This window comes from Zoogloea sp. GW822-FHT05C07 (genome assembly GCF_058800215.1).
Genome location: NZ_CM179510.1, coordinates 5,390,669 through 5,448,339, shown reverse-complemented (window position 1 = coordinate 5,448,339; position 57,671 = coordinate 5,390,669). Strand labels below are relative to the sequence as shown.

Genomic DNA, 57,671 nt, shown 5'->3' with positions numbered 1-57,671 from the left:
TCTGGCTGTCGTTCGGCGCGGTGGCGCTGTTGTTGCTGGTCGGTAGCGGGCGTCTGCGCAACGCCGGCTGGTTGCACGAGGCCTTGCGTGCCCAGTGGGCGGTGACGCTGGGGCTGGTCCCGGCCTTGCTGGTGCTGTTCCATCAGTTCTCGGTGATTTCACCTGTGGCGAACGGGATCGCCATTCCGCTGATCAGCTTTGTCGTCACACCGCTGGCCATCGCTTACGCGGTCTTGCCGCTGCAGATGTTGGCTGATGTGGCTCACATGGCGCTGGTGGTGACGATGGTGCCGATCGAGTGGCTGGCGGAATTGCCGATGGCCCAGTGGCAGCAAGCGGCGCCACCCCCTGAGCTGGCCGTTCTCGCCACCCTGGGCTGCCTGTGGGCGCTGCTGCCGCGAGGGACGCCCGTGCGCTGGCTGGGGCTGGCGATGTTGGTGCCCATGGTGACGTGGACACCGCCGCGCCCACCGCCGGGCGAGGCCTGGGTTGCCGTGCTGGACGTCGGGCAAGGCCTGGCGGTGCATGTGCAGACGACCAACAGCGACCTGATCTACGACACCGGCCCGGCTTTTTCCGCCGATGCCAACAGCGGCGAGCGGATTTTGCTGCCCTATCTGCGCGCGATGGGTGTGCGCCGACTCGACACGCTGGTGGTGACGCACCAGGACAACGATCATGCCGGTGGCGCCGAGGCCGTGCTGGCCGGCATCCCGGTCGGATCTGTCCTGTTCTCCCTGCCGGAGAATCATCCCGTACGCCTGATCGCCGATCGCAGGGGGCGCGCTTGTGCGGCTGGACAGGGCTGGGAGCAGGACGGCGTGCGCTTTTCGGTGCTGCATCCCGTCGGCGGCGATGCCCCACGCAAGAGCAATGACGGGTCCTGTGTGCTTCAGGTGGAGGCGGGTGGGCGACGCATGCTGCTCAGTTCCGACATCGAAGCGGTCTCCGAGGCGGGGCTGCTCGGGCGCGATCCGGCGGCGTTGGTCAGCGATGTGGTCGTGGCGCCCCATCACGGAAGCCGGACCTCGTCCACGCCGTCCTTCATCGCAGCCACGTCTCCGCGCTGGGTGATTTTCCCGGTGGGCTATCGCAACCGTTTCCGTCATCCGAATCCCGACGTGTGGGCGCGCTGGGCGGCCAGCGGCGCGTGCCTGCTGCGGACGGATGTCAGTGGCGCGGTGCGGGTCCAGCTGAGGGCGGGAGAGGTGCAGGTGGATACGGCCCGCGAGGTCTTTCCACGCTATTGGCACGGGCGATGAGGACGGACTGCCCGCGGCGAATGTTATCCTTCGGCCATTCCCAGTCAGTGAGCGCAGCGGGTTTCCCCATGAGCATTTTCGAGCCTTATCGCCGCCTGTTTACCCCCTTGCAGGTTGTGCCTTCCGATTCCGCAGCCACATCCTCCCCTGAGCCCCGGCTGCGTAGCGTGCAATGCGCCTCGCCCCATGGGCTGCACCGGATGGCCTATACAGAGTGGGGCGATCCGGATAATCCCCGCGTGTTGCTGTGTGTCCATGGCCTGACCCGTAATGGCCGCGATTTCGACGACTTGGCCCGAGCCCTGGCCGCCCATTACCGGGTGGTGTGTCCGGACGTGGTCGGGCGTGGGCAGAGCAGCTGGCTGCCGGTGAAAGCCGATTACCAGCTGCCCACCTATGTGGCAGACATGGTGACGCTGATCGCCCGCCTCGACGTCGAGACCGTGCATTGGGTCGGGACGTCCATGGGTGGCCTGATCGGCATGGTGCTGGCCAGCCTGCCGGACAATCCGATCCGGCGTCTGGTGCTGAACGACGTCGGGCCGGTGCTGCCGGCGGAGTCCCTGCTCCGTATCGGGCAGTACGTGGGACAAGCACCGGTCTTCCCGAGCTACGAGGCAGCCGAGGCCTATGTACGGGCGGTCAGCGCACCCTTCGGGCACCTCAGCGATGCCCAGTGGCGCCATCTGACCGAGCCGTCCGTCAAGCAGGTGGATGGCGGCTGGGCGATGCGCTACGACCCGGCGATCGGCGATGCCTTCCGCGATCCGCAGATGGTTGACGTGAATCTGTGGCCGATCTATGAAGCCATCGGCTGCCCCACGCTGGTTCTGCGGGGGGCGGATTCCGACCTGCTGCAGCCTGACACGGTACGTCAGATGGGCGCGCGGGGCCCGCGGGCGCGGGTCGTCGAGATTCCCGACGTGGGCCATGCGCCGACGCTGATGGATTCGGCCCAGATCGCGCCGATCCGTGATTTCCTGCTGGAGGCGTGTTGATGCAGGGCGCGTGGCTGACGGCCTTCAGCGTCGTGGACTGGGTGGCGGTGAGCTGGTTCATCTTCTGCTGGGCCGGCTATGGCTGGCTCGTCGAGCATGGCCCTGGCGGCACGATGCGCGGCCTGATGGGGGCGAGCCACGCTTTCCGCCTGGAATGGGGCCGGCAGATGCTGCGCCGTGAGGTGCGTGTGGCGGATTCCGGGCTGGTTGGCAATCTGATGCAGAATGTGTCCTTCTACGCCAACACCACGATCTACGTGATTGCAGGTTTGCTGGCGCTGCTCGGCACGGTGGACAAGCTGATCGATGCCGCTTCCGACCTGCCGTTTGCGCGGCACGTGTCGCGGGAGGTGTGGGAGGTCAAGCTACTGCTGCTGCTGATGGTCTTCGTGGTGGCCTACTTCAAGTTCACCTGGTCGCTGCGGCAGTTCAACATGCTGTCCATCCTGATCGGGGCGGCGCCGCCGCCGGGGGAGGGTACGGAAGAGGACGTGCAGCGCTTCGCCAAGGTGAATTCCCTGGCCGGGGACGAGTTCAACCGCGGCATCCGGGCCTATTACTTCGGCCTGGCCGCGGTGTTCTGGTTCGTGCATCCGTGGCTGTTCTTTGCGGTGACGAGCTTCATAGTGCTGGTGTTGTACCGGCGCGATTTCCTGTCTCACACCTACTCGGCGATGCGCGCTTGATCAGCTGTCCTGCTCGAGCTTTACCGAGACGGAATTGATGCAGTAGCGCAGCCCCGTGGGGGCGGGGCCATCTTCGAAAACATGCCCCAGATGCGCGCCGCAGTTGTGGCACAAAACTTCGGTGCGCAGCATGAAGTGGCTGCGGTCCTCGGCCTCTTCGACGTTATCCGGGGCTGCCGCGCTATGAAAGCTCGGCCAGCCGCAGCCGGAGTCATACTTGTGCTCGGATGAGAACAGGTCGGCGCCGCAGCAGGTGCACACGTACTTGCCCTGTTCGTGGCAGTCCCAGTAACGGCCGGTGAAGGCGCGCTCGGTGCCTTTCTGGCGGGTGACCACGTATTCCTCGGGGGACAGCTGGGCGCGCCATTCGGCGTCGGTCTTTTCGATCTTGCGGCTCATGGATGTCTCCGGTAAGGGATGCCGGATGGAGCGTCCGACGGGCGGGAAGGTTCCCACCCGTCGGGGAAGGGTCAGTGCAGATGCTTGGGCATCTGCTCTGCCTGCTCCTCCGGCAGTTCGGCATGTACGGCTTCGCCTTCGGGCGAGGGATACATGGGGGCGCCGCAGTCGTCGCAGTATTCCATCGGGAACTCGTTGTCGAGGGTCAGGATGTCGGTGATGCCGCAGGCACGCAGGGTGGCCTCGATCTGGCCGAGGGTCTCGACGCTTTCGTCCTCTGCGCCGAGAAGCGGCCACACCACGCCGTGCACCACGTCGTTCTGCCCGCGCAGCGTGAAGCCGATGCGGAACTCCTCCACCTGCCGCTCGAAGAACGGTGCCACGACCGCCCGCAGATTGGCGGCCGGAGCGTCCAGCGTGGTGCTCAGGAAGGCAACCGAAGCCTGGATGGAGTAGGGGCGGGACATCTTGTCCGCCTCGCGGCTGGCGGCGAAGTAGGCGTCAGGCAGGACGACTTCGAAAGCGCAGCCGGTGAGCAGCGGGGTGATGCAGGCGCCGCCCTGGGCGCGCCACTGCTCCAGGGCCTGGTCGCGGGTGCAGTCCTCTTCCTGCCAGCGGAAGATCGGAGCGCCCTTCGGGACGATGACCGCGCCGAGTATGTAGCGGTTGTCGGACAGGAACTGGGCGGTCTCCGGCAGGTTGTCGGTCTTGATGTGCAGGTCGCTGTCGTTCTCCGCGGCCCGGCCGATATGGGTGGCCAGGTCGGCGGTGGCGCAGTAGCCCTGCGGCAGTTGGTCGGGGCTGAACAGGAAGTCGGCGAGGGCCAGCTTGACGCTGTTGGCCAGCACGTGGGCCTTGAGCTGCACACGCAGGTTGGCCATCACGGCAGCGGCGATCGGTGCTGCCGGAATGCGGTAGCGAGACCAGGCCATCACCGGCACGGCGATCAGCAGCACATCCTGCTGGTCGTCGGACTTGAGGGCGCCTTCGGCCCGCGACTCGATCATGTCGGCGAGTTCGTCGTAGGCGTGGACGCTGGCCGTGCTGAGGTGGTCGAGGGCCGTCGTCAGGGTGTCCTCGTCCTCGGCGCTCAGCAGCTGATCCACCGCGGCGGCCAGGCGCAGGTCCCAGAAGTGGTCTTCGGCGCGGCTGCTCGAATCGGCAAGACCGTTGGCGAGCCACAGCAATTGTTCGGCGTCCCGCGGCAGTCCGCCGCGACGCCCGAGTCGATTACGTTTCATCGGGGGCTCTCCGTGTAGTTATGGGTTGGACAGTGCACGTCGGTGGGGGATTCCCTGCCTTAATAGGTGAGAGGATCGATGCGCACTTCCTGCAGGATGATGGTGGAGATTTCTTCGATGGATTTGGTGGTGGAGTCGAGCCACTTGATGCCTTCGCGCTTCATCATGCGCTGGGCAGCCTCGATTTCCGCCAGGCAGTTGTCGAGGGATGCGTAGCGGCTGTTGGGGCGGCGTTCCTGGCGGATCTGGGACAGGCGGTCCGGGCCGATGGTCAGGCCGAACAGCTTGTGGCGGAAGCGGGACAGCTCGCCAGGCAGCTTGTTGCGCTCGAAATCCTCGGGGATCAGCGGATAGTTGGCGGCCTTGATGCCAAACTGCATTGCAAGGTAAAGACTGGTCGGTGTCTTGCCCGAGCGCGATACGCCGACCAGGATCACGTCCGCCTCTTCGAGGTCGGCATTGGAAACGCCGTCATCGTGGGCCAGCGTGAAATTGATCGCCTCGATGCGCTTCTTGTAGTCCTGACTGTCGGCAATGCCATGGAAGCGCCCGGCCGTGTGCGTCGAACGCTGTCCGAGTTCGCTCTCCAGTGGTTCGATGAACTTCTCGAACAGGTCGAGGAACAGCGCGTCGGCTTCGCGCAGTGCGGCCACGGCTTCCGGATCCACCAGCGTATTGAAGACGATGGGCCGCAGGCCGCTCTCGATGGCCGCATCCCGAATCTTGAGTGCACAGTCGCGGGCCTTCTCCGGGGAATCGATGAAGGGCATGCGGTGATTGCGGAAACGGGATTCCGGAAACTGCGCTAGAAGACTGTGGCCAAGGGTCTCGGCCGTGATGCCTGTTCCGTCGGAGATGAAGAATACGGGGCGGGTCTGAGTCATGAACGTGCCAACTGGGGAAAAGGACATGTTTGCCGGCCGGCAGGCCAAGGCAGGTCTGCATCTTATCCCATTCTGGCCGTCGGGCTCCGTTTGAGCCCCGGATGCGCCGGTGCCATCTCGATGGCTGCGATATGCATCTCGCCTGAAGTGGGTATGGTTAGGATAAACCCTGCATGCGGCAGGGCAACAAAACGACTTACAATACGGCCCGACGACGTGAGTCGACCAGATTTACTTTCTCCATTACCTCCCCAGGATGAGTCCTTTTATGGCCCGTAACGTCATTCCTTTCCAAGAGCTGCGCATGTCCGATGTCGAGCAGGTCGGCGGCAAGAACGCCTCCCTCGGCGAAATGATCAGCCAGCTGCCGTCCAGCGTACGCGTTCCCGGTGGCTTCGCCACCACTGCCGATGCCTACCGCGAGTTCCTGTCCCATCAGGGTCTGGCTGAGCGCATCAGCGGCGCACTCGAAAGCCTGGACGTGGATGACGTGGTAGCTCTGGCAAAGACCGGCGCCCAGATCCGTCAGTGGATCGTCGACACCCCCTTCCCGCCGGCTCTCGAGGCCGAGATCAAGGCCGCCTACGAGCAGCTCACCGCTGAAGGCGACGGCAGCTTTGCCGTGCGCTCCTCCGCGACCGCCGAAGACTTGCCCGACGCGTCTTTCGCTGGCCAGCAGGAATCCTTCCTGAACATCCACGGCTACGAAAACATCCTGCACGCCATCAAGGAAGTGTTCGCGTCGCTCTATAACGACCGTGCCATCGCCTACCGCGTGCACAAGGGCTTCACCCACGCTGAAGTCGCCCTGTCCGCCGGCGTGCAACGCATGGTGCGCTCCGACATCGGTGCTTCCGGCGTGATGTTCACGATGGATACCGAATCCGGCTTCGACGGCGTGGTGTTCATCACCGCCTCCTACGGCCTCGGCGAAACCGTCGTGCAGGGCGCGGTGAACCCGGACGAGTTCTACGTTCACAAGGCCACGCTGGCCGAGGGCAAGCCGGCGATCATTCGCCGCAACCTCGGCTCCAAGCTGATCAAGATGGTCTTTGCCGAAAAGAAAGAAGCCGGCAAATCCACCCGCACCATCGACGTCGCCGAAGCCGAGCGCAATGTTTACTCGCTGACCGACGAAGACGTGCTGGAGCTCGGTCGCTACGCGTCCATCATCGAAAAGCACTACGGTCGTCCGATGGACATCGAGTGGGGCAAGAGCGGTGACGACGGCAAGCTGTACATCCTGCAGGCCCGTCCGGAAACCGTGAAGAGCCAGCAGTCCGGCCACGTGATGGAGAAGTACCGTCTCAAGCAGTACAGCAAGTCCATCACCCATGGTCGCGCCATCGGTCAGAAGATCGGCGCCGGCCACGTTCGCATCGTCAAGGACGCTTCCGAGATGGATCGCGTGAAGGCTGGCGACATCCTCGTCACCGACATGACCGACCCGAACTGGGAGCCGGTGATGAAGCGTGCTTCCGCCATCGTCACCAACCGCGGCGGCCGTACCTGTCACGCGGCGATCATCGCCCGTGAGCTGGGCATCCCGGCCATCGTCGGTTGCGGCAACGCCACCGAAGTGCTGGAAGAGAACGACGAAGTCACCGTGTCCTGCGCCGAAGGCGATACTGGCTATGTGTACCGCGGCAAGCTGGACTTCGAAGTGGTCACCACCGACATGGGCAACCTGCCCGACATCCCGGTGAAGATCATGATGAACGTCGGCAACCCGGAGCTGGCCTTCGAATTCGCGCAGATCCCGAACGGCGGCGTCGGCTTGGCCCGTCTCGAGTTCGTGATCAACAACATGATCGGCATCCACCCGAAGGCGATCCTCGAAATCAACCAGGTGCCGGCCAGCCTGCGTGCGGAAATTACCCGCCGTTCCCGCGGCTACGCCACGCCGAAGCAGTTCTTCATCGAGAAGCTGGTGGAAGGTGTTGCCACCATCGCTGCGGCTTTCTACCCGAAGCCCGTGATCGTCCGCCTGTCCGACTTCAAGTCGAACGAGTACCGCAAGCTGCTGGGCGGCGAGATCTACGAGCCGGAAGAAGAAAACCCCATGCTGGGCTTCCGCGGCGCGTCCCGCTACATCGCCCACAGCTTCCGTGACTGCTTCGAGCTCGAATGCGCGGCGATGAAGAAGGTGCGCAACGAGCTGGGCCTGACCAACGTTCAGCTGATGGTGCCCTTCGTGCGCAACCTGGACGAAGCCAAGGGCGTAGTCGAGCTGCTGGCCGAGCACGGCCTGAAGCAGGGCGAGAACGACCTCAAGCTGATCATGATGTGCGAGATCCCGTCCAACGCACTGCTGGCCGACCAGTTCCTGGAGATCTTCGATGGTTTCTCCATCGGCTCCAACGACCTGACCCAGCTGACCCTGGGCCTGGACCGCGACTCCGGTCTGGTGGCGCACTCCTTCGACGAGCGTGATCCCGCCGTCAAGCAGCTGCTGTCGATGGCCATCCAGAGCGCCAACAAGCTCGGCAAGTATGTCGGTATCTGTGGCCAGGGCCCGTCCGACCATGCCGACTTTGCGGAATGGCTGATGGACGAAGGTATCCAGACCATCTCCCTCAACCCGGATACGGTTGTGGATACGTGGTTGAAGCTGGCTGCCCACAGCCAGGCTTGATGCCGACTTCCTGTCGTGTTTGACCAAAAAGGCCGGGGTAACCCGGCCTTTTTGCATTCCGGGGCGGCTCCCTGTGGTCAGGAGCCATGCGCCTCTGATAGTGTCGCGATACGGACGTCATCGTTACGGCAGGCGAGGAGGAAGCATGGGGTTCGAGTGGTGGCACTGGATCGTGTTGGGAATCGCGCTGGTGATTGCCGAGTTGGCGGTGCCGGCATTCTTTGTCATCTGGTTCGGCCTCGGTGCGCTGCTTGTCGGGCTGGTCCTGGCGCTGCTGCCGGCCTTGGGAATGACGGTCCAGCTGGCCCTGTGGATTCTCGCGTCGCTGGCAATGGTGGTGTTGTGGTTCCGCGTCTTCAAACGGAGCGATCACAAGACCCGTATCGGGCAGTCGGATGGGGACTCCATCGGTGAGGTGGGAATGATGTCGAAGCCGGCGGCGCCCTTCGAGCGCGGCCGGGTGCGCTTCCAGAAACCCTTGCTGGGTTCGGATGAGTGGGAGTGCGTGGTGGATGAGCCCGTCGCGGCAGGCGAGCGTGTCAGGGTCGTGGCGGTGGAGGGGAGTTTCCTCAGGGTAGAGAAGGCGAATTCGCTTCAGGGGAGAAGTCAATGAGTGCAGCTTTTGTCGTGGTCATGGCCGTTCTGGTCTTTGTCGTCGTTACCATCGCCAAGGGGGTGCGCATCGTGCCGCAGGGCGAGGAGTGGATCGTCGAGCGTCTCGGAAAGTACTTCGGAACGCTGAAGCCTGGCCTCAACATCATCATTCCCTATCTGGATCAGGTGGCCTACAAGTTGGTGACCAAGGACATCATCCTTGACGTCCAGGAGCAGGAGGTCATCACCCGGGACAACGCCGTCATCCTCACCAATGCGATCGCCTTCATGAAGGTGACCGACCCCGTGAAGGCAGTCTATGGCGTCACGGATTTCTCCGAGGCGATCCGCAACATGATCATGACGACCCTGCGATCGATCATCGGCGAGATGGAGCTTGACGAAGCCCTGTCCAGCCGGGACAAGATCAAGGCGCGGCTGCGCGAGAGCATTGCCGATGAAGCGGTGGATTGGGGGCTGACCGTCAAGTCGGTGGAGATCCAGGACATCAAGCCGTCGCCCTCGATGCAGAAAGCCATGGAACAGCAGGCGTCCGCCGAACGGGAGCGCAAGGCCGTCGTGACACGCGCCGAAGGGGCGAAGCAAGCTGCGATTCTTGAGGCCGAAGCGCGTCTTGAGGCGTCGAAGCGCGATGCGAACGCGCAAGTGATGCTTGCCGAGGCGTCGGCCGAGGCTATCCGGCGCGTGAGTGCGGCCGTGGGCACCGAGACCGCGCCGATGCTGTTCCTGCTCGGCGAGAAGTACATCGCGTCCCTGGAGCGCCTCGGGGCTTCCGAAAGTGCTCGGGTCGTCGTCCTGCCGGCCGACCTGCAGGAGGCGGTACGCGGCTTGATCGGTGGTGCGATCAGGCATTGATTGGGCCGATGATTTGCACGAGGGGAATTTTCCAGGGGCGTTTGCCCCTGTAGGATAGGCCCCATGTTTGCATACATCGTTCGACGACTGCTTTACGCACCGCTGATCCTCATCGGTGTCAATCTGTTGACCTTTGCGCTGTTCTTCGTCGTGAATACGCCCGATGACATGGCCCGGATGCAACTTGGGGTCAAGCGGGTGACGCCGGAGGCGATCCAGCGCTGGAAGGTGGAGCGCGGCTACGACAAGCCGTTGTTCCTGAATGACACGGTAGCCGGAGTGGGGCGCTTCACCGAGACGGTCTTTTTCGAGAAGTCGCTGCGGATGTTCGTTTTCGACTTCGGCCGCGCGGATGACGGGCGTGATATCGCGAAGGAGATCCAGGATCGGATGGGGCCGTCGCTTGCGATTGCGCTGCCGACGTTCGTGCTGGGATTGTTCGTGACGGTCGCGTTGGCGCTGCTGCTCGTATTCTTCCGTGCCTCTTACCTGGATTTCTGGGGCGTCGTGTTGTGTGTCGGCATGATGTCGATATCCGGCTTGTTCTACATCATCGGCGGGCAGTGGCTCGTTTCGAAGGTCTGGCATCTCGTGCCGATTTCCGGCTATGGGGCGGGGGCGGATGTAGCGCGCTTCCTGGTGCTGCCCGTCGTGATCGGCGTGGTTGCCGGTGTCGGCGGCAGTGCCCGTTGGTACCGGACCATCTTCCTTGAGGAGGCGGGGAAGGACTATGTGCGTACCGCGCGCGCCAAGGGGCTGTCGGAATTACAAGCTCTTTTCAGACATGTCCTGAAGAATGGGATGATTCCGATCCTGACAGGTGTTGTGGTGGTCATTCCGTCCTTGTTCATGGGCAGTCTGCTTTATGAGTCCTTCTTCGGGATTCCGGGGTTGGGGAGCTACACGATCGATGCGATCAATGCGCAGGATTTCCTTGTGGTTCGGGCAATGGTTTTCATCGGCGCCCTGCTGTACATCATGGGGCTGATCCTGACGGATCTTTCCTATACGCTGGTTGATCCGCGGGTGAGGCTCGAATGATGTCTTTTCAGCCCATCCTGCTGTGGACCGATGCGCTTTTGTTTGTCTTGTTTGTCGGCGTGTTGTTGGCACTGATGCGGGCTCGAGGCAGCGAGCAGATGTGTGCCGCATGGCGCAGAGTGGGAGAGAGCAATGCTGGCATGGTGTCTCTCACGCTGCTGCTGCTGTTTCTGATGGTGGGTTTGGCTGACAGCCTGCATTACCGTTCCCGCCTTGCCCCGGTGGGGGATGCGGCTGGGGTGACGAACAAGCGGGTGCTGTCGACGGAAGTATTGAGCCTCTTCGACGCGATGGCGGCGCCTTTGCGCGCGCGGGTGGAGAAGACTTATTCCGCACCCTTGGCCTATATCCTGTTCGCCAAGGAAACGCAGGAGGGCGCAGACGGGGTGCAGCGAAGGGATTTTCCCCGCCTGAAGTTCGGTGGTGCGGACCTGCAATATCCTGAGGATGATTACGCAGGTGACGTATTTGGGCGGGTCGGGATTGGGTTGGCGATAGCGGCCGGTGCTTGGGCAGCCTTTGCTGCAGTGCTAGTCGCAATCGTGGCGCGCTCGCGCAAGGTGCCTGTGGGGGCTGCCTGGCGGGCCATCTGGAGAGGAAAGGGTGGTCTGGCGTGGCGCTCCGTGCTAGCAACAATGGGTGTCGTGCTGTTCGTGATGGGGCCGTTGCTGGCTTTGGCCATGGAATACCATGTCTTCGGTACGGACAAGGTGGGGCGGGATGTCTTCTATCTGGCCTTGAAGAGTATTCGGACAGCGTTGGTCATCGGAACGCTGACAACGCTGGTTACGCTGCCCTTGGCTGTAGTCCTTGGAATCATGGCGGGCTACCTCGGCGGATGGGTTGATGACGCAATTCAGTATGTCTACACCGTCCTTAATTCGATTCCGGGAGTGTTGCTGATCGCAGCTGCCGTACTGATGATGCAGGTGGTCATAGATACCCATCCGAATTGGTTCGAGACCGCAGCAGATCGCTCCGATGCACGGCTCCTCGCTCTGTGCGTCATTCTTGGGATGACGAACTGGACAGGCCTTTGTCGGCTACTGCGTGGTGAGACCCTGAAATTGCGTGAGTCGGAGTATGTGCAGGCTGCTCGGGCATTCGGTGTGTCGGCAGCGCGAATCCTCTATCGTCACCTCCTGCCCAACCTGCTTCATCTGGTCTTGATCTCTCTGGTCATGGACTTCTCCGGTCTGGTGCTTGCCGAGGCTGTTCTTTCCTACGTTGGGATTGGCGTGGATCCGGAAACGATCAGCTTCGGCACGATGATCAACGCCGCGCGGATGGAATTGGCTCGAGAGCCCATGGTCTGGTGGAGCCTGATTGCAGCGTTTTGCTTCATGTTTGTGCTGGTACTCGTAGCCAATCTATTCGCGGATTGCGTAAGAGATGCGTTCGACCCCCGTGCGAGCTGACGTTCTGTCATCTCCTGACCGATAGCGAGTGCCGGGCTGGTACGGGATGATCGCAGCTTTGGAATTAAGCTTGGCTGAGTGAAGCTGCCATGACGGGCGGAGTCCACTCATGAGCTAGCTGCCTGTGGTCTCGCAAAGTGAGATCCCGCTGCCTTTCGACGCACGCTGTTGTGCGGTTCGCAGCCAGATGTGATCCTTTGGCGTGTGCGAAGTGGCAGCCGGTGAGGCGTACATTGGCGTCCCTGCGGCGCCTCGAGAATTATTTTCCCAAATAGTGTTGACGCATTCCGATAACTCTTTATAATGCGCAGCTCTTTCGCTGCAGCGCGTTACGCAATAAGCGCTACGGGGTGAGGAGGCGGTGCTGAAGCGGTTTGTGTGTTTCGGTGCTGGCGCGTTAAGTAGTTTGTTTCGAAGTGCTGAAACAAAATGCTTGACAGGGTTAAAAAGCTCTGTATAATGCGCACCTCTTCGCTGCTTCTGCAGCAGTTCTTTAAAAAGATGAACAACCGATAGGTGTGGGTGCTCGGTTTCGAGGGGTGACTGATTTATATCAGAAGCCACAAAGAAATTGAAGTATCTGCAGAAATCGTCAGGTTTCTGGAGTTTTTGGATTGAACTTAAGAGTTTGATCCTGGCTCAGATTGAACGCTGGCGGCATGCTTTACACATGCAAGTCGAACGGCAGCACGGGCTTCGGCCTGGTGGCGAGTGGCGAACGGGTGAGTAATGCATCGGAACGTGCCGTGTAATGGGGGATAACGTAGCGAAAGTTACGCTAATACCGCATACGCCCTGAGGGGGAAAGCGGGGGATCGTAAGACCTCGCGTTATACGAGCGGCCGATGTCGGATTAGCTAGTTGGTGGGGTAAAGGCCTACCAAGGCGACGATCCGTAGCGGGTCTGAGAGGATGATCCGCCACACTGGGACTGAGACACGGCCCAGACTCCTACGGGAGGCAGCAGTGGGGAATTTTGGACAATGGGCGAAAGCCTGATCCAGCCATGCCGCGTGAGTGAAGAAGGCCTTCGGGTTGTAAAGCTCTTTCAGTCGGAAAGAAATCCTTCGGGTTAATACCTCGGGGGGATGACGGTACCGACAGAAGAAGCACCGGCTAACTACGTGCCAGCAGCCGCGGTAATACGTAGGGTGCGAGCGTTAATCGGAATTACTGGGCGTAAAGCGTGCGCAGGCGGTGATGTAAGACAGATGTGAAATCCCCGGGCTCAACCTGGGAACTGCGTTTGTGACTGCATCACTCGAGTACGGCAGAGGGAGGTGGAATTCCGCGTGTAGCAGTGAAATGCGTAGAGATGCGGAGGAACACCGATGGCGAAGGCAGCCTCCTGGGCCAGTACTGACGCTCATGCACGAAAGCGTGGGGAGCAAACAGGATTAGATACCCTGGTAGTCCACGCCCTAAACGATGTCAACTAGTTGTTCGGTGAGGAGACTCATTGAGTAACGCAGCTAACGCGTGAAGTTGACCGCCTGGGGAGTACGGCCGCAAGGTTAAAACTCAAAGGAATTGACGGGGACCCGCACAAGCGGTGGATGATGTGGATTAATTCGATGCAACGCGAAAAACCTTACCTACCCTTGACATGCCAGGAACTTGCCAGAGATGGCTTGGTGCTCGAAAGAGAGCCTGGACACAGGTGCTGCATGGCTGTCGTCAGCTCGTGTCGTGAGATGTTGGGTTAAGTCCCGCAACGAGCGCAACCCTTGTCATTAGTTGCCAGCATTAAGTTGGGCACTCTAATGAGACTGCCGGTGACAAACCGGAGGAAGGTGGGGATGACGTCAAGTCCTCATGGCCCTTATGGGTAGGGCTTCACACGTCATACAATGGTCGGTACAGAGGGTTGCCAAGCCGCGAGGTGGAGCCAATCCCAGAAAGCCGATCGTAGTCCGGATTGGAGTCTGCAACTCGACTCCATGAAGTCGGAATCGCTAGTAATCGCAGATCAGCATGCTGCGGTGAATACGTTCCCGGGTCTTGTACACACCGCCCGTCACACCATGGGAGTGGGGTTTACCAGAAGTAGGTAGCTTAACCGCAAGGAGGGCGCTTACCACGGTGAGCTTCATGACTGGGGTGAAGTCGTAACAAGGTAGCCGTATCGGAAGGTGCGGCTGGATCACCTCCTTTCTAGAGAAAAACCTCTGAATCGAGTATCCACAACCTATCGGTTGTTTTTTAAAGAACAGTGAGAGGCTGGGCGTCAGGCAGTGAGACATCGCGGGCTGATGTCGGGCTGTCTGGGCTGATCCTCGAAACAGTAATGGGGGTCAGTAGCTCAGTCGGTTAGAGCACCGTCTTGATAAGGCGGGGGTCGTAGGTTCGATTCCTACCTGACCCACCAAGCGATCAAAGGGGGCATAGCTCAGCTGGGAGAGCACCGGCTTTGCAAGCCGGGGGTCGTCGGTTCGATCCCGACTGCCTCCACCAGAGATCAGAACAAAGCAGCACGGTGCGTGTGCTTTGTTCTGGTTTTTGCCAGTAAGACTGTTCGATCTTTAACAAAGTGGAAGAAGTGTGTAGCGTCTGTTGATGAGACAGAGGCTACATGGGTTGTGTGATTGCATTTGCATCACTGCTGGCTTTGAACCAGCACAGTGGTGATGCGCACAAGCGCGAGTTCGTCGATAGCTTTGTCTCTGAGCAATCAGAGTGCAACGTTATAGGATCAAGCGACAAAGTGCATGTGGTGGATGCCTTGGCGATCACAGGCGATGAAGGACGTGCAAGCCTGCGAAAAGCGGGGGGGAGCTGGCAATGGAGCTTTGATCCCCCGATATCCGAATGGGGAAACCCACCTCTTTTGAGGTATCCCTGACTGAATTCATAGGTCAGTGGAAGCGAACCGGGAGAACTGAAACATCTAAGTACCCCGAGGAAAAGAAATCAACCGAGATTCCCCAAGTAGTGGCGAGCGAACGGGGATGAGCCTGCACGACTAAACCGGTTACTTAACAGAACAAGCTGGAAAGCTTGGCCATAGTGGGTGATAGCCCCGTATGTGAAAAGTAGCCGGCGGGTCTGAGCGTGCGACAAGTAGGGCGGGACACGTGAAATCCTGTCTGAAGATGGGGGGACCATCCTCCAAGGCTAAATACTCGTGATCGACCGATAGTGAACCAGTACCGTGAGGGAAAGGCGAAAAGAACCCCGGGAGGGGAGTGAAATAGATCCTGAAACCGCATGCATACAAACAGTGGGAGCCTCGCAAGGGGTGACTGCGTACCTTTTGTATAATGGGTCAGCGACTTACGTTCAGTAGCAAGCTTAACCGGATAGGGGAGGCGTAGCGAAAGCGAGTCTGATAAGGGCGATTCAGTTGCTGGGCGTAGACCCGAAACCAAGTGATCTATCCATGGCCAGGATGAAGGTGCGGTAACACGCACTGGAGGTCCGAACCCACTAATGTTGAAAAATTAGGGGATGAGCTGTGGATAGGGGTGAAAGGCTAAACAAACTTGGAAATAGCTGGTTCTCCCCGAAAACTATTTAGGTAGTGCCTCGTGCGGACACTTCCGGGGGTAGAGCACTGTAATCGTTGGGGGGGTCATTGCGATCTACCCCGCGATAGCAAACTCCGAATACCGGAAAGTGATACACGGGAGACAGACGGTGGGTGCTAACGTCCATCGTCAAGAGGGAAACAACCCAGACCGCCAGCTAAGGTCCCAAATACATGGCTAAGTGGAAAACGAGGTGGGAAGGCATAGACAGCTAGGAGGTTGGCTTAGAAGCAGCCACCCTTTAAAGAAAGCGTAATAGCTCACTAGTCGAGTCGTCCTGCGCGGAAGATGTAACGGGGCTCAAGCCATGAACCGAAGCTGCGGATCTCGTAAGAGATGGTAGGGGAGCGTTCTGTAAGTCTGTGAAGGTGTCTTGTAAAGGATGCTGGAGATATCAGAAGTGCGAATGCTGACATGAGTAGCGATAAAGGGTGTGAAAAGCACCCTCGCCGAAAGCCCAAGGTTTCCTGCGCAACGTTCATCGACGCAGGGTGAGTCGGCCCCTAAGGCGAGGCAGAAATGCGTAGTCGATGGGAAACAGGTCAATATTCCTGTACCGCTCTATGATGCGATGGGGGGACGGAGAAGGTTAGGTCAGCCGGGTGTTGGACGTCCCGGTTTAAGCGTGTAGGCGTGCTCTTTAGGCAAATCCGGAGAGCTTAGCTGAGGCGTGACGACGAGGTCTCTTTGAGACCGAAGTGATTGATACCCTGCTTCCAGGAAAAGCCTCTAAGCTTCAGTCATAGAGTGACCGTACCGCAAACCGACACAGGTGGGCAGGTAGAAGATACTAAGGCGCTTGAGAGAACTCAGGAGAAGGAACTCGGCAAATTGATACCGTAACTTCGGGAGAAGGTATGCCTCGGTAGCTTGTAGGAGTACATCCGAAGGGCGAAGAGGCCGCAGAGAATCGGTGGCTGCGACTGTTTATTAAAAACACAGCACTCTGCAAACACGAAAGTGGACGTATAGGGTGTGACGCCTGCCCGGTGCCGGAAGGTTAAGTGATGGGGTGCAAGCTCTTGATCGAAGCCCCGGTAAACGGCGGCCGTAACTATAACGGTCCTAAGGTAGCGAAATTCCTTGTCGGGTAAGTTCCGACCTGCACGAATGGCGTAACGATGGCCACACTGTCTCCTCCTGAGACTCAGCGAAGTTGAAGTGTTTGTGAAGATGCAATCTCCCCGCGGCTAGACGGAAAGACCCCATGAACCTTTACTGTAGCTTTGCATTGGACTTTGACGGGACTTGTGTAGGATAGGTGGGAGGCGCTGAGACCAGGACGCTAGTTCTGGTGGAGCCGTCCTTGAAATACCACCCTGGTGTCGTTGAGGTTCTAACCTAGGTCTGTGAATCCAGATCGGGGACCGTGCATGGTAGGCAGTTTGACTGGGGCGGTCTCCTCCCAAAAGGTAACGGAGGAGTACGAAGGTCTTCTAGGTACGGTCGGACATCGTACTGATAGTGCAATGGCAAAAGAAGGCTTGACTGCGAGACCGACAAGTCGAGCAGGTGCGAAAGCAGGTCATAGTGATCCGGTGGTTCTGTATGGAAGGGCCATCGCTCAACGGATAAAAGGTACTCTGGGGATAACAGGCTGATTCCGCCCAAGAGTTCACATCGACGGCGGAGTTTGGCACCTCGATGTCGGCTCATCACATCCTGGGGCTGTAGCCGGTCCCAAGGGTATGGCTGTTCGCCATTTAAAGTGGTACGTGAGCTGGGTTTAAAACGTCGTGAGACAGTTTGGTCCCTATCTGCCGTGGGCGCTGGATATTTGAGGGGGCCTGCTCCTAGTACGAGAGGACCGGAGTGGACGGATCTCTGGTGTACCGGTTGTGACGCCAGTCGCATCGCCGGGTAGCTAAATCCGGAAGAGATAACCGCTGAAAGCATCTAAGCGGGAAACTCGCCTCAAGATGAGATATCCCTGGGAACTTGATTCCCCTGAAGGGTCGTTGAAGACCACGACGTTGATAGGCTGGGTGTGGAAGCGCAGTAATGCGTTAAGCTAACCAGTACTAATTGCCCGTGAGGCTTGATCCTATAACCTTGCAAAAAAGTGCAAGATGAACACCGCGCACAGCGCAGTCACACACCCCACAGAACACTTCTTCCCTTTGACGCTCAGCGCGAAAGCGCGCCTGAGCGGTACAAGTTATAGTCTGACGACCATAGCGTCTTGGAACCACCCCTTCCCATCCCGAACAGGACCGTGAAACGAGACCGCGCCGATGATAGTGCACAGCCGTGCGTGAAAGTAGGTCATCGTCAGACTAACCCATCGAAGCCCCCGCAGAGTTCTCTGCGGGGGCTTTTTGTATTGGAAATTCGGAACCAAGAACACCCGCCCGAACCCGCGCAACCCTTACCGTATCACCATACAGCCGCGTAACGACCCGAATGTCTTGCGCACCACCGTCCGAAATCGAAACCTGGATTGATGAAGCCGGCCCGGGCATGGAAAACGCGCTGCGGGCTCGAGAAAATGGCAGTCCCTGCTGGGCGAGGACGAGACGTGATCGGGACGATCCGGGGTTTCACCAGCCGCTGCTACACGGTGCTGGTCAATTGAAGCAAGTGTTCATCACGCCCTATACCGCCATCGCGGAATGGATTGGTGGAACGGATGATTCGCACGCTGAAGGCGCAACGCTTCCACCGCCACCGCGTCGAAACCTTGCAGCACGCCAGCCATGTGATCGGCGACTGGATTCAGTTCTACAACCACCAACACCTTCATTAGGCTCTGGATATGAAGACACCTGCTGAGGCATTTGCTTTAGCGGTTGTGACCGGGGAAGCGTTTGCTGGGACAGTGCCGTGCCACAATTAAAGACGCCCGATGAAGTCCATCGGGCGTCTTTGCAGGCCGGCCATTGAGCAGGCTAAACCGCTAACAGATGTCGCCTGAATCAGTACGGGGTCGATTACGAGCGGGAAACGGCGGAGGGGGCATTTGCTGGGACCATTATTACTTTATGGCAGCAGGGACTACCGCTGACAGGGCAGCCCATTCATATCAAGCCGTCGTCGGCTGGGCGGCCTGTTGCCGGCTGCGCTGCAGTCCGAACATCAGCGTCGTGAGGCCGGCGATCACTGCCGGCAGGCCGACGATCATGAATACCGACGACAGTGGCAGGTTCATCGCCAGCATTGTGCCGCCGCCCACCGAGCCGAGCACTGAACCCATTCGCCCGACGCCGTTGGCCCAGCTGACGCCGGTGGCGCGGCAGTCCGTCGGGTAGAAGCTGGCGGACAGCGCGTTGGCGCCCACCTGAGAGCCGGAAACACAAAAGCCGGCGCAGAACACCGCCAGGCCGGCCAGCACGGGGTTGCCGGACAGGCTGCCGATTGCTGCGACGAACAGGCCGGCGAGCATGTAGCTGATGGCCAGGACCCGGTGCGGCGTGCCACGGTCCATCAGCCAGCCGAGCACGATGGCACCGACCGTACCGCCGACCTGGAACATCGTGGTGACCAGCGACGCGGTCTTCAGGGACACGCCGGTGCTCTTGATGAAGGTGGGCAGCCAGCTCGACAGCAGGTAGATGACCAGCAGGCTCATGAAAAAAGTCAGCCACAGCAGCAGGGTGCCGCGCAGCAGATCCGGCCGGAACAGGTGGCTGACCGGCATGCCGGCGGGTTTGTGATGGCTGGTGACGAAGTGGGCGCCGTCGAAGTCCTGCGACGGATCGATGCGGCGCAGCGTGGCGGCCACCCGGTGGAAGCCCTTGTTCTCCATCACCAGGTAGCGCACCGACTCCGGCAGGCGCCAGACGAGCACAGGCAGCAGCACCAGTGGCAGCACGCCGCCGAGCATCAGCACCGAGCGCCAGCCGTAGGCATCGACGAGATGGGCTGAGGCCAGCCCGCCCAGCGCGGAGCCGACCGTGAAGCCGCAGAACATCGCGGTCACGAGAAAGGCCCGGCGCTTGTCCGGGCAGAACTCGGAGGTCAGTGTCACCGAGTTGGGCATGGCGCCGCCGAGGCCGAGGCCGGTCAGGAAACGCCACATCACCAGTTCGCTGGCCGAGCCCGAATACGCCGACAGCAGGCTGGCTAGGCCGAAGAACAGCACGCAGGTCACGAGGACGCTCTTGCGCCCGAAGCGGTCGGCGAGGGGGCCGAAGAGGAAGGCGCCTGCCATCAGGCCGGCCAGTCCGGCGCCGAATAGCGGCGCGATGTCGCCCGGTGTCAGCTGCCATTCGGTGCGAATGGCCGGGGCCAGGAAGCCGATGGCCGCGGTGTCGAAGCCGTCGATGGCGACGATCAGGAAGCACAGCACGATGATCAGCACCTGGTAGGGGCTGAGGGCGTGGTGGGCGATGAAGTCCGTGACGTTCACGGTGCGCTGCGTGGGCATGATTTGTCTCCGTCTCGTTTTGGATGGACGTACTTGGGGCCTCCGCGATACCGGGTGGTATCGCGGTGCGCACTCTGTTTGTCGTGATGAACCGGGCTTAGCCGGCGTCGGGCTGTGCAGCGGGTGCCGCCCGGCGGAAGGCGTTGAGCTGCTGGCAGGCCGCGTCGATGGCCTGGATCAGCGGCCAGCGGGCGACATCCACCTTGAAGCGGCGGGCACTTTCCACCTGGGGCACCAGGTACACGTCGGCCAGCGTCGGTGTGTTGCCGTAGCAGAAGGCGCCACGCTGCGTGTCGGCGGCCAGCAGGGCCTCGAGGGCGTCGAAGCCGGCGCTGATCCAGGTGGCGCACCAGGCGTTGATGGCCGCCTCGTCACAGTGCAGCGTGTGGCGCAGGTATTCCAGGATGCGCCGGTTGTTGATCGGGTGGATGTCGCAGCCGACGATGGCTGCCAGGGCCCGCACGCGGGCGCGGGCGGCGGCATCCTTCGGCAGCAGCGGCGGCTCGGGGTGGCGCTCCTCGAGCCATTCGATGATGGCCGGCGACTGGATCAACACCTGCCCACCGGCTTCCAGCGCCGGCACCAGCCCTTGAGGGTTGAGGGCCTTGAAGGCCGGGCCCAGGTGCTGCTCGGTGCGCAGATCCACCGGCAGATACTCGTAGTCCAGCCCCTTCAGGTTCAGCGCGATGCGCAGCCGGTGCGAGGTGCCGCTGCGGAAGAAGTTGTGCAGCTTCATGGCTTACTCGGGTGCACCGACCGTCAGGCGGACGTCGCCGACGCCATCCACATGGCCGGTGATCACGTCACCCGACTTCACCGCGCCGACGCCTTCCGGGGTGCCGGTGTAGATCAGGTCGCCCGGTTCCAGATGGTAGAACTGGGACAGGTCGACGATCAGCTCACGGATGTTCCAGATCAGCTTGGAGAGGTCGGAGGACTGCTTGGTCTGGCCATTGACGGCGAGGCTGATGGCGCCGGTTTCGAGCACGCCCTGTTCGCCGGCCGGCACGATCTCGCCGCACACCGCGGACTTCTCGAAGTTCTTGCCCAGATCCCAAGGACGGCCCTGTTCGCGAGCTACCAGCTGCAGGTCGCGGCGGGTCATGTCGAGGCCGGCGGCGTAGCCATAGATCAGCTCGCCTGCTTCCGCTTCGGTGACGCGGAAGCCGCTGCGGCCGATGGCCACCACCAGCTCCATCTCGTAGTGGTAGTTCTGGGTGCCGGCGGGGTAGGGTACGGTGGCGCCGGATTCGATCAGCGTCGAGGCGTCCTTGATGAAGTAGAAGGGCCGCATCGTGGCCTTGTCCACCGGGCGCTCCATCTCGACGGCGTGGGCGTGATAGTTGCGGCCGACGCAGAAGATGCGCTTGACGGGGAGACGCGCCTCGCTGCCCTGAACGGGCAGGGAGAAGACGGCTTGCGGGTTCCACAGGTAGGTCTGTTGGGTCATGTCTGTTTTCCTTGGTATGGGACGTATTGGGTATATGGGGGGCTCAGCCGCGGTTCTCGAAGACGCCGAGCTTGCGGTGCAGGGGCGTCTCGTCGGCGATGAAGACGAAGGCCGGGCTGTTGGCGGAGCGGTTGCGCAGGCGTACCGGGGTGTAGCCAGGGGCGCAGCAGGTGTCGGCCTCGGCGAGGGAGAAGCTGTTATCGCCGATGCTCACATCGATGCCGCCTTCGATCAGGTGGAAGACCATCGCCGGCGAGCGGACCGGCAAATCGAGCGTCTGGCCGGGGCGCAGCATCAGTGCGTAGAAGCCAAGGATGTTCTGCGCGTCGCTGCCGGTTTCGGGATTGGTGTAGGTGACCTGCACGGCGTCCAGTTCCGGCTGGTCGGCGGCCAGGGCTTCCAGCGCGGCGCGGGCTTCCACCCACGGGTAGCGGAGCATCGGGTAGGCCTTGTTCGACCGCTCGAACACCTGGGTCGGCACCACGCCGCCGCGGGCATAGGAACGGTCACCGCGACCCGGCTTGATGGCCTGCGGCTCGCCGTCGATGTGGTAGGAGGCCTCCATGTAATACACCAGCGGCAGGTCCAGCACGTCCAACCACACCACCGGGCCGTCGCCGTCATGGCCGTGCTCGTGCCACAGGCCGGTCGGGGTGAGGATCAGGTCGCCGCGGCTCATCGGGCACTTTTCGCCATCGACGGTGGTGTAGGCGCCTTCGCCCTCGACGATCATCCGCACCGCGTTGGGGGTGTGGCGGTGGGCTGGCGCCCATTCACCGGGCAGCAGCAGCTGCATGCCCAGGTACATCGCCGCGCTGGCCTGCATCTTCTCGAGGCCGTGGCCGGGGTTGGCGAGCACCAGCACGCGGCGCTCGGCCTTCTCGATGGGGGTCAGCTCGCCGGCCTTCATCAGCAGAGGGCGCAGGGTTTCGTAGGGCCAGTGGATCGGCCGGGTGTTGGGTTGCGGCTTGCCGGCGGGCAGCACGGCGCGCAGGCTCGGCCACAAGGGCACGAGGTTGAGGCGGGCGAGGTCTTCGCGGTAGTCGAGGGGCAGGTCTTCCAGGCGCCCCAGGGTGTCGAAACGGCTTTGGTCTTGCATGGTTGGTTTCCTGTTCGGGTTCGGATGGATGGGCTCAGTCTTTGGCCAGGCAGTTGTCGGCGTTCCAGCCGTACAGCCATTCCATCGCGTCGTAGAAGCGCTCTGCGCTGCGACCCTTCCACAGGTCGTTGCGCACCAGGCGCTCGACGCCCTTGGCGTGGTAGATGCGGCCCATTTCGCGGGACGACAGTACGATGCGGGCGGTGCGGGCCACGCGGGAGCGCTGGTAGAGGTCGAAGGCTTTGACGAAGTCGTTGTCGTGGACTCGCAAGGCTTCGCCGAGGGTGACCGCGTCTTCCATCGCCATGCAGGCGCCCTGGGCCATGTACTGGGTGGTTGGGTGGGCGGCGTCGCCAAGCAGGGTCACGCGGCCGTAGGTCCATTGGCCGATCGGCTCGCGGTCGGCGGTGGCCCAGCGCTTCCAGCTCTTGGGCAGGTCGATGAGCTGGCGGGCCTTCGGGCAGATGCCCTGGAAGTAGCTCTGGACTTCCTCGGCGCTGCCTTCGGTGACGCCCCATTCCTCCTGCTGGCGGCTGTGGAAGGTGACCACCACGTTGTATTGCTCGCCGCCGCGCAGCGGGTAGTGGACCAGATGGCAGTTGGGGCCGACCCAGATGCTGGCGGCGTTCCACTGCAGGTCTTCCGGGAAGTCCTTCTTGTCCACCACGGCGCGGTACACCACGTGGCCGGTGACGCGGGCCGGATCGCCGACGAACTGCTCACGCACCACCGAGCGCACGCCGTCGGCGCCGATCAGCGCGATGCCCCGGTGGGCGTTGCCGTGCTGGTCGTACACCGTCACGCTGTCGGCGTCCTGCTCGACGCGGCTGACGTGGGTGGAGGTCAGGAACTCGACGCGGCCGGTTTCCTGGGCACCTTCGAGGAGGGACAGATGCACATCCACCCGGTGGATTACCGCGTAGGGGTTACTGAAGCGCTTGCGGAAGGCCTCGCCAGTGGGAATGCGGCCGACGACGCTCTCGTCGAGAGCGTCGTGCATGATCATGTAGTCGGTGTATACGGCGCGGCTGCGGGCCTTGTCACCGACACCGAGGGCGTCGAAGGCGTGGAAGGCGTTGGGGCCGAGCTGGATGCCGGCGCCGATCTCGCCGATCTGCGCGGCCTGTTCGAGCACCTTGACGGAGAAGCCCCGGCGGGTCAGGGCGAGGGCGGCGGCAAGGCCGCCGATGCCGCCACCGGCGATGATGACCGGCAGCGCGTTGGGGGTGGTGTTCATGGCGTCTCCTGGTTTGATTTGATGTAGATCAAGTGTGGAAGACGCCAACTATTTTGAAAACGCAATCTATCGAATAGGCTGATTTCCGTTATCGAATAGTTATTAAGGCCGGATTTGTGCTCTACGCGCTCAGGCGGCGTCCGGCCGGCGCAGCAGCGGCTCGCCCATGCGGATCGCACTGCCTTCGCCGATGCCGGCGCACAGGCTGAAACCCTTCGGCGCGAAGACGATGATCGTCGAGCCGTGCTGGAACCAGCCCATCTCCTGGCCCTTGCCGAAGCGGGCGGTGCCCGGGATCTCGTTGGGGCCCCGGTAGCGGATGTGCAGCAGCACGTCCAGCCAGTGCAGGCGGATGCTGGCGACGAGGATTGCCGCCACCGGCACCAGGGTCAGCGGGGTGCCGTCGGCGAGACGGGTGCGGATCACCGCCCGCTCGTTTTTGCAGTACAGGCGCTCGACCCGCTTGAGAGCCGGCGGATTGACGTTCCACACATCGCCGGAGATGTAGGTGACGTGCTCCACGTCCAGGTCCGCCGGGGAATGGAAGCGGTGGTACATGCTCGACTTGAGGCGCAGCGTCACGTAGCTGCCGTCCCGGTAGGTGTCCACCAGCGCCGGGTCGCCGAGCAGGTCGATGAGCGGGTAGGGCGCGCCCTTGGCTTGCAGGGCGGTGACGCCGTCGAGCGTGCCGCAGGCGCCGACGATGGCATCGCAGGGGCTGCTGAGCACCATCGGGTCGCTGTCGATGGTGCGCGCGCCGTCCTTCAGCTCCCGCGTGAAGCAGTCGTGCATGCTGCGGAATTCCTGCTTCTTCGCTTCCGACAGGTCCAGGTCGGCGAAGGCTTTCCATATCGCGATGGACAGGCGTGCAACGAGGGGATGTTCGATCTTGCTGAACCAGCCGACGAAACGGGTCAGCAGCGCGCGCGGCAAGCGGTTGGTGAGCAGGAAGTTGAGGTCTTCCTGGTCGGTGAGGCGGGCAAGCAGACGGGGACTTTTCATGGTTCTGTAACTGGGGTCGGTTAAATCATTCATCTTTCAGTTGCGGAGTGCACTACGTGGAAGATGCATTGGTATTGGCCGGACTCGGGGCGCTGGCGCTGCCGGGCCTGGTGATGAAGGTGAAGCGCCGGTTGGAGCTTTCGAAGGGCAAGCACCCGTCGCTGGCGGGGCACGCCAAGATGTCGCGCCGGGTGGCAAAGCTGCTGCCCTTCTACGAGTACGACGAGGCGACCTTCTTCCGCAGCGACGACGCGCCGGCGGACGTGGCGGCCAGGCGCAAGGAAGCCTTCTTCCGCCTGGCCGAGCTGTATCGCACACGCTTTGCGGCCAGCGCAGCGATGAGCGCCGAGACCCAGGAAGGCGTGTCGGACATGCAATTCACCGGCGCCTACCGGGTGCCCTTCCAGTACAGCCGGCTGGTGCGCCAGCACCTCAAGGGCGGTTCCTTCGTGAAGGCGTCGAGCGGTGTGACGGTCACCGACCTGGACGGCAACGTCTTCTACGACCTGACCGGCTCCTACGGCGTCAATGTGTTCGGCTACGACTTCTACAAGGACTGCATGGCCCGCGGCGCGGCGCGCGTGGAAGCCCTCGGCCCGGTGCTCGGCGCCTACCATCCGCTGCTCGCGTACAACGTGCAGCGCCTGAGGGCGATCTCCGGGCTGGACGAGGTGTCCTTCCACATGTCCGGCACCGAGGCGGTGATGCAGGCCGTGCGCCTCGCCCGCTACCACACCGGCCGGACCCACCTGGTGCGCTTCTGCGGCGCCTACCACGGCTGGTGGGGCGACGTGCAGCCGGGCGTCGGCAATCCGGTGGCGGCCAACCAGACCTACACGCTGAAGGACATGCACGAGGACGCGCTGCGCGTGCTGCGCCGGCGCAAGGACATTGCCTGCGTGCTGATCAACCCGCTGCAGGCCCTGCATCCCAATGGCGCCGCGCCGGGGGATTCGTCGCTGGTGGACAGCTCCCGCAAGGCGGGCTTCGACCGGACGTCCTACACCGCTTGGCTGAAGCAGCTGCGCCAGGTGTGCACCGAGCGTGGCATCGTGCTGATCTTCGACGAAGTCTTCGTCGGCTTCCGGCTGGCGCCGTGCGGCGCGCAGGAATACTTCGGCGTGCAGGCCGACATGGTGACCTACGGCAAGACCCTCGGTGGCGGTATGCCGATCGGCGTGGTGTGCGGCAAGCAGGTGCTGATGAAGCGCTTTCGCGACGACCGCCCGGCGGACATCTGCTTCGCCCGCGGCACCTTCAACTCCCACCCCTATGTGATGGGCGCGATGGCCGAGTTCCTGGAGCGCATCGAGACGCCCGAGGTGCAGGCCCTTTACGCCGGCCTCGACGACACCTGGAATAGCCGCGCCGAGCGCCTCAACCTGCGCCTGAAGGCCGAGGGCCTGCCGTTGCAAGTCGCCAACGTGTCGTCGATCTGGACGGTCTTCTACAACCGTCCGAGCCGCTACAACTGGATGCTGCAGTACTACCTGCGGGCCGAAGGGCTGGCCCTCAGCTGGGTCGGGACGGGCCGCTTCATCTTCAGCCTCAATTACACCGACGCGGACTTCGAGGCGGTCGCAGAACGCTTCGTCGCCGCCGCGCGCCGGATGGAGGCGGACGGCTGGTGGTGGAACGACGGCAGCGTGACCAACAAGGGCATCCGCCGGCGCATCCTGAAGGAGATGCTGAGCCATCGCTTCCTCGGGAAGTAGACGTGAAAACGCCGCTCCGCCCATGGGGCTGGAGCGGCGCCGGAAGGGCTTACGCCGCCTGGCGGGCGCGCAGGTCGCGCAGCAGGTACAGCGGAGCCTTGTGGTACAGCTTGATGTCGTGGTACGGGTCGGTGAGGATCTTGGTGATCCACACCAGGCCGGTCTGCACGTCCTTCAGGAAGAACAGATGGACGGTGCGGAACAGCAGGCCGCTGACGCCGAGGCCCAGCCACATCAGGCCCAGGTGGTCGATGAAGCCGCCGACGCCGGTGTGGGCCTCGAACAGGCCGAACATCGTCGGGTTGAGCCACAGGGCGACCGGGATGAAGGCCCAGATCGACAGCAGCACGACCTTGCGCTTGAGGTTGTAGCCGACCTTCACGGCCTCCTTGTAATCATTGGTGACCTGGTTCTCCTCGTCGTAGCCGAGGGGCTCGAAGAAGAAGTGGCCCGACTGGCGGGTGACCATCGAGATCAGCCAGCCGATCAGCGCCGCCTTTACCGGATCGACGAAGAGCAGCGAATAGGCCACCAGGAAGCTCACTGCGCTGATGAAGTGCAGGGTCTGGTTCATCCGGCTGTGGTGGTAGAAGCGATGATCGTCCCACCGCTGGATTTCAAGGGCGCGCAAAAAGTTCTTCATGGACTCTCCTGGAGGGCGAACGACCCGGAATTGATTGGAATAGCTCGAAATGGGGTCTTCAAGGCAAGACTAAGAAGCGCGGGTTACGGGGCGGCTGCGGTTTTGTTAAGGAACGGTGATGCCGGATATATACATGGCATTAAATATTGGCGTGCGATTGGTAGAATCCGTCCAGTGTCGTGAGGAAGCGAGGCGTCGATGGGAGCGAAGAAGGCGAACCGACTTGGCTGGATTCCACTGGTTTTGATTCTGGTGGGCATTGCTCTGCTGCCCCGCTTGAATGATGAATGGCGCCGTTGGCTGCTTATGGCGCTGCTCTACATCTTTGGGTTCGTGTTGCTGGGCAGTGTGTGGCGGGCATGGCGAGTACGGGCACGTGAGCATTTTCTGGAGACCTTCACGTTTCCCGGCAGCCTGCGCCGCAAGCTGCGGGCGACCTATCCTCACCTGAGTCCTGCGCACGTGGACATGGTCACCCGTGAGCTGCGCACTTTCTTTCGTGCCGCCCATGCGGCGCAGGGGCGCATGGTGTCCATGCCGAGCCAGGTGGTGGATGTGGCCTGGCACGAGTTCATCCTCTTTACACGGGGCTACCGGCAGTTCTGTACGAGGGGGCTGGGGCGTTTCCTCGACCACACGCCGGCCGAGCACATGGCGACGCCGGTCTCCGCCCAGCTAGGATTGCGGCGTACCTGGCTGCACGCCTGCCGTTTCGAAGGGATTGACCCCAACAAGCCAGACCGGATGCCGATGCTCTTCGCGCTGGATGCGCTGCTGCAGATCCCGGATGGCTTCCACTACGTGCTGGACTGTTCCGGCGTGGCGAATGCGCAGGGCGTGCCGGCCTATTGCGCCAGCGACATCGGTTGCGGAGGTTCCTGTGCGGCGGACGGGATGGGCGATTGCAGCCATGGACACGGCGACGGTGCGTCCGACGGCGGTTCTGGCGGGGATGGGGGAAGCGGTTGTGGAGGCGGTTGCGGCGGCGACTGAGCGGGTGCATGCCCGCCGGCGGCCGTCTTGAGGATCGCGGCGCAGGTTGGAGGGGAGCCCGCCTGCGCCGGATGGAACGGATTACAGGAAGCGATCCAGCAGCCGCTTGCTGTGGGCATCCAGCCCGTAGCGGTCGCGGATCAGGAAGTGGATGCCGCGGCTGTCGGCGATCAGCAGGGCCGGTGGGGTGAGGCGGCGGATGTCTTCTTCGCCTTTCAGCACCATGCTGGTGGGGCCGCGGTCGGTCTCGATCTCCCAGGTGCTGGGGGTCGCGAAGCTGGACACGCTGTGGATGCGCTGGATCACCGGCATGAACTCGCGGCTGGCCATCTCGTCTTCGAGCAGCTTGCGCGGCGCATCGGGCAGATCGGCGAGGCGGTCGATCCAGGCGACTTCCTCGCCGTCGCCGTTGATGAGGCCGATGCTCTCAGCCGGAGCGGCGATCGGGAAGGCACGTACCGGGGTGATCAGCTGGGCCTGACCGGTGGCGTCGATGAAGACGAGCTGGCCGAAGGCATTGCGTTCCAGCTGGATGTTTTGCGTAGGCATGGCGTGATCTTCAGGCAGGGGTGTGGGCGCGGTGGAAGGGCACGCGGGGCTTGTCCCCGTTGCCCAGTGCGTCGTCGTCCAGCTTGCGGGTCTGGGCTTCGTAGAGGCGGAAGTAGGCGCCCTGTTTTTCCATCAGCGTGTCGTGGTTGCCGATCTCGACGATCTGGCCGCGGTCCAGCACCACCAGGCGGTCGGCCTTGCGCAGCGTGGACAGGCGGTGGGCGATGGCGATGGTGGTGCGGCCGCGGATGAGGTTTTCCAGCGCGGCCTGGATTTCCATTTCGGTCTCGGTATCCACCGCCGAGGTGGCTTCGTCGAGGATCAGGATGCGCGGGTCGATCAGCAGCGCGCGGGCGATGGAGATGCGCTGGCGCTCGCCGCCGGACAGGGCCTGTCCGCGCTCACCAACCAGCGAATCGTAGCCCTGCGGCAGGCGCAGGATGAAGTCGTGGGCGTGGGCCGCGCGGGCGGCGGCGATGATCTCTTCGCGGGTCGCATCGGGTTTGCCGTAGGCGATGTTCTCGGCGATGGTGCCGAAGAACAGGAAGGGCTCCTGCAGCACCAGGCCAATGTTGCGGCGGTACTCGGACACCGGCACCGAGCGGATGTCCATGCCTTCGATGCGGATCGAGCCGTCGGTCACATCGTAGAAACGGCAGATCAGGTTGACCAGCGTGCTCTTACCGGAACCCGAGTGGCCGACCAGGCCGATCATCTCGCCCGGCGCGATGTTGAGGTCCACGCCGCGCAGGATGGTGCGGTTGCCGTAGCGGAAGCCGACCCGCTTGACCTCGATGGCGCCGGTCACCTTGGGCAGGTGCTGCGGATTGACCGGGTCGGGCACGCTGGAGACGTGATCGAGGATGTCGAAGATGCGCTTGGCGCCGGCGGCGGCCTTCTGTGTCACGGAGACGATCCGGCTCATGGAGTCCAGCCGGGTGTAGAAGCGCGAGATGTAGGCGATGAAGGCGGCCAGCGTACCGACCGTCACCGACTTCTCGGATACCAGCCAGATGCCACAGCCCCACACGATCAACAGGCCGATTTCGGTCATTAGCGTGACGGTAGGCGAGAACACCGACCAGATCTTGTTCACGCGGTCATTCACCGCCAGGTTGCGGCCGTTAGCCTCGCGGAAGCGGCCGACCTCGCGCTTTTCCTGGGCGAAGGCTTTGACCACGCGGATGCCGGGGATGGTGTCGGCGAGCACGCTGGTGACTTCGGACCACACCCGGTCCACCTGCTCGAAGCCATAGCGCAGCTTGTCGCGCACGGTGTGGATCAGCCAGGCGATGAAGGGCAGCGGCACCAGCGTGACCAGGGCCAGCCACGGGTTGATGGATACCAGGATCACCGCGGTCATCGCGATCATCAGGCAGTCGGTGGCGAAGTCGAGCAGATTCATCGACAGGAACAGGCAGATCCGGTCGGTCTCCGAGCCGATGCGCGACATCAGGTCGCCGGTGCGTTTGCCGCCGAAGTATTCCAGCGACAGGCCCTGCAGGTGCTCGTAGGTGGTGGTGCGCAGGTCGGCGCCGATGCGTTCGCTGACCAGCGCCAGGATGTAGGTCTTGGCCCAGCCGAGGCCCCAGGCGAAGGATGCGGAGACGAGCAGGCCGCCGAGCAGCATCATGACCTTCATGCGGTCGATGGGCTGGCCGTTCTGGAAGGGGATCAGCACCTCGTCCATCAGCGGCATGGTGAGGTAGGGCGGCACCAGCGTTGCGGCGGTGGCCACCAGGGTCAGGAGGAAGCCGGCCAGCAGCTGCTTCTTGTACGGCTGCGCGAAGCGCCACAGGCGGAACAGGGTCCAGGTGGACGGCGGCGTGTGGATTTCGCGGGCGCAGGTCGGGCACTCGTCGGTGCCCGGCGGCAGCGGTGCGTCGCAGGTTGGGCAGGTCAGCGGCTCGGGTGGTGTCGGCTGGCGGCCGGCCAGCACGCATTCGAGCTGGGCGTGGAAACGGTCGGCCAGGTTGCGGGCGGCCGGGTCCTGGGCCAGCGTGAAGCGCCAGCCGGCCAGCTTGCCGTCGCCGTCCACCAGGTCGAGGCTGGCTACGCCGGCGTGGTCGCGGTGGCGCAGGGCCATGCCACTACGGAAGGTCCACACCTGCCAGTCCTTGGCCTGCAGGTCCCAGGCCAGCAGGCGGCGGTCGGTCAGGGCCACCAGGCCACTGCGGAACTGCAGCGCGGCATCGAGATCGAGATTGAGGCTGGCCAGGACCTTCTCGCCGGCCTGCAGGGCCTTGTCGAGGAGGGGGCGCCAGCTGTCGGGCACGGCCGGTCCGAGGTAGTCGGAATAGGCGGAAGGAAGGGCGGAGGACTCTGAATTCATCTCGGCGACGCGATTAGGCCCCAGAAGAGGGCCAGCGTAGGGCAAAATTGCGCCCGAAGTTTACTGACTCGTTACATGCGCGTATACCCGGCGGATGGCTAGAAGCATCGCCGACCCGTTAATTTTTCTCTCAGGTAATCCTGGCGGCCGCGTCCGCGTTAAGGGGAGATCGAGTTTCCGTTGCAGAGTGCCGTAAACAGGCCCGTTACTTCCGAAGTGTCTCGTCCATGACCAATAAAACGATCGAATTCCTCAATGTGCTCCACCTGCGGGGACCGAACATCTGGACCTATCGCTCAGTCCTCGAAGCCTGGGTCGACATCCATGACCTGGAAGACTGTCCGTCCAATGTGATCCCGGGTTTCTATGAGCGGCTGACGGCGATGTTGCCGACCCTCATCGAGCATCGTTGCAGCATCGGTGAGCGGGGCGGCTTCCTCAAGCGCCTGCGGGACGGGACCTGGCCGGGACACATCCTCGAGCACGTGACGCTCGAGCTGCAGAACCTCGCCGGCATGTCGGGCGGCTTCGGCAAGGCGCGCGAGACCTCGCTGCGCGGCGTTTACAAGGTGGTGATCCGTGCCTGGCAGAAGGACGTGTCAATGGCCGCGCTGGAGATGGGCCACGACCTGCTGATGGCCGCCATCGAGGAGCGCGCCTACGACGTGGACGCCGCCGTGGCCCGCCTGCGCGACCTGGTGGACAAGCACATGCTCGGCCCGAGCACCCGCTGCATCGTCGAGGCCGCCGCCGACAAGCAGCGCCGCATCCCTTACATCCGCCTGCTGTCCGAGGGCAATCTGGTGCAGCTCGGCTATGGCGCCCGCCAGCGCCGCATCTGGACCGCCGAGACCGATCGCACGCCGGCTATCGCCGAGAGCATCTCCCGCGAGAAGGACCTGACCAAGACGCTGCTGGAATCCTGCGGTGTGCCGGTGCCGGAAGGCCGCATCGTGACCAGCGTCGAGGACGCCATCGAGGCCGCCGAGGACATCGGTTTCCCGGTGGTCGTGAAGCCCAGCGACGGCAACCACGCCCGCGGCGTGTTCACCAACATCCGTACCCCGCAGGAAGTCGCGGACATGTTCCCGCTGTCGGCCGCGGAAGGCTCCGAGGTGATGGTCGAGCGCTTCGTGAAGGGCGCCGAGCACCGCTTGCTGGTGGTCGGCGGCAAGATGGTCGCCGCCAACAAGGGCGACATGGTGTCGGTGATCGGCGACGGCACGCACACCATCAACGAACTGATCGAGACCCAGATCAACTCCGACCCGCGCCGCGGCGTCGAGCACGAGTTCCCGCTGTACCTGATCAAGCTGGACAACTACCCCGCGGCCCAGATGGAAGTGGCGCGCCAGGGCTTTACCGGTGCGTCGGTGCCGCCGGAAGGCCAGGAGGTGATGATTGTCCGCACCAGCAACATGGCCTTCGACGTGACCGACGAAGTGCATCCGGACACCGCCGAGCTGGCCTGCCTGGCGGCGCGCATCGTCGGCCTCGACATCGCCGGCGTCGACCTGGTCTGTGAAGACATCTCCAAGCCCTTGAGCGAGCAGCAGGGCGCCATCGTCGAAGTGAACGCTGGCCCCGGCCTGCTGATGCACATCAAGCCGGGCGTCGGCCAGCCGCGCCCGGTGGGCGAGGCGATCGTCGATCACCTGTTCGAGAAGGATGCAGACGCGCGCATTCCCATCGTCGGCGTCACCGGCAGCCGCGGCAAGACGCCGGTGGCCCGCCTGGTCGCCCACCTGACCCGCCTGTCCGGCCAATACACTGGCCTGGCCTGCTCCGAGGGCGTTTTCCTCGACGGCCGCCAGGTGGAGACCGCCGAAGGCACCAACTGGGATGCCGCCGAGCGCGTACTGATGAACCGCTCTGTCGAAACCGCGGTGTTCGAGAACGGCTGCCGCAGCATCCTCGGCGACGGCACCGTGTACGACCGCTGCTCGGTGGGTGTGGTCACCAACGTCGATCCGGAACTCCACTACGGCGAGTTCTACATCGACTCCCCGGAAAAGGTCTGGAACGTCTTCCGCACCCAGGTGGACCTGGTGCTGTCCAGCGGTGCGGCGGTGCTCAACGCCGAAGATCCGGCGGTCGTCGAGATGGCCTCCCTGTCCGACGGCGAGGTGATCTTCTATGCCGTCGATCCCAATGCCGAGGCCGTCGTACAGGCCCGCAGCGAAGGCCGCCGCACGGTCTTCGTGAAGGATGGCGCCATCGTGCTGGCCACCGGCGAGCAGGAAGATCCGGTCGCCCGTCTGGCCAAGATCAAGCTGCTGGCAAACGGCGCCGGGGAGGAGCCGGGCGTGCTGTCCAACCTGCTGGCCGCCGTGGCCGCCGCCTGGGCGCTGGGTGTGTCGCCGGCCATGATCCGCGCCGGCGTCAAGCCTTACGATCCGAAGGCGCCGCTGCGCAACGACTGAGCCGCCACCGAACAACGATGAAGGGCTGCCCGACGCTGGCAGCCCCTGAGAAAAACGACAAGGACTGTTATCCATGGAAGTCTCACGCATCCGGGCTCTGCGCGGCCCCAATCTGTGGAGCCGGCACACCGCGATCGAAGCCATCGTGACCTGCACCGAAGCGGAGTGCGACATCGACTCCATTCCGGGTTACGAGACGCGACTGCGCAATCTCTTCCCTGAAATGGGCTTCCTCGAGGCCGACGGCCACATGGGCGCGAGTTCCGTCGCCCAGGCGCTCGAACTCGCCGCCCTCGGCCTGCAGGCCTGTGCCGGTTGCCCGGTGACCTTCAGCCGCACCGCCAAGACCATCGAGAAGGGCGTCTTCCAGGTGGTGGTGGAATACACCGAAGAAAAGGTCGGCCGCCTGGCCTTCGAGCTGGCCACGGAACTGTGCCGCGCCGCCGAAACTGATGGCTCCTTCGACCTGGCCGGCGCACTGGCCCGTCTGCGCGAGCTGGACGAGGACGTGCGCCTCGGCCCCTCCACCGGCTCCATCGTGCAGGCCGCCGCTGCCCGTGGCATTCCCTTCCGCCGCCTCACCGAGGGCAGCCTCGTGCAGTTCGGTTGGGGCAGCCAGCAGCGCCGCATCCAGGCTGCCGAGACCGACCTGACCAGCGCCGTGGCCGAGGCCATCGCCCAGGACAAGGAGCTCACCAAGAACCTGCTGCGCGCCGCCGGCGTGCCGGTGCCGCTGGGCCGCTCCGTGACCAGTGCCGAGGATGCCTGGCAGGCCGCCAAGGAGCTCGGCGGCCTCGTCGTCGTCAAGCCTCGTGACGGCAACCAGGGCAAGGGTGTGGCGGTCAAGCTGCGCACCAAGGAAGAGGTGATGAACGCCTTCCGCGTCGCCGAGGAGATCAGTGACGACGTGCTGGTGGAACGTTACCTGCCGGGCCACGACTACCGCCTGCTGGTGGTCGGCGACAAGCTGATCGCCGCTGCCCGCCGCGAGCCGCCGCTGGTCATCGGCGACGGCCAGCGCACCATTCGCGAGCTGGTGGACCACGTGAACAGCGACCCGCGCCGCGGCGTCGGCCACGCCACCTCGCTGACCAAGATCCGCTTCGACGAGATCGCCGTCGCCACCCTCGCCAAGCAGGGCTATGAGGCCGACTCCGTGCCGCCGAAGGGCAAGCGCGTGATCCTGCGCAACAACGCCAACCTGTCCACCGGTGGCACCGCCACCGACGTGACGGACGACGTGCACCCCGAAGTCGCCGAGCGCGCGATTGCCGCGGCCAAGAACATCGGCCTCGACATCTGCGGCGTGGACGTGGTCTGCGAGAGCGTGCTAGAGCCGCTGGAAGCCCAGAGTGGCGGCATCGTCGAAGCCAACGCGGCGCCGGGCCTGCGCATGCACCTGCAGCCGTCCTACGGCAAGGGCCGCCCGGTCGGCGAGGCGATCGTCGCCAACATGTTCAAGCCCGGCGAAGACGGCCGCATCCCGGTCATCGCGGTGGCCGGCACCAACGGCAAGACGACCACCGTTCGCCTGTCCGCCCACATCCTTGGCGCGGCCGGCAACCGGGTCGGCATGACCAACTCCGACGGCGTCTATGTGGGCAAGCGCCGCATCGACACCGGCGACTGCAGCGGTCCGCGCAGCGCCCGCAACATCCTGCTGCACCCGGACGTGGACGCCGCGGTGTTCGAGACCGCCCGCGGCGGCGTGCTGCGCGAAGGTCTGGCCTTCGACCGCTGCGACGTGGCGGTGGTCACCAACATCGGCATGGGCGACCACCTGGGCCTGTCCTACATCAGCACCGTCGAAGACCTGGCGGTGGTGAAGCGGGTCATCGTGCAGAACGTGAAATCCAGCGGTACCGCGGTGCTCAACGCCGCTGACCCGATGGTCGTCAAGATGGCCAGCGCCTGCCCGGGCTCAGTGCTGTTCTTCGCCGCCGACCAGTACAACCACGTGCTGGTCACCCACCGCGTGCAAGGCCACCGGGTGGTCTTTGTGGACGACGACGCGATCGTTGCGGCCCAGGGCAGCGAGGAATTCCGCGTGCCGTTGGCCGGCATTCCGATCACCCGCAACGGCGCGATCTCCTTCCAGGTCGAAAACGCCATGGCCGCCATTGCCGCCACGTGGGCGCTGGGCATTCCGCCGGAGACCATCATCGCCGGCGCCGCCAGCTTCGTGAACGACGCCGCCAACGCGCCGGGCCGCTTCAACGTGTTCGACTACAAGGGCGCCACGCTGATCGCCGATTACGGCCACAATCCGGATGCGATCCTGGCGCTGGTGCAGGCCGTCGAGAGCATGCCGGCCAAGCGCCGCTCGGTGGTCATCAGCGGTGCCGGCGACCGCCGCGACGAGGACATCCGCGAGCAGACCCGCATCCTCGGCACGGTCTTTGACGACGTGGTGCTGTACCAGGACGACTGCCAGCGTGGCCGCGCCGACGGCGAAGTGCTGGCGTTGCTGCAGGAAGGCCTGGTGGGTGCGCCGCGCACCAAGAGCATCTACGAGATCCGTGGCGAGTTCACGGCCATCGACAGCGCGCTGCAGAAGCTCGAGTCCGGCGACCTGTGCCTGATCCTCATCGACCAGGTGGAAGCGGCGTTGGAGCATATCGCCAAGCGCATCGCCGAAACCACGGCTTGATCGACCGGGCCTGAGCCTGCTCAGGCCCGGCCTTCAGCGGAAGCCTTCTGCCAGCCGGTGGAAGGCTTCCGTCATTTTGTGGGTACGTTCCAAGCTCCAGCCCAGTTCCTCGGCCAGGATCGAGGCGACCGCTGGGGCGGCTTCGCTGGCCGCGGCGGCGTCCACGAACAGTGCTCGGTGGCGGCGGGCCAGCACATCCTCCACGTCGCGGGCCTGTTCCTCGCGGGCGGCGAAACGGACTTCCGCCTCGCTGAGTGAGAGTGCAGGGTGCAGATGGCGCCCGGCGCCGGGCAGAGCGTCCACCTGAGGGCGGTCGGTGCCGAACACATCGTCGGACGGCGACGCCGGGCTGCCGTGAAGAAGCAGGCTGCGCGTCCGGCAGGGGCGGGCCGGCAGGTCGGTGACGGCCGCGGCCTGGTCGATGATCTCTTCGCCCATGCGCCGGTAGGTGGTCCATTTGCCGCCGGCCACCGATACCAGCCCGCTCGGCGCCACCTGGATCACGTGCTCCCGCGACAGGCGCGACGTGTTGCCGCTGCTGCCGATCAGTGGACGCAGGCCGGCGAACAGGCTGCGGACGTCGCTCCTGTGAGGTTTGCGGCGCAGATAGCGGGCGGCCGTGGCGAGGATGAAGTCCACCTCGCCGCCCAGCGGCCGGGGCTCCAGCGGAATGTCCGGTCGCGGCGTGTCGGTGGTGCCGAGCAGCAGCTTGCCCTGCCAGGGGATGATGAACAGCACGCGGCCGTCGTCGGTGCGGGGCACCAGCAGCGCCGTATCGCCAGGCAGGAAATCCCTGTCCAGCACGATGTGCACGCCCTGGCTGGGGTTCAGCTGGGCGGTGCTGTTTGGATCGTCGAGGCGCCGGATGCTGTCGGCCCACACGCCAGCGGCGTTGACGACGACCCGCGCCGACAGCGCGAAGGCCTCACCGCTTTCCGCATCCTGCGCGTCGACGCCGACGACGCGTCCGCCCTCGTGGCGCAGCCCCGTGACCGGCAGCCGGTTGATCGCCAGGCCGCCCAGATCCATCACCGTGCGCATTAGCGTGATGGCCAGCCGGGCGTCGTCGAAGCGGGCGTCCATGTAGGCGATGCCACCGACCAGCCCGTCCTCGCGCACGCCGGGCAGCGCGCGGCGGGTTTCCTCCACCGACAGCGGGCGGCTGGCGCCGAGGCTGTGGTTGCCGGCCAGCCAGTCGTAGGCGGCCAGGCCGACGCCAAGTTGCAGGCGGTCCCACTGCCGGTAGAGCGGCACGACGAAGCGTTGTGGATGCACCAAGTGCGGCGCGTTGGCGAGCAGGAGCGCCCGCTCGGCCAGTGCCTCATGGACCAATCCGATACGCCCCTGGGCGAGGTAGCGGACGCCGCCATGCACCAGCTTGGTGGACCGGGAGCTGGTGCCCTTGGCGAAATCGTGGGCTTCCAGCAGCAGCGTCGAATAGCCCCGCGACGCCGCATCCACCGCACAGCCCAAGCCGGTGGCGCCGCCGCCGATGACCAGCACGTCCCAGCGCGGCGTCTGGCGCAGGCGGTCGAGCAGGGCCTCGCGCCTCATGCCGTGGCCCATCCACGGGCACGCTCCACGGCCCGGTGCCATTCGGCGAGGCGGGCCTCGCGTTCGTCCTGGCGGCAGGCCGGCTCAAAGACCCGCTCTGCCTGCCAGTGGGCGGACAACTCGTCCGGGCTGCGCCACAGGCCGACGGCCAGGCCGGCGAGATACGCCGCGCCGAGGGCGGTCGTTTCGGTCTGGCGTGGGCGGATCACCGGCACGCCGAGCAGGTCGGCCTGGATCTGCATCAGCAGGTCGTTGCGCGCGGCGCCGCCGTCCACCCGCAGCTCGGTCAGCGGCCCGGCTCCATCGCGGTTCATGGCGTCCACCAGGTCGACGGTCTGCAGCGCGATGGCTTCCAGCGCCGCGCGGGCGATGTGTGCCTTGCCGCTGCCGCGCGTCAGGCCGACCAGCGTGCCGCGGGCGTAGCCATCCCAGTAGGGCGCGCCGAGGCCGGCGAAGGCTGGCACCAGCACCACGCCGCCGGTGTCCGGCACCGAGGCGGCGAGGGCTTCGATGTCGGCGGCACGCTGGATCAAGCCCAGCCCGTCGCGCAGCCATTGCACCACCGCGCCGCCTATGAAGACGCTGCCTTCCAGCATGTAGGTGGTCTGCCCGCCGATGCGCCAGCCGAGGGTGCTGAGCAGGCGATGGCGGGATTCGACCGGCTGCGCGCCGGTGTTGAGCATCAGGAAGCAGCCGGTGCCATAGGTGTTCTTCGCCGAGCCGGGCTGCAGGCAGGCCTGACCGAAGGTCGCGGCCTGCTGGTCGCCGGCCAGGCCGCCGATCGGGATCGTGCTGCCGAAGAGGCCGGCTTCAGTCGTGCCGAGCACGCCGCTGGTTTCAACGACCTCCGGCAGCAGCGTCGGGGGAATGTCGAACAGGGCCAGCAATTCCTCGTCCCAGCATTGGCGGTGGATGTCGAATAGCATCGTGCGCGAGGCATTGCTCGGGTCGGTGACGTGCAGCCGGCCTCCGGTGAGCTGCCACACCAGCCAGCTGTCGATGGTGCCGAAGGCCAGCTCGCTGGCAGCAGCGCGGCGGCGTGCATCCTGTACATGATCGAGCAGCCAGGCCAGCTTGGTGGCCGAGAAATAGGCGTCCACTTCCAGGCCGGTCCTGGCGCGGATCAGCGCCGCATGCCCATTTGCGCGCAGGGCTTCGCAGGTGGCCACGGTGCGGCGGTCCTGCCAGACGATGGCCGGTGCCAGCGGCAGGCCGCTTTTCCTATCCCACAGCACGGTGGTTTCCCGCTGGTTGGCGATGCCGATGGCGGCCACGTCGGCGCCGCTCAGCCCGGCCTTGCTCAGGGCCTGGCGGGCGCAGTCGAGCTGGGTTTGCCAGATCTCCTGCGGGTCGTGCTCGACCCAGCCCGGCTGCGGATAGAACTGGCGGAATTCGAGCTGGGCGCTGCCGAGGGCTTGGCCCCGGGCGTCAAAGACGATGGCGCGGCTGCTGCTGGTGCCCTGGTCGAGGGCGAGGAGGCAAGACATGGCGCAGGCCTTTGCAGGAGGCGGAGGCTCCCAATCTAGCCCACTCGGCGCCGAAGTTGAACGGGCGCGTATGCCGTTGTGCAGGTGGGCTCAGGAAACCTGGCAGAAATGGGCGCCGCCCAGCTGGGCTTCGCCGTCCCAACGATAGGCCACCAGCGGCCCACCGTTGCCGGCCGAGTAATCGACGCAGGCCGCCTGTGGTGTGAGGACGCGCGGCTGCCCAGTGAACCAGTAATGGCCGAAGAACACCGGTCGCGGGTCATCGTCCTCGATACGGGCGTAAACGGGGAGCGGTATATCCGGTAGTTGGCAGCGCAGCTGCTCCTGGACGAGGGCCGCGCGCCGGCAGGTGCTGGCGTCCCGGTCCCACCAGCGGATACGTACGCGGTGGCGCTCGATGCCGTCCTTGTCCTTGTAAGAGACGCCGTCCGGCAGGGCGATCTCAAGTCCCTTGGTGAGGGTCTCGGCGGCGCGGAACAGGCTGGGTTTGGGGGTGTCCGTCAGCGCGTCATCGTCGGGTTCGCGGGTGGCGTCCGGCAGGGCGGCCGGCAACAGGCAGTTCTCCGCGACACAGCCGGTGCTGGTCAGCCAGTCCATCAGCCCCTGGTGCCAGCAGGCGTGCACGACACGGATGCCCGGTAGTTCCAGCCACAGGGGCAAGGTGCGGAACCACGCGATGAGCTCGGCGTGCAGGGCCGGATCGTGCTCCACTTCGTCGAGGAAGCGCTGGTGCTGGATGCGGTTCTTGTGCCCCCAGCGGGCGCTGTAATGGCGACGCAGGTATTCGCCGGGATGCTCTGGATCCGGCGTGTGCCAGGCGATGGCGTTGAGTTCGTGGTTGCCCATCACCGCCAGCGCCGCGCCGCTTTCCACCATGCCGCGGGCGATGCGGACGGTGCGCAGCTGCTGGGGGCCGCGGTCGATGAAGTCGCCGACGAACACCGCCGTGCGCGACGGGTGGCGCCACACGCCGTCACGCAGACGGTAGCCCATGTGCTGCAGCAGGGCTTCGAGCTTGTCGGCCTGACCGTGGATGTCGCCGATGACGTCGTAGCCCATGGCGGCGTTTCTATTGCTGTGCTGCCGTCAGCAGCCGCTGCCGTCCGGCCGGCGCGTGAAGCCGAAGCTGCCGCCGCCCAGGCTGGGCGGCTGGATGCAGATCATCAGCGCCAGGGACTTGGCGGACTTCACGATGTCCGGCGGGAAGGCGGAGAACGGGATCGCCCGTTCCACGACCGATTTCACGAAGGCAATCTCGTCCTGCTGGTCGCCGGCATTGACGACCTTGAAGCTCTTCAGCGAGCCGTCCGGGTTCAGGCGCACCTCGATGGACGCGTTGCGGATGCCGCGGGTGCGCGGGTCGTTCTTCACGAAAGCCGCGCTGCGGTTGAGCTTCTTGACCAGCGCGTCCATGTAGAACTCGAGGCTGAAGGGATCGACCGGCGGGCTGTTGGGGATGCGCTCGACCAGGTCTTCCAGGCTGCTCGAACTGCGCCCGCGGGATTCGCGCATCTGCTCGCGGCCGATCTCGCGGGCCATTGCCATGGAGCGCTCGGCGAGGGTCGGCGGCGGTGGGGGCGGCCTCTTCGCGTCGCGGGCCAGATCGTTGAGGAAGTTGTCCATTTCCTCCTTCTGGGCCACGCTCCACGTGGGGGCGGGTTCGGCGCTGCGAACGGCGGGCGCGTCGGATTTGCGGGCGGTGAGGATGCGCGGGCGGTTCTCGGCTGCCTTGGCCTTCGGCTTCTGTTTCGGCTGCGGCTTGTTCGGCGGGGCTTCGGCGACCTTGACCGGCTCCTTCGGGCGCGGCCGTACGTCCGCGCGGGGCGCCGGCGGCGGGGCAAGGCGGGCTTCCAGGCGGGGGCTGGCGTGTTCCTGCTCTGGCGGGGCCAGCTTGATCAGCAGCAGGAGGCCATGCACGAGCAGGGACGTCGCGATCGCCAGCTGGAGGGCGCGCGAAGACCTGGATTGGGGCGAGTCGAACATCGGCCGGATTTTAGTCCGGCCCGTGCCGGGGCGGGCTGCTTTTTACACAAACCGCCCCGTTTGCAAGCCTGCCGTCAGGCGCTCGTACGGGCGCGTTCCCGGTCCACCTCCAGCCCGTAGCGCTTGAGCTTGAGATACAGGGTGCTCTTGGCAATGTTGAGCTGGCGTGCGGCCCAGGTGAGGTTGCCGCCGGTGGCGGCGATAGCGCGGCGGATCAGTTCCAGCTCGCCGTCGGCGATGCTGCAGATCCGCGCGCCGCCACTGGCGGCCGGTGTGGGCAGCTCGATGTCCGACAGCTCGGCGGGCAGGGCCTCCATGCCGATCTCCGGGCCGTCGCTCATCAGCACCATGCTCTCCACCGCGTTGCGCAGCTCGCGCACGTTGCCCGGCCACGGATAGGCCTGCAGACGCTCCAGGATGCCGGCGCCGAGCGGGCGTTCGGCGAGGCCGTGCTGGGTGGCGAAGCGGGCCAGGAACAGATCCACCAGCAGCGAAATGTCCTCTCCTCGCTCGCGCAGCGGAGGCAGGTGCAGCGTCGTGACGGCGATGCGGTAATAGAGGTCCATGCGGAAGCGGCCGGCGGCGACTTCCTCGCGCAGGTTGCGGTGGGTGGCGGCGACCAGGCGGAAATTCACCTTGCGCGGAGAGTTTTCGCCGAGGCGGTGGATCTCGCCTTCCTCCAGCACCCGCAACAGGTGGGGCTGCAGATCGATGGGCATCTCGCCGATCTCGTCGAGGAACAGCGTGCCGCCGTCGGCCGCTTCGATCTTGCCCATCATGCCGCCCTTGCGGGCGCCGGTGAAGGCGCCTTCAGCGTAGCCGAACAGCTCGCTGGCCAGCAGCTCCCGCGACAGCCCGCCGCAGTTGAGGGCCACGTAGGCGCCACTGGCGCGCTGGCTGGCCTCGTGGATGCCGCGGGCGAACTCCTCCTTGCCGACGCCGGTTTCGCCGAGCAGCAGCACCGGCACCTTCGAGCGGGCCAGCTGGCGCGCCTTGTCGATGGCCGACAGCAGCGCCGGGTTACGGCTGACCAGCGACGCGAAATTGCGCACCTTGGCCGGGCTGTCGGGCGGCGTACAGTTCGGCGCAGCCTGCTGGATGGACGCCGGGCGGGCGCCGCGGGCTAGGGGCATGATCAGCAGCGTGCCGAGGCGCAGACCGTGGCTCGTCACCGGCACCAGCCAGTCGTTGTTCATCCACTCGGGCAGCGGGCCAACCGGGCCGTTGGCGCCGAGGGCCATCTCCGGCAGCCGCGCGGGGGCGGACAGGTCCATGTCGCCGCCCCGTGCCGAGACGCCGGCGGCCGCGTGTTCATTGATCTTGACCGGCACACCGCGCCGGTCGAAGAGGATCAGCCCGTCGGTGGCGCTGGAGCCCCAGCGGCCCATCGCCCCTTCCAGCAGGCGGCAGCGCAGCTCCATCTCCCGCGCGGCGAGGCGGCTCTCGATGCGGCTGGCGGTGGTGACGGCGAGGGCCAGGCTCTGGCGGTTGTAGGTTTCGGACAGGCCGGAGACGTCGATCACGCCGACGATCTCGCCGCCTTGTGGATGGCGGATCACCGCTGCCGAACAGGTCCACAGCTTGATGCCGGCGCAGAAGTGCTCGGCCGAATGGATCTGCACCGGCTGGCCGACGGCCAGCGCCGTGCCGATGGCGTTGGTGCCGCAGATGCGCTCGCTCCAGGTGACGCCGGGAACCAGGCGGATCGACTCTGCAGTGTCCACCGTCGGGGTGTCGCCTTCCATCGTGAGGATGGTGCACTGGGTGTCGGCGAGCAGCATCATCGTGCCGCTCTCTGCGAGGAAATCCCGCGCATAGGCCATCACTGGCGCGCCGGCTTCAAGCAGCTCACTGTTGCTCTCCCGCAGCGCGTACAGCGCCTGTTCGGGCAGGGGATCGGGGGCGTAGCGGCGGTCCGGATCCACATGGGCGTCCTGGCAGCGCCGCCAGGAGCGGTCCACCAGGGTCCGCAGTGTGTCGTTGCGGGCGGCGTCGCCGCTCAGGAAGGATTCCCAGGCGGCCATCACGGCGGCGTTGTTACGTGGATTGGAGAACACGGGTCCCTCCATGCGGTGTTTTTCTCACGTCTTCCTCCTTTGGCTTGCGTCCCGGCTGCGGCGGGCCGCGATCGAGGCGGCCGATATGAATGGTTTCTGCGCGCGGACGGAACGGTGGATCGATCGGGTGGTGCTGTGCCTCCTGTCGTTGGGTCTGGTCGGCCGAAGGGCCGGATTGCCATCCTCAAGATTAGCAAAGGTAATGCCATCCAGCAGCGGAGTGCGCAGCCCGCATGCCGTGCGGCGTCCGCCGTGAAGCGTACGGCAGCAGCCGGGATGAAGCGTCCGAAAACCGGACGTCCGATACGGCGTCCGACTCATTTTCGGACGCTTGCCGGCTGTCATGGACTGGGTGCTGTCGCCAACAAAAAAGCGGGGCCGGCCGCCACGGCCGAGCCCCGCAAAGCGCTTGCAACCCTGCTTAAGCGCGTTCCGGCACCGGCAGGCCCATCCAGTCCTTGTAGAAGGCTTCGATGTCCGGCTCGAAGTCATGGATCACCGGGTACCACGGGGTCGGCGCCTCCACGTCGTGCATGGTGCCGCAGGTCGGGCAGTAGTACTCGCGATACACCTGCCACTGGGTATCCGGCGCCATCAGCTTGGGATAGACCTCGGTCATCGCTTCCTCGGTGTCGCGCACGTAGATGGCGGCATGGAGCTTCCAGTTCTCGCGGTAGTCGGCGAAGACGTGGCCGCAGTCGCACTGGGTGACCCATTCCTTGGTCTTGGCGGACTGGACGATGTAGAGGTGCGGGCCGAGGGGCAGCACGATGCGATCGGGAAAGCTGACCTTGGCCTGCAGGGCCGCCACGTACTGTTCGAAGCGGCTGTGGTCCTTGGGCATGGACAGCATGCGGAAGGTGGTTTCCCAGTCGAGCGAACCTTCGACGAGGTGGGCGACCTGCTCGTTGGTGTAGTTGGACATGTTCGGACTCCTTGATTCCGTGGTTACTCTTCGACCTGGACGACGGTGGTGACGTCGGGGAGCATGGACAGATCCATGCGGTGCTTGGCGCCGTAGGAGGGCACGCCGAGCTCTTCCTCGAGCAATTGCCAGTCGGCCGGCAGGCTCCAGAAATCCTTGAACTGCTGCGTGAACTTCTCCGACAGCGCGAAGCTGGTGGCGAACATGTGCTGGACCTGGGTGGCCGCGTGCTTGTTGATGATGCGTTCGCGCTCCTCCTTCATCCATTCGCGGGTCGGCAGCGCGCGGGCCAGGCGTTCCTTGCGGATCTGTGCGCGGCGGGCCTGGGTCTTGGCCGGATCGACGGTGAACACGCCCTTGGCGTCCTGGGTCAGCACCGCGCCGTAGACCTTCTCGGCGTACTCGGGCAGCAGGAACTTCTGGTTGAGGTCCGCCTCTATGGCCTTCGGCTCGCGGTCGATGGGGTCGCCAAAGCCGGGGCCGCCGCGCAGGTAGTTGAGGTAGAGGTCGTGGTTGGCGTAGCAGTCCTCGGTGGTGATGCACTGCTTGTCGCGCTTGACCGTGGCGGTGGCATCCAGGTGGCGCTCGTAGTCCGGGTTGGACGGATCGAGGTCGCCGCCCAGCGGCAGGCTGTCGCCGATGGCGATGCGATTCTCGAGCCCGGTCTTGTGCGCCTCGAAGCGGTAGCCGGTGGCCGACGGATAGCCGCCCATCAGGCCCCAGTCACTGTTCATGAAGCCGTTGCCCATGAAGAACATGGTCCAGTCCTGGGCGTTCCACACCATGCGCAGCGTCTCGAAGCCGCAGCCGCCGCGGTACTTACCGTAGCCGCCGGAGTTGGCCTTGACGTTGCGACCCAGGTAGAGCAGCGGCTCGGCCATCTCCCAGATCTCGATGTCGCCCATGTCGCCTTCCGGGTTCCAGATCGCGGCGGCGTGGTTGAGGCCGTCCTTCACCGCGCAGGCGCCGGTGCCGCAGGAGCTGGCCTCGAAGCTGTTCACCGCGTGGATCTCGCCGTCCTGGTTGATGCCGCCGCCCTGCAGCCAGTTGGAGGTGTTGGCGTTGCCGGCGTTGACCTCTTCCAGGTAGCCGCGGCTGAAGTAGGACTGGCTGAGGCCGCGCCACAGGGCTGCCCAACCGGACACCAGGAAGTGCCAGGCGTAGGCGTGGCCGGTGCGGCGGTCGTCCGGGTTGCACCAGGTGCCCTTGGGCAGGCGGAACTCGGTGGCGAAGTAGGCGCCATCGTTGATGCGCTGGGTCGGCACCAGGGTCTGGCACATCATCACCCAGATGCCCGAGGTGAAGGCCACCTGGTGGGCGTTGAAGGTATGCCAGCCCCAGCGGCTTGCGCCCTCGAAGTCGAGGCGCCACTTGCCGTCCGGCTTGATCGTCATCTCGCACGGCGAGTGCATGATGGAGTCGAGCTTGGCGAAGGCGTTGGAGACCTGCACGTCTTCATGCTTGTAGGGCACATCGACGAAGGACACCTTGCGGTACTTGCCGGGCAGGGTCATCGCCTTGATGCGGCTCATCAGGCCGCGGCGGCCTTCCTCGATGACTTCATAGGCGAACTTCTCGTAGGCCTCGATGCCGTCGGCGCGGATCACGTCCTCCACCAGCTCGCGGATCATGTGGCAGCCAGCGATACGGGTCTTCTCGTCGAGGATCCAGTACTTGGGCGTGCGCACCGAGCGCTGGGACTCATGCAGCCAGTCGCGCAGCGGCTCGTCGTTGATGCCGGTCTTGCGGCAGGTGATCATGTAGCCATCGCCGAAGCGCTGGGTCTGGCCGGTGGACATCGAACCCGGCGTCACCGAGCCGGTGTCGATCACGTGAGTCACGCCGCCGACCCAGCCGATCAGCTTGCCCTCCCAGAAAATCGGCACGATGGTGGCGATGTCGCAGGGGTGCACGTTGCCGATGGCGCAGTCATTGGTGGTGAACATGTCGCCGGGGTTGATGCCGGGGTTGCCCTCCCAGTTGTTCTCGATCATGTACTTGATCGCCGCGCCCATGGTGCCGACGTGGATGATGATGCCGGTGGAGGTCAGCACGCAGTCGCCGGCGGCGTTGTAGAGCGTGAAACACAGCTCGCCTTCCTGCTCGACGATGGGGCTGGCGGCGATCTTCTTGGCCGTTTCGCGGGCATGCACCAGGCCGCCGCGCAGCTTGGAGAACAGTTTCTCGTAGCCGATCGGGTCGCTGTCGCGGAAGACCAGCTTCTCGATGCCGTTGTAGTGGCCGCTGGCCTTGGTGCGTTCGATGATGCCGTCGCGGAACTGCTTCAAGGTCTGGCCGTTCTTCAGCAAGTCGGCGAAACCGAGTTCATTCTTGTTCATCATGTTCATGACGATGTCTCCTCAATGGGGTATGTGGCCTAGCGGACTTCCTTGAGATGGAACAGGCGGTGCTTGTCGATCGTGGTCGCGAAGCCGTCGGGCACCACGAAGGTGGTGGCGTCGGATTCGATGATCGCGGGGCCCACGATGTGATTGCCGGCCTTCAGGCTTTCCATCTTCCACAGCGCGGCGTCGACCCAACGCTTGTGGCGGTAGAACGGGCGGGTGCCCAGGTAGGCTTCCTGCGGCGGCGTCGGGCCGGCGTCTTCGTCTTCCGGCAGCACCGGCTTCTGGGTCACCACCGTACCGCGCAGGATCGCGCCGGTGATCGAGAAGCCTAGTTCCGGCGAGCGCGCCGAGCTGGCATACACACGACCATAGGTGTTCTCGAAGGCATCGATGATCTGGTTCCAGTCGGCGGCGCTGGTGGCGCTGGTCACCGGAGAGACGATCTCCAGGTCGTTGAGCTGGCCCATGTACTGCATCTTGTAGCCGGGGATCAGCAGCACGTCCTCGGCCTTGTAGCCATTGAGCACGAACTCGTCGATGACCTTCAGCGCCAGTTCGGACCAGGCGTCCTGCAGCGTCCGGCAGGCGGCCGCTTTGGTGTCGTCGTCGGCCAGCTGGGCGACGCCAAGATCCACCGACTTGTCGTAGCGGTACTCGAAGTCGGCGCAGGCGCAGCCGAAGGCCGAGAAACCGGCGGCCCAGGCGGGTACCACCACGTCCTTGAAGCCGACGCCCTCGGTGTAGCCGTAGGTGTGCACCGGGCCGGCGCCGCCGTAGGAGAAGCAGGTGAACTCGGCGGGGTTGTAGCCCTTGGCGCTGATGTTTGCGCGCAGGTACTCGGACAGGGTCAGGTCGAGCAGTTCGATGACGCCGGCGGCGGCATCCTCCACCGACAGACCGAGCGGGTCGGCGATCTGCGCCTTGATGTGGTCGCGGGCGCGCTGCACGTCGAGCTTGATCGCACCGCCCAGGAAGTTGTCCGGGTTCAGGTAGCCGAGCACCACGTGGCAGTCGGACACCGACACCGTATCCAGGCCGCTCTCAGGCCAGCAGGTGCCGACGCGGTAGCCGGCGCTGTCCGGGCCGAGCTTGATCGACTTGCTATACGGGTCGAGACGCACGAAGCTACCGGCGCCGGCTCCCACGGAGTCCATCGCCACCAGCGGCAGGGACAGCACCAGGCGCGCCATGTCCGGGTCGGACTTGATCGCGAAGCTGCCCTTGGTGATCAGCGCCACGTCGAAGCTGGTGCCACCGATGTCCGAGCAGGCGATGTTCTCGTCGCCGAGGTATTCGCCAAGCAGCTTTGAACCGATCACGCCGCCGATCGGGCCGGAGACGATGGTGCGGGCCAGTTCCTTGGCCTTCCAGCTGATCGTGCCGCCGTGGGTGGCCATCACCCGCAGGTCGAACTTGGCGCCGTGCTTCTTGAAGCGGTCACTGACCTTCTTCAGGGTCTGGCGGGACGGTTCGGCACCGTAGGCTTCCAGGATGGTGGTGTTCATCCGGTGGCTTTCCTTGCGCGACGGGTAGTAATCCACCGACGCGAAGACCGGGATGTCCACCTTCAGCTTGGCCAGCTCCTCACGCGCAATGTCGCGTGCGCGGGTTTCGCTGGATTCGTTCTTGTGGGACTGCAGCAGGCAGATCACGATGGCCTGCGCGCCGGCGGCAATCAGCTCGCGGGTGGCCTGGCGGACTTCCTCTTCACGCAGCGGAATGACCACCTTGCCCTGCACGTCAGTGCGCTCGGTCACGCCGCGGGTGCGGGAGACCGGCACCAGCGGCTCGTCGTAGCGGTGGGTGTTGAGGTGGATGCGGTCTTCCAGCGCATAGCCCAGATAGCTCTGCAGGGCGCGGCCCATGGAGTGGATCTGCTCGAAGCCCTTGTTGCAGATCAGGCCCACGTCGAGACCCTTGCGCATCAGGATGCGGTTGAGCATCGCGGTGCCGGAATAGACGCAGGTCGCCAGTTCCGGATAGACGTCGTCCACCGTGCGATTCCAGTGGGCGAGGGCGTCCTCCGACGAGTTGAAGATGGCCAGCGATTCGTCGGCCGGATTGCTCTGCGCCTTGCCGACGACGAAGCGTCCGTCGGCCCGAACGAAGAAGGTATCGGTCATCGTGCCGCCGGCATCGATGCCCATCACCTGTACTTGTGATTGTTGGACTTCCATTGTTGTCTCCATGTCTCCTTGGTTTGGACTGGTGCCGCATTCCGCCGCACCCCGGGGCGAGCCGCTGTCCCCGCAAGACATAGGGCAACCGCTGTGCCAGTCCGCACAAGAAGAAGGTAGGAGACTGAAAGAAAAGGAGTTTTCGATTCGATCCGGATGGCAAAGGGGAAAGACCGGCGGATGAATCGGCGACCGGGAATCGGACGTTCGTGCAGGAGTCGAACGTCCGGTGCGCGGCCGGGGAGGGAGGCCTTACTGGCTGCACCACTCGGTGCGCTCGCCGTTGCCGTCGCGGGACTGGCGCTCGGTGAGGCTCATCGTCGAGCGGACCAGGCCGGAGGTGGTATCGAACAGCACATCGAAGCGCGCTGGTTCATTCCATACATCGCAGTAACGCCATTCCCACACGCGCTCGTTGCGCGCCGGGTAGCTCACCGTCCAGGGCAGGTAAGGCGGGCCGATCTCGCGCATCACCGCATCCGCGCCCATGCCCGGCTGGATGCGCGCGAAGTGCTGCATGTCGAGCACGTTCTCGACACGGCGAACCCGGCCGCCCGCGTCGGCGACCGCTATCCAGGTCTGCATCCCCATCGGCGACGTGGTGAACGCCAGGCGCTCGCCGCCGCTATCCATCGGCCAGCGCTTGGCTGGCGGCCCGAGGCGGGTAACGAGTTCATCGACGGTCGCGACATTCGCCGGAAAGCGCGGGCCGGCGCAGGCGGAGAGGAGGGCGGCGAGGGTGGCGCCCAGTAGAACGGCGGGAAGGGAGTTCATGATCGGTGCGCGGTTGGAAGAGAGCGTGGCGTGCACTGTTTATGATGCCCGCGGCGGTCAGCATGTTCCCCGGTGCTGTTTGATGATGACTGCTTGCACATAGAACACGCCAGACCGCGCGGCATGTATGCCGACGTGAACATGAGAAGAGACGCGGTCAACATTCGATGTCGCCGCCGTCGCATTGATCAGTGCGGACGCAACATGTCATGCAGCGCGCGGCTATTTCGATGTTGGGGGGCGTGATTCGATGGTGCAGACGCCACATGAGATGTGGCGCCCTTCCTGGAAGGGTGAGCTATACGGCAGCTTTCTGCGTGTAGCAGCCCGCTGGCGGTCGGCACGCTCTGGGAAGGCCTTGTTGCACAAATGCGCTTGCAAGCGTGATGACCCCAGCCCCAGCCCCCGTTGCCGGACGTCCGCGTCGGCTGAATCGGTTGAGTCGCGCTACGCGTCAAGGAAGGCGGCGGGCAAGGATGCCATGATCGGTGCGGGCTTGGCAGACCGAGGCCCGCGCGAATGGCTTATCTGTCGGGCTTCCTTGTGAAAGCCATGCACCATCCGTTCGGGCTGATCGGCCCATCGACGATGCGGCAACTGCCGTCGGCCGTGCTGCCGTTCTCGGATGGAATGAAGGCGACGCAGGCCGAGCAGCTTTGTTCTCCCCGCGGATGGTCCTGGTAATGGAAGGCGATCTTGGAGGCCTTGCCGGCCAGGGCTGGTTTGCCGAGGAAGTAGATCGGGGCGACCAGCAGCAGGGCGGAGCCCTGTTTGAGTAGCGTGCGGCGGCCGGGGATCGTGTTTTTCATGTCCGTTTCTCCGCGTCAGAACATGAACCAGCCGAGCAGGAGCAGCGTGTTGTTGTCCCTGGCATTGCGGCCGAATCCATCGTAGTTGCTGGTGGCGCCGTTGAACTTGCGGTAGGCGGTGTATTGCAGCGTCAGGCGCATGTCCCGCCGGGGCAGGTAATTCAGTTCGCCGATCATTCCCGTGCTATCCGGGCTGCCCTTGGCGCTGCCGCCGATGGGCTCTCCGGTGTCGTAGAGTTGCGCGTCCGCATTGCCGCGAACCGAGAAATAGCCGAGGGTGGCGCCGTATTGCTTCTGGAAGTAATAGGTGGCCTTGCCCCGGAATATGCGCAGGGTGTCGGACGGGTTGCTTTGCGCGGTCGCGTTCCAGTCCTGGTGCTCGTGGATATAGTTCAGTTGCAGCGAGACACGGTGGCGGTCGGTGATGAACTGGTATTGCGCATCCATTCCCAGGTCGTTGAAGCGGTCGGTCGGGCCGCTGGTCAGGCGGTTGTCCGGATAGCGATCGACTTTCAGGCCGTAGGCGCCGACCATGGCCGAATGGGTGCCCTCGCGCCAGTCGTGTTGCAGCGCCAGTCGCCAGTAGGGGCTCAGGCCCTTGAGTGCAGCGTCGCTGGATTTGTCGGAGCCGGCGCGCAGCATCGAGAAGGCGCCGTTGGCGGTACGGTAGGCGCTGAGTTCCAAATAGAGGGTGTTGTGCCACAGCAGGTAGCCGCCCAGGCCGGCCACCTGCTGGCCGAGGCTTTCGATGGCGCTTGCCGCATTCGGTGTGACCGCCACCGGCGAAGAGGCGAACGGAAAGCCCCAGGCCGGACCGGTGTTGTAGACGTCCTGCACGGTGGGGTTGTTGTGCAGGGTGATGCCGTACAACAGATCCTGTCCGCCGGCCTCGAACTGGTTGGCGTAGCGCAGGTCCACATTGTCGATGCCGCTGTGGTGGGCGACGCCGTCGTAAGTCCATTGGGAGAACACGCCGAGGTGTTCGGCGAGTTTGCCCGACAGGAAGAGGCTGGCTTGCTGCAGCACGATGTCTCCGTCTTTCCGGAACGCTTCGGGTGTATCGGCGTTGCGGTGGGAGGTGGATGTTCTCGATACCTGCAGCATGCCGGCTATCGGCAGCATGCGCTTCTCACCAAGGGTATAGGCGTTCAGCTTGAACTGCCTGCCGGTCGGAGTCAGCTCCGGCCAGCTCACATGGCAGGTCATGCAGTCGAAGCCGGTTTGGCGGGCAAAGCTGGGAACTGCCTGGGCCGGGGCCGCAACTGCGCTGCAGAGCAGCGCAAGGAGCAGTCCGGCCAAACCCCGGCAGCCAGCCAGCAAGTCGGTGGCATGTTTTGACATGGGACACCTCTGCGAAGAGTCGGCAGGTCCTACTTCACATCGATCCGGCCGTAGGCACCGTGGGCTTCGTCACCCGGTCCGGCGGTGAAGAAGAGGGTGTTCGTCGGCTGGCTGTTGAGTCCGTTCCCGAAGGCGATGCCCCACAGGCCGTCGATCACGATGGGTTGTCCTTCGGCCTTGCCGAGCGTGCCCTGGAAATTGCCGGTGACGGGGTCGAACGCATTGATCTTTCCGTCGCCGAAATTGCCCACAAGCAGGTCGCCGCTGAACCTGCCGAAGTTGGCCGGCGCCATCGCTATGCCCCACGGGGCGTTCAGGGCTCCTCCCGGCGACACGAGGCGCTTGATGAAATTGCCGCCGCTGTCGTAGGCGTCGATCAGGCCCAGTCCGGCGCCGCCGACTTCGTCGTGCGCATCGCTGTCCTGGAGGGCGTAGGCAACATAGATGTTGCTGCCGATGGCCTGGATGCCGAAGGGCGCATAGCCCGCGGGCATGGCCGGGTCGATGAAGCTCCCGGGCAGGGCGGCGGGATTGAAGCTGGCGTCGTAAACGTCGATGCGATTGTTGTGGAAGTCGGTCGCGTAGATGTAGTTGGCGCCTCCGAAGGCAGATATCGCCAGCCCTTTGTACACTGTGCCGCCAGCCCCCTTGTCGATGACCGTCACGGCGTGGGTGCGGTCGACGGCCGGTGACCATCCGGCGATGGTGCCGCCCTCTCCAACGAAGATGAAGGCGCTGGCGCCGGACAGCCCGGCCTGGCTGAGCATGAAGTCCTGTGTCGGGTTGAAGACGATGCCGGTCGGCGAGGCGGACCCGCTCTGTCCGGCGGGGATCGAGACCACCAGGGACTGGGGAACGCCGTTCCCGTCGTAGAGTGTCGAGGTCGATGTGCCGTTGTTGGCCACCCACGCGAAGCCGGTCGGATTAAAGGCCAGGCCCCAGGCATTGACGAGGTTGGGATCGATCTGACGGGTGTTTGTGCTGCCGTAACCCGGTGTCGTGGCCATATCGACTACCAGGCTGGTTGCCGTATAGACGGTGCCCACGGGAGGCATGTGACCGCCGCCGCCACCGCACGCCAGCAGTCCGATAGTGGCCGCGACGGCCGTTACGAAGCCCTTGATCTCACGTTGCGCTTTCATGGTGTTTCCCCTCCAAGAAGCCAGGAGCGACTCCTGTGTCCGGTACATTCCCTGGAGGGGCGGAAGGGTTTCCGGTTGTGACGAAAATACTCGTCCCGGCAAGGTTTGCTTCAGAACGCGTAAGAGGTACTCAACATGAACGTGTGCGATGTGCCTTTGTCCGCGTTGTCGTACGCAGACCTTGGTGTGCGTTGCTGTACGGCGATCCATGCCAATTGGACGGTCCAGTCGCCGCTGTCGAGATTCAGCCCGATACGCAGATCGTTGCGCGAGCTTGGCGTGCTTGTGACCGTTCCCGTCAGCGCATGCAGATGCCCGGCATGGGTCGTGAGGTGCAGGTGTTCAGCGAGCGGGTAAGCGCCGTTGAGTTCGGCGTAGAAGGTGTGTTTCAACTCGCCGAAATAGCTGGGGGCGTAATACAGACGGGCGCTGAGCCTTCTCGACGAGAGACCGACGAAGCCTTCCGCGTAGTCGTAGCCGGTGGCGTGCCTGAAGTGCGTGTCGGCGATCCCGCACTCCCAGCTCAATCCCGGCTGCCAGCGCCTGGCATAACCGGTGTAGGCCGTGAGCTGGGTTCCTGTGCCATCGCCGGGAAAGGCGACCTGGGAGGCAAACAGTCCGGCATAGCCGCCCTCCTGGCCGTTGTAGTCCAGGGTCAATTGGGGCACGGGTCGGCCCCTGCTCAGGGAGACCCCGCGGAATCGGTAGTCCGAAGCCAGCGTGGCACTGCCGCCGAGCTGCGCCATTGCGGCGGGCGCGAACAGCAGGGCCAGCACCGCCACGCTCCGGCGTGGCGGGGACATATGCTTCAGCACTGCCCCGAAGGCGTCCGGTGGCGGACTCATGGGCTCATGGCAGGCTTGGCAATACCGTCATGGTCGTACAGGCGCACAGGCAGCTCCCGGTGGTGCGGGCGACCGCCGCGCAGGCGTCGATGGTACCCGCCTGGGCCAGTATCGCGCGAGCTGCGGTTTGGCCGGGCCGCAATTCCTCCAGCAAGGCGAGGAGGCCGGATACGTGGGCGGCTGCGAAGGATGCCCCGGATACGAACGTCCAGCGGGCACCGGGGGCGGTGCTGGGGATGTCCTGTCCCGGGGCCCGCAGGCAGTCCGTCCCGGTGGCGCCCACCTGATCTGCGGCCACCGCGATAACGCCGTGATGGGAGGCCGGGAATCCGCCATCCGGATGCTGTGGATCGGCTGCGGCGACAACGGTGATGCCGCGCTCCCGCGCCAGATCCAGCAGTCGCGCAAGCAGACGGTCGGGCGGCCCGCTCAGGCTCAGGTTGATCACCTGGGCTTGGTGGGACAGCGCAAAATTGAGAGCCTTGCCGAGCGTGAAACTGCTGCACATGGTCTTGGTGGCAGCCTGTTCCCAACAGGCCCGCAGCGCCATCAGGCGTGCTCCGGGGGCAACGCCCTCGATACCGACACCATTGCCGGCCCGTGCCGCGATGATCCCGGCCACCGCCGTGCCGTGGGCTTCCGCGGCGTAGGCGCTGCCATCGACGAAATTCTCCCTGACGACGATCTGGCCAGCCAGGTCGGGATGCACGTCATCGATGCCGCTGTCGACGACGGCCACCCGCACGTTGTGCCCGGTTGTGTGCCGATGAAGCTCGTCCAGGTGCCACAGCCGGGCGCCCGGCTGTGTCGGGTACAAGGGGTCATGGTTCTGTTGGGTGAGGTAGATGCTCATCGGTTGAGCCCATTTCACCCGTGGATCCTGGGCCAGATGAAGGAGAATCGGGCCGGGAGCGGCCATCGGGGGAAGCTCCATGACGTAGCAATCGATGCCCAGTTCCTCCATCGGCCAATTGGTTACCAGCTTCAGACCATAGGTGTCGGCCAGATCGAGGGCGATGCGGAGACGTGCCCGGTGCCCGCTGCGGTCCGCATAGGTGCCGCCATAGTTGGCGTCGGCACGAAAATGTGGCGGCGGCATGTGCAGCATGACCAGGACTTGACGCTCCATGGCTTTGTCGGCGCCGTCAGGCCCGGGCCCGTCTGCCATGGCGCAGGCGGGGGCCAGACTGCAAGCTAGGCATAGCCACAGCCACAGCCGGATCATCGTTGCGCTCCGGCGACCAGCGGTTCGGCCAGGGTGACGGAGGGCTCCCGTCGTAATGCCGTGACTGTCGCCGATGTGTCCGCCGCGTTCAGCACATAGGCGCCGGAGAACGTCGGCCCGTCGACGATTCGCGCATTGCTGCCACGCAGGATGCGACGCAATTCTGCTTCGGTGGTGGCTTCCTTGAAGGTGACGATGACTTGCCCACGCGCTGTCTCGGGCGTGCCCAGGGTCTGGTATGGCGCCGGGTCTCCGGAGGACTGCCACAGCGCCACGGCGAGCAGGGCGATGACGAGGCTTTGTGCACCAAGCGCCCACGGCAGCCAGCCGCCTTGCAGGTTCGGCCATGCAAAGCGCCGGGCTGTTGGCCGGGAGATGGGGCCCAGTTTTTTGTTGATGGCCGCGAAGGCGCGTTCCACATCGGGTTCGGCGAGCCGCGATGGCTCCCCCAATTGCAGTAGCTGGCGCTGCCAGGCCAGATCGGACTGACATTGCGGGCAGCCTTCGAGGTGCCGATGGACCCGCTCCAGTTCGGCGGCGGACAAACCATCGACGAGCAGCCATGGCAGCAGCTTTTCCACTTGCAGGTGCTCGGACGGTTCCAGTTCGATGATCTTTCCGTTCATGAGCCTGGCTCCAATTGACCCGCGAGGAGGGCCTTCAACCTGCGGCGGGCGTGCAACATGCGCGATTTCACCGTATTGACCGGGCAATCCATGACCTCGGCGATTTCCTCGTAACGCATGCCGTGATAGTAGGCAAGATTGACCACGATGCGCTGTTCCAGCGGGATCGCGTCGAGCGCGTCACCGACCAGCTGGCTCAGCTCATGCTGATCAAGTACCGCGTCGGGTTGTAGGCTGGCTTCACCTGCATACAGGTCCGGATCGGCATCGACAGGGGCATCCCGGGTCTTCAGCGCCTTCAGTGCCTTGCGGTAAGCGATGGCGAAAATCCATGTGGACACCTTGCAGCTGCGATCGAAGCTGTCGGCACGGCGCCAGACCGTCCACATCGTGTCGTTGATGGCCTCCTCGATGAGCGCGGTGTTGCGCAGGATCCTATCCAGGAAGCGCGTCAGACGGGGGAAATAAAGGCGATAGAGAAGCTCGAAGGTCTGCCGGTTTCCCGCGCAGATCCCCGTCAGCATTTGCAATTCGTCCGCATTGTCCGGAAGGCGCACCGCATCTTCGGTGTAGCTCCGGCTCGTGCCTGCCTCCAGCATCCCGATCGCTCCTTTGTCGTCGGTGGATTCCCTCAGAGCCCGCTTTGGTTCAATGGAAGCTGAAGATTTCGGTATAGGACGCTCACCGATCGGGTGCCCTTCTTATAACGCACAAATCTGTCCAGCTGCTCTCCATTGCATTCCCGGGAATATACAAAGCCATTTTTATTGGTTTGGTGCATCGCGACTCCTCCCTAGACTCGGGTCTGACTCGATAAACAGGAGAATCCCATGTCCCCGACCCGTGCCGCGCTGCGTCCTGTGCTGGCCTTGCTGGCGGGCCTGACGGTCTTGCCGGCGGCGCCGGCCTTGGCCGATGCCACGCTTCTCAATGTCTCCTACGATGTGTCGCGGGAGCTTTATAAGGACATCAATCCGGCCTTCATCGCTCAGTGGCAGCGCACGGCGAAGGAGAAGCTGACGATCAACCAGTCCCATGGCGGTTCGAGCAAACAGGTCCAGTCGGTGGCGGCGGGCCTGGAGGCGGATGTGGTGACGATGAACCAGGTGCCGGACATCGACGTGCTGGCCAGGCAGGGCCTGGTGGCGGCGGACTGGCAGAAGGCTTTCCCGCACGGGGCGGCGCCTTATACGACGAACACCATCTTCCTGGTGCGCAAGGGCAACCCGAAGGGCATCAAGGATTGGTCCGACCTGGTCCGTCCGGGCCTGCAGGTGATCGTGCCGAACCCCAAGACCTCCGGCAACGGCCGCTATACCTATCTGGCGGCGTGGGGCTATGCGCTGCAGAAGACCGGCAGCGACGCGGGTGCGCGGGACTTTGTGACCAAGCTGTTCGCCAACGTGCCGGTGCTCGACGGCGGCGGCCGCGGGGCGACGACGACCTTCACGCAGCGCGACATCGGCGACGTGCTGATCACCTTCGAGAACGAGGCGGTGCTGATCGACCAGGAAGTGGGCGGTGACAAGTTCGACGTGGTCTATCCGTCCGTGTCCATCGAGGCGGCGGCGCCGGTGGCGCTGGTGAGCAAGGTGGTGGACAAGCGCGGCACGCGCAAGCAGGCCACCGCCTACCTGAACTTCCTGTTCTCGCCGGAAGGCCAGGAGATCATCGCCAAGCACCATTTCCGTCCGGTGGATCCGGCGGTGCTGAAGAAGTATTCGAGCCGTTTCCCGGCCGTGAAGACCTTTACGGTGGAAGGCAAGCTGGGCGGCTGGGATGCGGTGCAGAAGACCCATTTCGCCGACGGCGGCGTGTATGACCAGATCGTGGTGAAACGCTGATGGCTGCGACGAATTCGACCCGGGTGCTGCCGGGCTTCGGCCTCAGCCTCGGTTACACGCTGACCTGGCTGTCGCTGATCGTGCTGATCCCATTGGTGGCGGTCTTCCTGAAGGCCGGCTCCCTCGGCGCCGATCACTTCATCGCTGCGGTGTCGTCGCCGCGAGTGCTGGCGTCCTATCGTTTGACCTTCGGCGCGTCGCTGATCGCCGCGCTGATCAACACCGTCTTCGGCCTGATGCTGGCGTGGGCGCTGGTGCGTTATTCCTTCCCTGGCAAGCGCCTGGTGGATGCGCTGGTGGATCTGCCGTTCGCGCTGCCGACGGCGGTGGCCGGCATCGCGCTGACCGCGCTGTATGCCAAGAACGGCTGGGTCGGCAAGCTGCTGGAGCCGCTGGGCATCCAGGTGGCCTTCACGCCGCTGGGCGTGCTGGTGGCGCTGATCTTCATCGGCCTGCCGTTTGTGGTGCGCACGGTGCAGCCGATCCTCGAGGATCTGGATACCGAGTACGAGGA

43 protein-coding genes, 2 tRNA genes and 3 rRNA genes (2 of these 48 running past the window's edge) are annotated in these 57,671 nt (G+C 64.2%); 20 read left to right on the top strand and 28 right to left on the bottom strand.

Features of this window, described 5'->3' with window-relative positions; translation table 11 throughout:
* The 3 genes from AC3QL2_RS24890 to AC3QL2_RS24880 form a co-directional block, all read left to right on the top strand.
* Positions 1–1,262, top strand: partial view of a DNA internalization-related competence protein ComEC/Rec2 gene (locus AC3QL2_RS24890; protein ID WP_493240322.1) — the 3' portion only. 937 nt of this gene lie to the left of the window's left edge; only the last 1,262 of its 2,199 coding nucleotides appear in the window; its start codon lies off the left edge, out of view; its stop codon occupies positions 1,260–1,262.
* A 68-nt stretch (positions 1,263–1,330) separates the two neighbouring features.
* Positions 1,331–2,260: an alpha/beta fold hydrolase gene (locus AC3QL2_RS24885; protein ID WP_493236091.1), complete on the top strand. Its 930-nt coding sequence runs from the start codon at positions 1,331–1,333 to the stop codon at positions 2,258–2,260.
* Positions 2,260–2,946, top strand: a complete 687-nt coding sequence (locus AC3QL2_RS24880) for a DUF599 domain-containing protein (protein WP_493236092.1) — start codon at positions 2,260–2,262, stop codon at positions 2,944–2,946. Before AC3QL2_RS24885 ends, AC3QL2_RS24880 begins: the two co-directional genes overlap by 1 nt.
* Here AC3QL2_RS24880 and msrB read toward each other — a convergent pair whose 3' ends face one another.
* The 3 genes from msrB to ppsR form a co-directional block, all read right to left on the bottom strand.
* The gene (msrB, locus tag AC3QL2_RS24875) at positions 2,947–3,345 is read right to left on the bottom strand and encodes a peptide-methionine (R)-S-oxide reductase MsrB (protein WP_493236093.1); all 399 of its coding nucleotides are present in this window, start codon (positions 3,343–3,345) and stop codon (positions 2,947–2,949) included.
* Positions 3,346–3,416: 71 nt separating this feature from the next.
* The gene (locus AC3QL2_RS24870) at positions 3,417–4,586 is read right to left on the bottom strand and encodes a DUF2863 family protein (protein WP_493236094.1); all 1,170 of its coding nucleotides are present in this window, start codon (positions 4,584–4,586) and stop codon (positions 3,417–3,419) included.
* A 59-nt stretch (positions 4,587–4,645) separates the two neighbouring features.
* Complete coding sequence (ppsR, locus tag AC3QL2_RS24865; protein WP_493236095.1) at positions 4,646–5,470, bottom strand: posphoenolpyruvate synthetase regulatory kinase/phosphorylase PpsR; 825 nt, start codon at positions 5,468–5,470, stop codon at positions 4,646–4,648.
* 268 nt (positions 5,471–5,738) lie between these two features.
* Here ppsR and ppsA point away from each other — a divergent pair, with 268 nt between their 5' ends.
* The 11 genes from ppsA to AC3QL2_RS24810 all read left to right on the top strand — a co-directional run bounded on the left by ppsA (position 5,739) and on the right by AC3QL2_RS24810 (position 18,307).
* On the top strand, positions 5,739–8,105 hold the full coding sequence (ppsA, locus tag AC3QL2_RS24860; RefSeq protein WP_493236096.1) for a phosphoenolpyruvate synthase: 2,367 nt from the start codon (positions 5,739–5,741) through the stop codon (positions 8,103–8,105).
* 145 nt (positions 8,106–8,250) lie between these two features.
* On the top strand, positions 8,251–8,718 hold the full coding sequence (locus AC3QL2_RS24855; protein ID WP_493236097.1) for an NfeD family protein: 468 nt from the start codon (positions 8,251–8,253) through the stop codon (positions 8,716–8,718).
* The gene (locus AC3QL2_RS24850; protein ID WP_493236098.1) at positions 8,715–9,575 is read left to right on the top strand and encodes an SPFH domain-containing protein; all 861 of its coding nucleotides are present in this window, start codon (positions 8,715–8,717) and stop codon (positions 9,573–9,575) included. The genes AC3QL2_RS24855 and AC3QL2_RS24850 overlap by 4 nt, the downstream gene beginning before the upstream one ends.
* 63 nt (positions 9,576–9,638) lie before the next feature.
* Entirely contained in the window at positions 9,639–10,616 is a 978-nt protein-coding gene (locus tag AC3QL2_RS24845; RefSeq protein ID WP_493236099.1) for an ABC transporter permease, read from the top strand.
* The gene (locus AC3QL2_RS24840; protein ID WP_493236101.1) at positions 10,616–12,034 is read left to right on the top strand and encodes an ABC transporter permease; all 1,419 of its coding nucleotides are present in this window, start codon (positions 10,616–10,618) and stop codon (positions 12,032–12,034) included. The genes AC3QL2_RS24845 and AC3QL2_RS24840 overlap by 1 nt, the downstream gene beginning before the upstream one ends.
* Positions 12,035–12,650: 616 nt before the next feature.
* A 16S ribosomal RNA gene (locus AC3QL2_RS24835) occupies positions 12,651–14,188 on the top strand.
* Between the two features lie 137 nt (positions 14,189–14,325).
* Positions 14,326–14,402: transfer RNA gene (locus AC3QL2_RS24830), tRNA-Ile, on the top strand.
* 10 nt (positions 14,403–14,412) lie between these two features.
* Positions 14,413–14,488: transfer RNA gene (locus tag AC3QL2_RS24825), tRNA-Ala, on the top strand.
* 236 nt (positions 14,489–14,724) lie between these two features.
* A 23S ribosomal RNA gene (locus AC3QL2_RS24820) occupies positions 14,725–17,607 on the top strand.
* Between the two features lie 118 nt (positions 17,608–17,725).
* Positions 17,726–17,838 (top strand): 5S ribosomal RNA (gene rrf, locus AC3QL2_RS24815).
* Together the 16S, 23S and 5S rRNA genes with 2 tRNA genes alongside form the textbook arrangement of a ribosomal RNA operon.
* A 352-nt stretch (positions 17,839–18,190) precedes the next feature.
* A complete protein-coding gene (locus AC3QL2_RS24810; RefSeq protein ID WP_493240422.1) occupies positions 18,191–18,307 on the top strand; it encodes a hypothetical protein in 117 nt (38 codons plus the stop codon).
* 276 nt (positions 18,308–18,583) lie between these two features.
* Here the strand turns inward: AC3QL2_RS24810 and AC3QL2_RS24805 are convergent, their stop codons facing one another.
* The 6 genes from AC3QL2_RS24805 to asd all read right to left on the bottom strand — a co-directional run bounded on the left by AC3QL2_RS24805 (position 18,584) and on the right by asd (position 24,715).
* Positions 18,584–19,927, bottom strand: a complete 1,344-nt coding sequence (locus AC3QL2_RS24805; RefSeq protein WP_493236004.1) for an MFS transporter — start codon at positions 19,925–19,927, stop codon at positions 18,584–18,586.
* Between the two features lie 97 nt (positions 19,928–20,024).
* Entirely contained in the window at positions 20,025–20,663 is a 639-nt protein-coding gene (maiA, locus tag AC3QL2_RS24800; protein ID WP_493236005.1) for a maleylacetoacetate isomerase, read from the bottom strand.
* Positions 20,664–20,666: 3 nt separating this feature from the next.
* The gene (locus AC3QL2_RS24795; protein ID WP_493236006.1) at positions 20,667–21,377 is read right to left on the bottom strand and encodes a fumarylacetoacetate hydrolase family protein; all 711 of its coding nucleotides are present in this window, start codon (positions 21,375–21,377) and stop codon (positions 20,667–20,669) included.
* 43 nt (positions 21,378–21,420) lie between these two features.
* Positions 21,421–22,476, bottom strand: a complete 1,056-nt coding sequence (locus tag AC3QL2_RS24790) for a cupin domain-containing protein (protein ID WP_493236007.1) — start codon at positions 22,474–22,476, stop codon at positions 21,421–21,423.
* A 34-nt stretch (positions 22,477–22,510) separates the two neighbouring features.
* A complete protein-coding gene (locus tag AC3QL2_RS24785) occupies positions 22,511–23,713 on the bottom strand; it encodes a 3-hydroxybenzoate 6-monooxygenase (RefSeq protein ID WP_493236008.1) in 1,203 nt (400 codons plus the stop codon).
* A 129-nt stretch (positions 23,714–23,842) separates the two neighbouring features.
* The gene (asd, locus tag AC3QL2_RS24780; RefSeq protein WP_493236009.1) at positions 23,843–24,715 is read right to left on the bottom strand and encodes an archaetidylserine decarboxylase; all 873 of its coding nucleotides are present in this window, start codon (positions 24,713–24,715) and stop codon (positions 23,843–23,845) included.
* 56 nt (positions 24,716–24,771) lie between these two features.
* Here asd and AC3QL2_RS24775 point away from each other — a divergent pair, with 56 nt between their 5' ends.
* Positions 24,772–26,430: an aminotransferase class III-fold pyridoxal phosphate-dependent enzyme gene (locus AC3QL2_RS24775; protein ID WP_493236010.1), complete on the top strand. Its 1,659-nt coding sequence runs from the start codon at positions 24,772–24,774 to the stop codon at positions 26,428–26,430.
* A gap of 49 nt (positions 26,431–26,479) precedes the next feature.
* Here the strand turns inward: AC3QL2_RS24775 and AC3QL2_RS24770 are convergent, their stop codons facing one another.
* Complete coding sequence (locus AC3QL2_RS24770) at positions 26,480–27,073, bottom strand: hypothetical protein (protein WP_493236011.1); 594 nt, start codon at positions 27,071–27,073, stop codon at positions 26,480–26,482.
* A gap of 198 nt (positions 27,074–27,271) precedes the next feature.
* On the opposite strand from AC3QL2_RS24770, the gene AC3QL2_RS24765 reads away from it, so the two are divergent.
* Positions 27,272–28,066 carry a UCP032817 domain-containing protein gene (locus AC3QL2_RS24765; protein ID WP_493236012.1) on the top strand — a complete coding sequence of 265 codons (795 nt, stop codon included), beginning with the start codon at positions 27,272–27,274 and terminating at the stop codon, positions 28,064–28,066.
* 81 nt (positions 28,067–28,147) lie between these two features.
* Here AC3QL2_RS24765 and AC3QL2_RS24760 read toward each other — a convergent pair whose 3' ends face one another.
* Both AC3QL2_RS24760 and AC3QL2_RS24755 read right to left on the bottom strand, forming a co-directional pair.
* Positions 28,148–28,615, bottom strand: a complete 468-nt coding sequence (locus AC3QL2_RS24760; protein WP_493236013.1) for a cyanophycin metabolism-associated DUF1854 family protein — start codon at positions 28,613–28,615, stop codon at positions 28,148–28,150.
* 10 nt (positions 28,616–28,625) lie between these two features.
* Positions 28,626–30,947 (bottom strand): cyanophycin metabolism-associated ABC transporter, encoded by a 2,322-nt coding sequence (locus AC3QL2_RS24755; RefSeq protein WP_493236014.1) that lies wholly within the window; start codon positions 30,945–30,947, stop codon positions 28,626–28,628.
* Positions 30,948–31,174: 227 nt separating this feature from the next.
* Between AC3QL2_RS24755 and AC3QL2_RS24750 the strand changes: the two genes are divergently transcribed.
* Entirely contained in the window at positions 31,175–33,370 is a 2,196-nt protein-coding gene (locus AC3QL2_RS24750) for a cyanophycin synthetase (RefSeq protein WP_493236015.1), read from the top strand.
* A gap of 73 nt (positions 33,371–33,443) precedes the next feature.
* Positions 33,444–36,020 (top strand): cyanophycin synthetase, encoded by a 2,577-nt coding sequence (gene cphA / locus AC3QL2_RS24745; protein WP_493236016.1) that lies wholly within the window; start codon positions 33,444–33,446, stop codon positions 36,018–36,020.
* 33 nt (positions 36,021–36,053) lie between these two features.
* On the opposite strand, the gene AC3QL2_RS24740 is transcribed toward cphA, so the two are convergent.
* The 16 genes from AC3QL2_RS24740 to AC3QL2_RS24665 all read right to left on the bottom strand — a co-directional run bounded on the left by AC3QL2_RS24740 (position 36,054) and on the right by AC3QL2_RS24665 (position 55,912).
* Entirely contained in the window at positions 36,054–37,574 is a 1,521-nt protein-coding gene (locus AC3QL2_RS24740; RefSeq protein ID WP_493236017.1) for a glycerol-3-phosphate dehydrogenase/oxidase, read from the bottom strand.
* Positions 37,571–39,061: a glycerol kinase GlpK gene (glpK, locus tag AC3QL2_RS24735; RefSeq protein ID WP_493236018.1), complete on the bottom strand. Its 1,491-nt coding sequence runs from the start codon at positions 39,059–39,061 to the stop codon at positions 37,571–37,573. The genes AC3QL2_RS24740 and glpK overlap by 4 nt, the downstream gene beginning before the upstream one ends.
* A 90-nt stretch (positions 39,062–39,151) precedes the next feature.
* Positions 39,152–40,120, bottom strand: coding sequence for a metallophosphoesterase (locus tag AC3QL2_RS24730; protein WP_493236019.1), 969 nt, complete (start codon positions 40,118–40,120; stop codon positions 39,152–39,154).
* 27 nt (positions 40,121–40,147) lie between these two features.
* Entirely contained in the window at positions 40,148–41,044 is an 897-nt protein-coding gene (locus AC3QL2_RS24725) for a hypothetical protein (protein ID WP_493236020.1), read from the bottom strand.
* 74 nt (positions 41,045–41,118) lie between these two features.
* Positions 41,119–43,101, bottom strand: a complete 1,983-nt coding sequence (locus tag AC3QL2_RS24720; protein WP_493236021.1) for a sigma-54-dependent Fis family transcriptional regulator — start codon at positions 43,099–43,101, stop codon at positions 41,119–41,121.
* Positions 43,102–43,522: 421 nt separating this feature from the next.
* Positions 43,523–44,026 (bottom strand): acetone carboxylase subunit gamma, encoded by a 504-nt coding sequence (locus AC3QL2_RS24715; RefSeq protein WP_493236022.1) that lies wholly within the window; start codon positions 44,024–44,026, stop codon positions 43,523–43,525.
* A 23-nt stretch (positions 44,027–44,049) separates the two neighbouring features.
* Positions 44,050–46,374 (bottom strand): hydantoinase B/oxoprolinase family protein, encoded by a 2,325-nt coding sequence (locus tag AC3QL2_RS24710; RefSeq protein ID WP_493236023.1) that lies wholly within the window; start codon positions 46,372–46,374, stop codon positions 44,050–44,052.
* Positions 46,375–46,403: 29 nt separating this feature from the next.
* A complete protein-coding gene (locus AC3QL2_RS24705) occupies positions 46,404–48,551 on the bottom strand; it encodes a hydantoinase/oxoprolinase family protein (RefSeq protein WP_493236024.1) in 2,148 nt (715 codons plus the stop codon).
* Positions 48,552–48,803: 252 nt separating this feature from the next.
* Entirely contained in the window at positions 48,804–49,325 is a 522-nt protein-coding gene (locus AC3QL2_RS24700; RefSeq protein ID WP_493236025.1) for a hypothetical protein, read from the bottom strand.
* A 524-nt stretch (positions 49,326–49,849) separates the two neighbouring features.
* A complete protein-coding gene (locus AC3QL2_RS24695) occupies positions 49,850–50,134 on the bottom strand; it encodes a high-potential iron-sulfur protein (RefSeq protein ID WP_493236026.1) in 285 nt (94 codons plus the stop codon).
* A gap of 15 nt (positions 50,135–50,149) precedes the next feature.
* Complete coding sequence (locus AC3QL2_RS24690) at positions 50,150–51,475, bottom strand: hypothetical protein (protein ID WP_493236027.1); 1,326 nt, start codon at positions 51,473–51,475, stop codon at positions 50,150–50,152.
* A gap of 29 nt (positions 51,476–51,504) precedes the next feature.
* On the bottom strand, positions 51,505–52,617 hold the full coding sequence (locus AC3QL2_RS24685) for a TIGR03118 family protein (RefSeq protein WP_493236028.1): 1,113 nt from the start codon (positions 52,615–52,617) through the stop codon (positions 51,505–51,507).
* Positions 52,618–52,727: 110 nt separating this feature from the next.
* Positions 52,728–53,393, bottom strand: a complete 666-nt coding sequence (locus AC3QL2_RS24680; RefSeq protein ID WP_493236029.1) for a TorF family putative porin — start codon at positions 53,391–53,393, stop codon at positions 52,728–52,730.
* A 73-nt stretch (positions 53,394–53,466) separates the two neighbouring features.
* Positions 53,467–54,591, bottom strand: coding sequence for a S8 family peptidase (locus AC3QL2_RS24675; protein WP_493236030.1), 1,125 nt, complete (start codon positions 54,589–54,591; stop codon positions 53,467–53,469).
* A 92-nt stretch (positions 54,592–54,683) separates the two neighbouring features.
* Positions 54,684–55,313 carry a S8 family serine peptidase gene (locus tag AC3QL2_RS24670; protein ID WP_493236031.1) on the bottom strand — a complete coding sequence of 210 codons (630 nt, stop codon included), beginning with the start codon at positions 55,311–55,313 and terminating at the stop codon, positions 54,684–54,686.
* Entirely contained in the window at positions 55,310–55,912 is a 603-nt protein-coding gene (locus tag AC3QL2_RS24665) for an RNA polymerase sigma factor (protein ID WP_493236032.1), read from the bottom strand. The genes AC3QL2_RS24670 and AC3QL2_RS24665 overlap by 4 nt, the downstream gene beginning before the upstream one ends.
* A gap of 231 nt (positions 55,913–56,143) precedes the next feature.
* Between AC3QL2_RS24665 and AC3QL2_RS24660 the strand changes: the two genes are divergently transcribed.
* A complete protein-coding gene (locus AC3QL2_RS24660; protein ID WP_493236033.1) occupies positions 56,144–57,157 on the top strand; it encodes a sulfate ABC transporter substrate-binding protein in 1,014 nt (337 codons plus the stop codon).
* On the top strand, positions 57,157–57,671 hold the 5' portion of the coding sequence (gene cysT, locus AC3QL2_RS24655) for a sulfate ABC transporter permease subunit CysT (protein ID WP_481122921.1). Its footprint extends 322 nt past the window's final position; only the first 515 of its 837 coding nucleotides appear in the window; its start codon is at positions 57,157–57,159; its stop codon lies beyond the right edge, outside the window. The genes AC3QL2_RS24660 and cysT overlap by 1 nt, the downstream gene beginning before the upstream one ends.

Coding starts and splice junctions, on each gene's coding strand:
- AC3QL2_RS24885 (WP_493236091.1), top strand. CDS start 1,331: ATGAGCATTTTCGAGCCTTATCGCCGCCTGTTTACCCCCTTGCAGGTT.
- AC3QL2_RS24880 (WP_493236092.1), top strand. CDS start 2,260: ATGCAGGGCGCGTGGCTGACGGCCTTCAGCGTCGTGGACTGGGTGGCG.
- msrB (WP_493236093.1), bottom strand. CDS start 3,345: ATGAGCCGCAAGATCGAAAAGACCGACGCCGAATGGCGCGCCCAGCTG.
- AC3QL2_RS24870 (WP_493236094.1), bottom strand. CDS start 4,586: ATGAAACGTAATCGACTCGGGCGTCGCGGCGGACTGCCGCGGGACGCC.
- ppsR (WP_493236095.1), bottom strand. CDS start 5,470: ATGACTCAGACCCGCCCCGTATTCTTCATCTCCGACGGAACAGGCATC.
- ppsA (WP_493236096.1), top strand. CDS start 5,739: ATGGCCCGTAACGTCATTCCTTTCCAAGAGCTGCGCATGTCCGATGTC.
- AC3QL2_RS24855 (WP_493236097.1), top strand. CDS start 8,251: ATGGGGTTCGAGTGGTGGCACTGGATCGTGTTGGGAATCGCGCTGGTG.
- AC3QL2_RS24850 (WP_493236098.1), top strand. CDS start 8,715: ATGAGTGCAGCTTTTGTCGTGGTCATGGCCGTTCTGGTCTTTGTCGTC.
- AC3QL2_RS24845 (WP_493236099.1), top strand. CDS start 9,639: ATGTTTGCATACATCGTTCGACGACTGCTTTACGCACCGCTGATCCTC.
- AC3QL2_RS24840 (WP_493236101.1), top strand. CDS start 10,616: ATGTCTTTTCAGCCCATCCTGCTGTGGACCGATGCGCTTTTGTTTGTC.
- AC3QL2_RS24810 (WP_493240422.1), top strand. CDS start 18,191: ATGATTCGCACGCTGAAGGCGCAACGCTTCCACCGCCACCGCGTCGAA.
- AC3QL2_RS24805 (WP_493236004.1), bottom strand. CDS start 19,927: ATGCCCACGCAGCGCACCGTGAACGTCACGGACTTCATCGCCCACCAC.
- maiA (WP_493236005.1), bottom strand. CDS start 20,663: ATGAAGCTGCACAACTTCTTCCGCAGCGGCACCTCGCACCGGCTGCGC.
- AC3QL2_RS24795 (WP_493236006.1), bottom strand. CDS start 21,377: ATGACCCAACAGACCTACCTGTGGAACCCGCAAGCCGTCTTCTCCCTG.
- AC3QL2_RS24790 (WP_493236007.1), bottom strand. CDS start 22,476: ATGCAAGACCAAAGCCGTTTCGACACCCTGGGGCGCCTGGAAGACCTG.
- AC3QL2_RS24785 (WP_493236008.1), bottom strand. CDS start 23,713: ATGAACACCACCCCCAACGCGCTGCCGGTCATCATCGCCGGTGGCGGC.
- asd (WP_493236009.1), bottom strand. CDS start 24,715: ATGAAAAGTCCCCGTCTGCTTGCCCGCCTCACCGACCAGGAAGACCTC.
- AC3QL2_RS24770 (WP_493236011.1), bottom strand. CDS start 27,073: ATGAAGAACTTTTTGCGCGCCCTTGAAATCCAGCGGTGGGACGATCAT.
- AC3QL2_RS24765 (WP_493236012.1), top strand. CDS start 27,272: ATGGGAGCGAAGAAGGCGAACCGACTTGGCTGGATTCCACTGGTTTTG.
- AC3QL2_RS24760 (WP_493236013.1), bottom strand. CDS start 28,615: ATGCCTACGCAAAACATCCAGCTGGAACGCAATGCCTTCGGCCAGCTC.
- AC3QL2_RS24755 (WP_493236014.1), bottom strand. CDS start 30,947: ATGAATTCAGAGTCCTCCGCCCTTCCTTCCGCCTATTCCGACTACCTC.
- AC3QL2_RS24750 (WP_493236015.1), top strand. CDS start 31,175: ATGACCAATAAAACGATCGAATTCCTCAATGTGCTCCACCTGCGGGGA.
- cphA (WP_493236016.1), top strand. CDS start 33,444: ATGGAAGTCTCACGCATCCGGGCTCTGCGCGGCCCCAATCTGTGGAGC.
- AC3QL2_RS24740 (WP_493236017.1), bottom strand. CDS start 37,574: ATGAGGCGCGAGGCCCTGCTCGACCGCCTGCGCCAGACGCCGCGCTGG.
- glpK (WP_493236018.1), bottom strand. CDS start 39,061: ATGTCTTGCCTCCTCGCCCTCGACCAGGGCACCAGCAGCAGCCGCGCC.
- AC3QL2_RS24730 (WP_493236019.1), bottom strand. CDS start 40,120: ATGGGCTACGACGTCATCGGCGACATCCACGGTCAGGCCGACAAGCTC.
- AC3QL2_RS24725 (WP_493236020.1), bottom strand. CDS start 41,044: ATGTTCGACTCGCCCCAATCCAGGTCTTCGCGCGCCCTCCAGCTGGCG.
- AC3QL2_RS24715 (WP_493236022.1), bottom strand. CDS start 44,026: ATGTCCAACTACACCAACGAGCAGGTCGCCCACCTCGTCGAAGGTTCG.
- AC3QL2_RS24710 (WP_493236023.1), bottom strand. CDS start 46,374: ATGAACATGATGAACAAGAATGAACTCGGTTTCGCCGACTTGCTGAAG.
- AC3QL2_RS24705 (WP_493236024.1), bottom strand. CDS start 48,551: ATGGAAGTCCAACAATCACAAGTACAGGTGATGGGCATCGATGCCGGC.
- AC3QL2_RS24700 (WP_493236025.1), bottom strand. CDS start 49,325: ATGAACTCCCTTCCCGCCGTTCTACTGGGCGCCACCCTCGCCGCCCTC.
- AC3QL2_RS24695 (WP_493236026.1), bottom strand. CDS start 50,134: ATGAAAAACACGATCCCCGGCCGCCGCACGCTACTCAAACAGGGCTCC.
- AC3QL2_RS24690 (WP_493236027.1), bottom strand. CDS start 51,475: ATGTCAAAACATGCCACCGACTTGCTGGCTGGCTGCCGGGGTTTGGCC.
- AC3QL2_RS24685 (WP_493236028.1), bottom strand. CDS start 52,617: ATGAAAGCGCAACGTGAGATCAAGGGCTTCGTAACGGCCGTCGCGGCC.
- AC3QL2_RS24675 (WP_493236030.1), bottom strand. CDS start 54,591: ATGGAGCGTCAAGTCCTGGTCATGCTGCACATGCCGCCGCCACATTTT.
- AC3QL2_RS24670 (WP_493236031.1), bottom strand. CDS start 55,313: ATGAACGGAAAGATCATCGAACTGGAACCGTCCGAGCACCTGCAAGTG.
- AC3QL2_RS24665 (WP_493236032.1), bottom strand. CDS start 55,912: ATGCTGGAGGCAGGCACGAGCCGGAGCTACACCGAAGATGCGGTGCGC.
- AC3QL2_RS24660 (WP_493236033.1), top strand. CDS start 56,144: ATGTCCCCGACCCGTGCCGCGCTGCGTCCTGTGCTGGCCTTGCTGGCG.